The sequence below is a fragment of the Hahella sp. CR1 genome (assembly GCF_029813005.1).
In the GTDB taxonomy this organism is placed as follows: Bacteria; Pseudomonadota; Gammaproteobacteria; order Pseudomonadales; family Oleiphilaceae; genus Hahella.
This window is the reverse complement of the sequence record NZ_JAPELK010000001.1, coordinates 113,787-171,457: the sequence shown is the minus strand read 5'-3', so window position 1 is coordinate 171,457 and position 57,671 is coordinate 113,787. Positions and strand designations below refer to the sequence as shown.

The following is a 57,671-nucleotide window of genomic DNA, read 5'->3' as shown; positions in this document are numbered from 1 at the left end:
GTCATTTCTGGCTGAGCTTTCTGGGGTTTATCCGCTATGACTTTCCCCAGGCGGTGCGCGCTAATCAGCAGTATGTCTGGTTGGCCAGCGCTCTGTTGTACCTGCCGTTCATCGTGCTGATCATCGCCATCAAACTGCAGCCGGATCTGGTGAATCTGGTGCTGGACCCGCATGATGTCGCTTCCTACGAAGCGATGTACGATCCCACCTCGGAACGCTTGGGGCGGCCGCGAGAAGCGTCTACCGACGTGCAGATGTTTGGCTTTTATATCTATAACAACATCGGTATCGCATTCCGCACCTTCGCCACCGGCATCCTGTATACCCTGGGCAGCCTGTTCTTTCTGATTTACAACGGCATCCATATGGGCGCCGTCGCCGGACACTTGACGGAGATTGGTTACACCGAGCCGTTCTGGACCTTCGTTATCGCCCATGGCGCCTTTGAGCTCACGGCGATAGTGTTTTCCGGGGCGGCGGGCATTAAGTTGGGCTTTTCTCTGTTATCTCCCGGCAATCTTTCCCGCCTGGAGTCCCTGAAGCGGTCGGCCAAAGCGTGCACGCCCATTCTGTTTGGCATGGTGGGCATGCTATTGATCGCCGCTTTTATTGAAGCGTTCTGGTCGTCGGATCACACTATGCCAGTGGCGGTGAAATATAGCGTAGGCGCTGTGATGTGGGCGTTGGTGACCTGTTATTTTGTGTTCAGCGGGAGGGTGCGTGAACCCCGCTAATATCAATTTCCGTTTACGCCCCCGGGACCACTACGAAGCGGTGGATCTGGGGTGTCAGTTTGTACGTCGCTGGTGGAAGCAGCTCTACGCAGTATGGCTGTTGACGATGACGCCGGTGGTGGCGTTGTGCTGGTTACTGATTGACGACATTAACTACGTCAGTATCGCCGTGTGGTGGGTGAAGCCGCTGTTTGAGCGTGGGCAGCTTTATTTCTTGAGCCGTGCGGTGTTCGGCGCGCCCCCGACGATAAAGGAAACCCTGCGGCAAACGTCGAAGCTGATGTTTCTGCAATGTTTCGCCACGCTGACCTGGCGGCGCTTCAGCCCGACCCGCTCGTTCGATTTGCCTGTGATTCAGTTGGAAGGCCTGAAAGGCAAAAACCGACAGCAGCGTATGACCGTGCTGCATCGCGATAATGCGGCGTCGGTCAGCTTCTGGGTCACCATTGTCGGCGTGCATCTGGAGAACTTTTTGATGCTCGCCGCGGTGGGGCTGGTCGTTATGTTCATTCCACAAGGCGTGCAACTGGAGTGGGAGACCGTTTTAGAAGCTGCGCCGCTGTACACGGCCTGTTACTTCATCGGCATGACCTTAGTTGGCCCTATATACGCCGCCAGTGGTTTCTCTTTGTACCTGAATCGCCGCATTACCCTGGAAGGCTGGGATCTTGAGCTGATTTTCCGTCAGCTGGGACAGCGACTGGATGATGGTAAGGGATCGGTTCAGCCCGGCGAAGGCGGGGCTGCGCGTCGGGTGACGCAGGCAATGTGTCTGGTCCTGGCGCTGGGCGCCCTGGCGCTTCCTCCCTCTGGTTCCGTTCGCGCAGAGACGGCGACGGAACAGGCTGAAACGGCGGACAGCCAAAGCTGGGACGAGGAAAGAACAGCGCTGACCCCGGACAAGGCGAAAGAAGATATCGAGAAGATTCTGAAAGGACCGGACTTCCGTAATATCGTCAAGAAGGAGGCGCCCAAGTTCTGGAAAGAGTGGGAAGACCGCCAGGAAGAAAAGCGCGAAAAGCAGTTGGACGACTTCAAAGGCTCCAACTTTTCCTTTGGCGAATCCTTCGCTCAGATCTTCAAATTGCTGATCTGGGCGACGCTGATCGGCCTGATTTTGTATCTGCTGTATCGCTATCGGGACTCTATCCTGGCGTTGTCATGGATGCCTCGCATCGAGCGTAAGGAGAAGAGCAAGCCGACCCACGTGTTTGATCTTGATATCCGTGAAGAATCCCTGCCGCCGCAATTAGCCGACGAGGCCTGGGCGCTGTGGGAGCAAGGGCGACATCGGGACGCCCTGGGTCTGTTATACCGCGGCGGCCTGTCTCGCTTGGTGCATCGCCATGGTTTGCGTCTGAATCGCGGCGCTACCGAAGGAGATTGCGTGGCGATGGTGAAGCGGCGTCAAGGCGGCGCGCTCAGCGACTATTTCGCGGTTTTGACCCGGGTCTGGCAGCATCTGGCCTACGCGCACGAACTGCCCACTGCCGAGCATTTTCAGGAGCTATGCCGGGGCTGGACCAACGTGTTTGATGTAGAGCGGGAAGGAGGCGACCATGCAGCGCAGTAATTCCTTCGCCGCTATCGGTATCGCCGTCGCTGTATTGGTGCTGGTGGCATTGGGCGTCTATTGGTATCAGGGACTGGAGTGGATCGAGTACGAGCGGGACCTGGGGCCGAATGAGAAAGCCCGCCGGGAGCCTTTCCTGGCGGCGCAGATATTCATTGAAAAACGCGGCTATAAGCTGGAGAGCAATCCCAGCTTCCGCGACTTCGATAACCCGGATTTTGCGCTGAAAACGTCTACAGACGACGCCATTGTGCTGGTGGACGCTTACGGCTCGCTGTCACAAAAACGGGCGCAAACGCTGTTGGAGTGGGTGGAGCGCGGCGGCCACCTGATGGTGACGGCGAAGAATCCCTATCTTAAGGGCATGGAAAAAATCCAGGACCCGATTTTCGAAGAGTTCGGTGTGGAAGTGGAGCGCAACGGTCAGGGCGACTTCGACGAGGAGCTGTGGGGCGCCATTAGCACTATTGGCGGGTATGTCGGCATCACGCAAGCAGATCTGTGCCCCATGCTGTATCCCCAGGCGGAATTCTCGTTCGAGGGCGATGAAAACACCATTGGCGTGCATTTCCTGTCCAACGATACGCTTTATGGCCAGGACGATTATCTTTACGCCTCCGTCGGCCCGGACGGCGCCTCGCGCATGCTGCAGTACGAATATGGCGACGGCATGGTGACCTACATGGTCAGCCTGGATATGTGGAAAAACTTCGCCATCGGCTGCCAGGACCATGCCTACATGCTGTGGCAAATGGCTCCGGGAGACAGCGGGGTCATGCATTTCTATTACAATCGGGATTTCCCCAGTCTGGGGTCCGTGCTCTGGCGTCACTTCTATGCGGCGATCGCGGTAGGAGCGCTGACCCTGTTTTTATGGCTGTGGTATCGGGGCATGCGCTTCGGTCCGTTGCGGGATGAAGAGCCGGGAACCCAGCGCCAGATTCTTGAGCATATCGCCGCCAGCGCCCGTTTCCTGTGGCGTATGGATAAAGGTCAGGCTCTGGTGGAAAGCGTCAGAGCGGAAACCTGGCAGGCGATTTCCAAGCGGCTGCAGCATATTACGCGGCTGGAGCAATCGGTTCAGATCGCCCAGCTGGCCAAGCATTTTCAAATGAATGAACAAGCGGTGGAAGCGGCCCTGTTCGGCCCGATACCCAATGATCCGGTAAGTTTTGTCAATATTATTCGAGCGTTGAAGCGAATAAAGGATAAGTTATGAGTGAAGCCCACATCGAAGAATCCCAACTGCAATCCATCAGCCAGCAACTGCAGACTCTGAAGTCTGAGCTGGAAAAGGCGATAGTGGGGCAGTCCGACATTATCGAACATACCCTGATCGCCCTGGTGGCCGGCGGACACGTACTGATCGAAGGCGTTCCCGGTCTGGGCAAGACGCTGCTGGTGCGGGCGCTGGCGAAAACCTTCCAGGGCAAATTCGGACGCATTCAGTTCACTCCCGACCTGATGCCCAGCGACGTGACCGGCCACTCCATGTACCACATGGAAACGCAAAGCTTCAAAATCCGCAAAGGGCCGGCGTTCACCAACCTGCTGCTGGCCGACGAGATCAACCGTGCTCCCGCCAAAACCCAGGCGGCGCTGCTGGAAGTGATGCAGGAATATCAGGTCACTATCGATGGCACGTCTTTCCCGGTGCCTACGCCGTTTATGGTGCTGGCGACCCAGAACCCGATCGAACAGGAAGGCACTTATCCGCTGCCGGAGGCGGAGCTGGACCGTTTCATCATGAAGCTGCTGATCGAATTCCCCAGCGCGGAAAACGAAGCCTCTATCGTACGTCAGGTCAATGACAGCCGCGGCGCCAAGGTGGATTATCTGGCCCGGGTCAGCGCTCTGACCACGCCGGAAGAAGTCGGCGCCTGGCAGGCGGCGGCCTGGCAGATTCTGGCGGATGACGCAGTGGTGGATTACGCCGTGCGCATTACCCGCGCCACTCGTGAATGGCCGGGCGTCGCCCGCGGCGCCGGTCCACGCGGCAGCATCAATCTGATCCGCGCAGCGAAAGCGCGGGCGTTGATGGAAGGGCGTCCCTATATCCTGCCCGATGACGTTAAATTACTGGCCCCAGCGGTGCTGCGTCATCGTTTGCTGCTATCCGCAGACATGGAGATCGAAGGCGTCAGCGTCGATAAACTCCTCGCCGGTATGCTGGAAGAGATTGAGGCCCCTCGTAAATGAAACGCAGAGGGGTGCAACCCAGTCCGCAGTTACTTTACTGCGGGCTCGCCGTCACGCTTGCTCTGCTGTGCTGGCAGGGCTATGAGCTGTGGACAGGCGACGGCGATTGGCTGCCGGCGCCAGGGAGCGAGGTCGGCGAGGGCTTTTTCAATGTGCTGATGGGGCTGGCGACGGTGGCGGTCCTGCTGCTGGCGGCGGATCTGTTCGTGTCCTGGCGTCTGCCGTCGGCGCAGATTCACCGGGAAGTGCGCCACAATCTGGCGCTGGATCAGTGGATTCCCGTCAAGCTCACTATAACTCATGACTTTCCTTACGCGGCCACGCTGGAAGTGCACGACCATATTCCGGTGGATTGCGAGTTCGAAGGACTGCCCTTGGTTGTGCCAATGGAGCCGGGTCACCGCACGACCGTGGAGTATCGACTGCGGCCCCGTCGCCGCGGTCCTTTGGAACTGACGCGTGCGGAAGTCCGCGTGCGTTCGGTGGCGGGATTCTGGCTGTTGCGCCAGACCCATGTCGTGGAAACCTCCGCCAAGGTGTTTCCGGACTTCGCCTCCATTGAAGGCTATCAGTTATTGGCCACGGACAATCACACCAGCCAGATGGGCATCCGCCGCAAGCCGCGTCGCGGCGAAGGCATGGATTTTCATCAGTTGCGGGAATACCGGCAGGGAGATTCGCAGCGGCAGATCGACTGGAAAGCCACTTCCCGTCGCCAGAAATTGATTTCCCGGGAGTATCAGGACGAGCGCGATCAGCAGGTCATACTGCTGCTGGACGGCGGTCGCCGTATGCTGACGCAGGATGGCGTGAGTACGCACTTCGACCACTGTCTCAACTGTTTGCTGATGTTGTCCTATGTCGCCTTACGTCAGGGCGACGCGGTGGGCATGATGAGTTTCGGCGCTTCCGTAAAGCATGCGTCGCCAATCAAGGGCGCCACCAATATCAATCGTCTGATCAACCACTTCTACGACTTTTACCCGGATAAGTCCGCGCCGGATTATCTGGAGGCGGCCCGCGAGTTAATGCAGCGATATCGCAAGCGTTCTCTGGTGGTGCTCACCACCAACCTGAGGGAAGAGGACAGCGACGACATCATCAACGCCTGTCGGCTGCTGCAAAAGCGTCACTTGGTGCTGGTGGCGAATCTGCGTGAGGAAACCCTGGATCGGACGCTTGCGGAGGACGTGCGCAATTTCGATCAGGCGGTGGTTTACGCCGGTGTGGTGGACTATCTGCGTCAGCGGGACAAGCTACAGGAAAAACTGCGCGCACAAGGTCTGTTCTTCGTGGATTGCGCCCCCAGCAAGCTCACCGCCCAGGTTATCAACAGCTACTTTTCCATCAAGCGGGCGGGCTACCTCTAGCCCCCTTGACGCGCTTCGGGGTGGGCTCTGCTATGCTTTCATCTGTCCAAGCATTTATTCGCGTAGCAATAATATTCGTATGTTAATGGCGTGTTAATAAAGAGGCGCAAGGATGCGCCTGCGCGGCGGCTAGCCGCGGGAGGCTGGGCCTGACATATGCAGACCCTGTCGTTGCAGACAAATAGAAGGAAGCTATTTGCCTGCCTGATTAATAATAGGAGCCTGTCCCGTGTCCGACCCCAATCCTTACCAATCGCCGTCCTCAGAAGTGATGGATGAATCCAATTCGCCCGGCGTACTGGGTTCGCCGCAAAGCATGCCCGCTGGCTGTGGCTGGAGCTGGATTGCGGAAGGCTTTGCAATATTTCGCGCCGGTCCAGGGCCTTGGATGGGCATGATGATCGTGTACGTTCTGATCATGTTTGTGGTGGGGATTTTGCCTTTGATCTCCATTGTTCTGGTGAATATTCTGGCGCCTTTGCTGATGGCGGGTTTTATGATCGCCAGTCGCAGAGGCGCGACCTCGGGACGCATTGAGTTTGCCGATATGTTCGCCGCCGTGCAGGAAAAGTCGACGCCGTTGATTCTGTTCGGCCTCATCGTTTTGGGATTCTCCGCATTGATTATGATCATCTGCGGCGTATTGTTTTTTTCCTCGGTGGCGGACTCCATGGACGCGGCGCAATTCGGCGGCGCGCCTGACGCCAAGTTCCTGCTGGCGGTTCTGATCTATCTGGGATTATTAATACCGCTGATGATGGGCGCCTGGTTTGCGCCGGCGCTGATCGTATTTCACGATCTGGGCCCCTGGGACGCGTTCACTACGAGTTTCAAAGGCTGTTTGGTGAATATCATTCCGTTTCTGCTGTATGGAATCATTTCTCTCATACTCATGATTCCGGCGATGATTCCTCTTTTTCTGGGAATGCTGGTGCTGGGACCGACGCTGATTGGCTCGATCTACGCCGCCTACAAGGATATTTTTCTGGTCACCGAGCAACAGTGAGCGGGACTTGGATTCCTAGGGTCTGATGCTGCGCAATAGCGTCAGCAGGTCGGGCGCCAGTTGCGCGTAGCTGGCCAACAGGCCGGCGGCGTCCAGGGCGTCGGCTTTGCTGGCCAGGGCATTCTCCTGCACCTGATCCACCAGTCGATGCAGATAGCGTTCTCCGCGCAGACGGTTCACTGCGATTTCCGATATCGGCGCCAACAGCGGCGCGATGGCGATGGCGGCGACTACGCCGGCGGCGGCTCCGCTCCAGGTCACCCAGGCGGGCGCGCCGGCCCATTGCACCCAGAGCGCCCCCCACCAGGATTGCTGCGCCAGATACAGGCTGCTCGCCATGGCGCTGCCGGTAGCGACGGCGCTGCCGAAGGTGGCTTGTCCGCCGAGACTCTTGCCCAGCGCGCCGATCAACAGAAATACCAGTAGATCGCGTCCGCCTTCCCGGGGGCCGCTCAGAGACTGCATACGCTGACTCAAAAACGACTGAATCTCCTGCTGATGGCCCTGCATATGCGGCTGACGCATCAGCTCGCCGCATTCCTGCAGTTCTGGAATATGGCGCTCCATCAAGCGTTGGATCTGGTTTTGCAAAGCGGGCAGCTGCAACAGTTCTTCTGTGATGATGCGCAACATCGCCTGTTCCTTGCCTGATAACTCCGTCTGTACCGCTGTTTTTTTGCGGCGTATCAGCTTGCCGGCGACGCGGACCAGCCCTCGCGGCAGGCTCATCAGGTCCGCCGGGATATCGCGGCGATGGGTCCAGTGGCGCCGCAGAATGGCTTTGGTGGAAGACATATGCTCCGCGTACACTTGGGGCACGCGGGCATGGGCTTCAGTGAAGTGACGCAGGAGCGTTTGTTCAATGTCCTGCTCAAGCTGATCTGTGGCGGAAGCGTCTGACACGGTGAGGGCGCTGCTCAAAGTAATGGGTTAATGCGCTCACGATTTTACCCTATCGCGCCGCAAACCGGCATAGCGCTTTGTTTTCCCCTACAGCCTCACGTTGGTCAGCCAGATGTACTGGTAGGGACGCAGGATAATCTGGCCTACCCGATCCTCGAACGCCTGCTCGGAAATCAAATCGAACCACTGATCGGTGGAGATCAGGTTCAGCTCCGCCAGATTAATCGTCTGCGGCTGATCCGAAACGTTATGAATGGCGAAGATGCTTTGCATGCGATCCTGGCTTTGACGCCAGAATGAGAACAGCGCATCTCCAGTGTGCAGAGTGTATTGCGTGGCGTTGGGATGGAAGGCTTTTTGGCGCTTGCGGGTGGCGATCAGCTTCTGCATGGCGGCGAATACTTTCGGATGATGTCCATCCCCTTGCAGCGCCTGCTCCAGATCCTGCTGACGCCAGATGTGACGATTGATGGAGCGGAACTGACCGGTGTGCTCCACCCGTTCATGATCATTTTCCGTTCCGACCAGACTGTGAATATAAAACGCGGGGACGCCCTCCAGCGCCAGCATGATGGCGTGGGCGCAGAGGTAACGGGCGAAGCCCAAATGGTCGGGGCCATGCTGCACGGTGCCGCTGAGCGCGTTCCACAGACTGATGTTGATCTCATAGAACTTGGGCTGGCCATCGGGACCGGTGCGGGCGCTGGCCTTGCCGCCGAACTTCTGCATGGTGGATACCAGCGCATCCAGCTCCCACTCGCTCAGCAAACCCTCGGTCGGGCGCAATCCCACGCCGTCATGGGAGGCGATGAAGTTCAGATAAGTGGTTCCCTGTTGCGCCGGCGGCATGCTCATCAGCCACTTCTTCAGGTACTCGCAACTGCCGGTGACCAGACTGTTGATTAGTAATGGCGGCAAGGAGAAGTTGTAGATCAGATGAGCTTCGTTGGCGTTGCCGAAATAGGTCAGGTTTTCGTGGTTGGGAATATTGGTCTCGGTAATGATGACCGCGTCATGGGCGCGATGCTCGATCAGCAGACGCAACAGCCGGATCATTTCATGTGTTTCCGGCAGGTTGATGCAGGAGGTTCCGGGGACTTTCCAGAGAAACGCCACCGCATCCAGCCGGAACCAGCGCACGCCTTTGTCCAGATACAGGCGCAGTATGCGCAAAAACTCCAGTAATACCTGTGGATTACGGAAGTTCAGGTCGATCTGGTCATGGCTGAAGGTGCACCAGACATGACGGACGCCGTCAGCCGTGGCGACTTCCCGCAGCAGCGGTGAGGTGCGCGGCCGCACCACTTGCGATAAATCCGTGTCGGGAGCAGCTTCCACAAAGTAATCGGCGCCGGGCGTCTGTCCCGATTTGTAGTTCTCGAACCAGAGCGAACGGCTGGAGCAATGGTTGATGACCAGATCTCCCATCACCTTGAATTCACGGGTGAAGGCGGCGGTATCCTCCCAATCGCCGAGGGCGGGATTCACGGTGGTGTAATCCATCACGCTGAATCCGTCGTCGGAACTATAAGGAAAAAACGGCAGAATATGCACGATGCTGATGCAGTGCCTCAGCTGGCTGCGTAAAAACTCATGCAGGGTCTGTAGTGGCGGCTCGTTATCGCTGCGTAGCGTATCGCCGTAAGTGATCAGTACGGCGTCTTCCTGAGACCAGGGGTTGCGGTGAGGCTGGGGAGGCGGCGCGTTGGGCTCCAGTCCGAATGTGTCCAGACACTCTTTGACGAAATTAAGCGCGTTGACGTCCGGATACAGCGTTTTGATGTGCTCCATCAGGCGCTGCTCCAATTGAGTGAGCGAGGCGTGCTCCATAATTTTGCAGTTCTCCTGGTCGGAAAAGAGGGTTATCCCAAGGCGTCACCTACAGCATAGTCTGTGACTGGATGGTTCGGGCGTCTCCGTGGCGACGCCGAAACCCCAGTGGACTTTACTGGACGGCGAACTCCCGCATGTCGGCGTCAACGGCGTCATAAAGGCGCGTCAGCACGCTGGGAAAGGCGCTGATGACCCGGTTCCAGGACGGGATGAACGGCGCTTCCATCGGATGCTCCAGAAAGTACTCGCCCGCCTTCATGATATTTTTGGCGAACAGCTCCACAGCTTGTTCTTCATGGTGCACGTCGAGGGCCAGTCCATTGATTTCGGCGTCGTTGCGATAGGTCTCCACAAAATCCAGCGCAATGCGGAAATAGCAGGCCTTGATGGTGCGGAAGGTTTCCTGATTGAAGACGATGCCCTGGGTGGCCAGCTTGCGGAACAGGGCTTTGGTGATGTCGATGGACATTTTCGACAGCCCGGTGTCGTCGTTGTCTGCGGACAGGTCCTGGTGCTTGTGGTCGTAAACGTCGGCGATGTCCACCTGACACAAACGGTTAGTGGAATAGTTGCGCTTCATTTCGCTGAGGACGCCGATCTCCAGGCCCCAGTCGCTGGGGATGCGAATGTCGTTGATCACGTCTTTGCGGAATGAGAACTCGCCGGCCAGGGGATAACGGTAGCTGTCCAGATAGTCGAGGAAATCCAGGTGACCGAGTACTTTCTTCAGCGCCCGCAATAGCGGCGTCACCAGCAGACGGCTCACGCGGCCGTTAATTTTGCCGTTGGCCACGCGGGCGTAATAGCCTTTGCAGAATTCATAGTTGAAGTTGGGATTGGCCACGGGATAAATCAGGCGCGCCAGTAACTCGCGGTCATAAGTGACGATATCGCAGTCATGCAGGGCGACGGATTCGCAGGCGCCGGAGGCCAGCACATAGCCGAGGCAGAACCAGACGTTGCGCCCCTTGCCCGGTTCCCGCGGCGACAGCGACTCCTGCTTCAGTTCCGCGTCGATGGCGCGCAGTCGGGGACCGTCGTTCCACAGCACCCGATGGCGCTGCGGCAATGCGGAGAAGAATTGCAAAGCTTCCCGGTACTGCCCTTCATCCGCCCGGTCCAGACCAATGATAATTTCCTCCAGATAAGGCACTTTGCATAAGTGTTCCAGGATGCGCGGCATGGCTTCGCCCTGCAGCTCTGAATACAGGCAGGGAAGCACCAGCGCCAGGGGTCTGTGTTGAGAAAATGCGACCAGTTCCCGCTCGATATCCTCCAGTGGACGACGGGACAGGTTATGCAGGGTGGTTACTATGCCGTTTTGATAAAAATCGCCCATGCTTGATCCTCTTTATTGTCGGCGTGCGTCCCCTGAATGAAGCCGGAACGCCGCAGCATTCCGGCGCAGGTTACGAACGCATGGATGGCGCGTTCAGCGACTGTTGCGACGCAAGCACCTGTTCTACGGCTTCGGCCCAGCCTTCGGGACCGAACTTCTTGGTCAGGATGCGCTCCTTGCGCTCCAGGGAGGGCGGCAGATGCGAGGGAGAACGCACTACCACCGCAATATCCGCGGCGTTGAGCATGGCGATGTCATTATGGCTGTCGCCCAGGGCCATGCTGACCAGCGTTTCGCCGCAACGTTCGGCGTAAAGCTCCGTCAGCCACTGCATGGCGGTGGCTTTATTGAACTGCCCCATCACATGCAGGAAGCGGCCGCCGCGTAAAATTTGCAAACCAGTGTCATTGAGTTCAGCGGTAAACTGTTTTAACGCCGTCGGACTGTCCTCCCAGACCAGCGGCTCCGTGAACTCGCGTTGCTTGGCGAGGGCCGCATCGGCTTTGGATAAACCAGTGAGCGACGCCACCGTTTCGGCGTCCATTTCGTAAAAGCTCTTGAATCCGTAGGAGCCTTTGAACTCCTGCAGCACGTCCAGAATATGCTGACGGCTGGGACCGAAGCTCTTGGCGTAAAACTCTTCGCTGACATGCGCGCCGCAGAAGGGCTCCTGGAACTGGGACTTGGGCAGATACACCGCGGCGCCGTTCTCAACGATGAACGGGTCCTGATGATGCAGCCTTTGGCGCAATGCGCGCAGTTCGGCGTAAGTTTTACTGGTGTTCCAGACGCAGGGAGTGCGCCATTGCTTTAACTTGGCCAACGTGGGTAATGCTGAATCCGCAGCGTAGGTGTGGTGATCGAGCAAGGTGCCGTCCAGGTCGGTGTAGATAATTAGCTGGCTCATATCGTTCCCACTGGGACTATCGTCCGGTTGATGTCGTTGTGACGGTGTTTCTGCAAATCCGATACCAGCTTCCCGGCAGCATGTATGTTTCTCGCTTTCGTTCCTTGTTCGATCTGGTCTGGTATGGCATGACGGTGCGGAGAATCCCGATTAGTGCGTTGGATGCGCCCTAAAAGCGGGCGCCAAAGGGGCGCAAGCGCCAGGGCGCCTTATTTTGGTGCGCGTAACGCAAGAAAATCTGTTCTCTTTTTCTTTTACGCTTCCGGGCGGGTTGGCGCAACAGGATGGCGGATGCTGGCGTGAGTCAGCCGCTGAGAGGAATACACACAATCAGCTACAAATTTCTGCATGTCATCCATATATAAATTAAGCTATAAGAAACGGATTAATAAATCAGCCATACGGAAAAGGCGCCTGCGGCGCGCGCGACGAAAAGCTTACATAAATCGTTAACGGTAAACGCATAGCTGAAACTCACGAAACATCCCGCCGGCAAGCGCCCAAGGCGCACGAACCGAAACAGCGTCGATGGAAACGACGAAAATCTCCATCTGCGCTTAACTGAATCGGGTACGCATGAAACACGAAATTAAGACGATCGAACTTCCCTGCGGCAAGCTTGAGGTGGGTATGTTCGTCAGCCAGCTGGATCGTCCCTGGCTGGATACGCCGTTTCCGTTACAAGGCTTTTTGCTGCGCACCCGGCGTGATATCGAATTACTGCAACAGTTTTGCGATTACGTTTATATCGATACGGTTAAAGGGCGCAAACCCAAGGGCGGCGTCTCGCCTTTGTCTGTAAACATCAAGGACTCTCTGCAGCGTCGTCGCAAACTGTTGCCTGACGTCAAGCTGCACAATTATGTGGATGTCGCCCCGCTGGAAGAAGAGATGCCGGTGGCCAAAGCGCTGTACAAGGATTTCAGCGCCAACGTCGCCTATCTGATGGATGAAATGAGTCGCGGCGCCTCCTTCCAGCTCAAGAAATTTCAGGCCCTGGTGGCGCCTATGGTGGAGAGCGTTATCCGCAATCCGGACGCCTGCGCCTTGATGGCCCGCATGAAGAATCAGGACTCCTACGCCTACAAACACTCCATGAGCGTTTCCGTCTGGTGCGTCATCATGGGGCGCCAGTTGGGTCTGTCGCAGAAAGATCTGGAGGAGCTGGCGGTTGGCGGGCTGTTATTGGATGTGGGCAAGCTGCAACTGCCAGCGGAGCTGTTGATGCAGGCGCGCCGCCTTGAAGATCATGAGTTCGAACTGATGAAAAGCCATGTGGCGCGCGGCATGGAGACCGTGCAGAACATCGAAGGCGTCAGCCGCACGATATTGGCCATGGTGGAGAATCATCATGAGCGCCACAATGGCTCCGGTTATCCTCGGGGCATGGCGGCGAACACGATTCCTATCTACGCGCGCATCGCCTCTCTGGCGGATTGCTATGACGCCATCACCAGTCAACGTCCTTACGCTCATCCTCTGCCGCCCTCTGAAGCGGTGCGCAAACTGTATGAATGGCGCAACGTGGAATTTCAGGCGGAACTTGTAGAAGAGTTTATCCAGGCGGTGGGCATCTATCCTGCCGGCACCCTGGTCGAATTGACCGACGGACAAGTGGGCATCGTCATCGGAGAATACCGCTCCAGACGTCTGCGTCCCCGTTTGTTGATGTTGCTGGATGGCGAGAAAAACCTCTACGACGTCCCCAAAGAGCTCGATTTGCTGGATTGTCTGGAAACCAGCGCAGGGCGGCCGCTGCATATCGAACGCAGCCTGGAGCCGGGCTCTTATGATATTGATCCTGAAACGCTCTATATCTAGATGGAGTCATCATGAGCGACGCCCTCAACACGACGACGCCGCAGCGCAGTGAGTTTCTGCAGGAACTGCGGCGCGCTGCGACAGTGTTGCCGGAGGGGCGCACGCTGGGCGTCATTGTCTTCGATCTGCGGCGTTTGCTGAGGACCAACGAAGTCTATGGCGACGTGGTCGGCGATCACCTGTTTCAGGCCGTCGGCGAGCGCCTGCATAAACTCAGGGAAGGAAAAGGTCCCGTCTTTTGCGTGGGTGACGGACGCTTCGCCATCACGGTGCAGGCGGTCAGCGCGGCGATATTGCAGTTGGCGGCGCAGCAAATGCTAAAGATGCTGGAACAGCCCTTGGATATCGATAGTCATCGTCTCAGCGTACATCTCACCTGTGGCGGCGCCAGTTATCCCGCTCATACCTCCAAGCCTGAGACCTTGCTGAATTGCGCGGAGCAGGCACTGTCCGGGGCCAAGTATCTGCGCGTGCGTTATATGGATTACAGCGACATGCCTGAAAGCCATCGGCTGGGAGACTGGAATATTGAAAAGGAAGTCATTCAGGCGATTGAGCAGAACTCCCTGGAGCTGTACTTCCAGCCCAAAATTCATATTCCCTCGCAGACCGTCGCCGGCGCTGAAGCGTTATTGCGGTGGCGCAGTCCGACCCGAGGATATGTGTCGCCGGAACTGTTTATTCCCTATATCGAAAACGCCGGTCTTTCCTATGAGCTGCAGAAGTGGGTGCTCAACACCGCCTTGCGCCTGGGACGCGACTGGCTGGACCGCTATCCTGACTTTGCCCTGGCGGTGAATATCTCGCCGGAGTTCGTCTCCAATCCTGAACTGAGCAATCTGGTGCTCGGAGCGCTCGGCATATGGGACGCCGAGCCGGAAAACCTGGTGCTGGAGCTGACGGAAACGGTGCTGTTATGGGAGCGCAACCGCAGCATCGATAATCTGGAGTCGCTGAGAGTGACCGGCGTGTCCGTCGCGATTGACGACTTCGGCACCGGTTACTCATCGCTGGAATATTTCAAAGATTTGCCCGCCAACCAATTAAAGATCGATAAGGCGTTCGTTTTTCGCATGCTGGACCATCCTGCGGACGGCGACATGGTGGGTCTGATGATCCGGCTGGCGCACATCTTCGGCATGCAGGTGGTGGCGGAGGGCGTGGAGGACGCCGCCTCGTTGCATCGTCTGGCCGCGATGGGCTGTGAGCAGGCGCAGGGCTATTATTTTTGCAAACCCATTCCCCGTGACGCCTTCACCGAATGGATGCATGCCTTTGATCCGGCGCAGTATTTCCGCGAAGACGCCTAGCGCTGCGCGTTCGTCTCAGGCGCTCATCATTGTCAGCGCAGTGTCCAGCATACGATGAGAAAAACCCCATTCGTTGTCATACCAGGCCAGCACCTTGACCATGCCTTTATGAGACTGGGTATGGTTGGCGTCGAAGATGGCGGAGGCGGTGGAATGAGTGAAGTCGATGGAGACCAGCGGCTGGTCGTTGTACTCCAGGATCGGCGTCTCCCGGCTGGCCGCCAGCATCATGGCGTTGATCTCCTCGGCGCTGACATGGCGCGCCACTTTCAAAGATAAATCCAGCAGGGACACATTGGCGGTGGGCACCCGCACCGCCATACCGGTCAAACGCCCCTCCAGCCCCGGCAGCACCTTGCCAATGGCGCGCGCGGCTCCGGTGCGGGTGGGGATCATGGACAGCCCGGCGGCTCTGGCGCGGAACAGATCTTTCTTATGCGCCAGGTCCAGCAGATGCTGGTCGTTGGTATAGCTGTGAATGGTGGTCAGCACACCTTGTTCGATGCCCAGGTTTTCATGCAGCACCATCGCCACCGGCGCCAGGCAGTTGGTGGTGCAGGAGGCGTTGGAGACGATAGTGTGACGGGCTTCAAGCACATGTTCATTGACGCCGTACACCACCGTGGCGTCGGCGTCTTCGGAAGGGGCCGAAATCAGCACTTTCGAGGCGCCGGCCATGATATGGGCTTCGGCCTTTTCCCGTTTGGTGAATTTGCCGGTGCATTCCAGCACCAGATCCACATTGGCCACCGCCCAGGGTAATTCCAGAGGGTCGCCGTGTTGCAGCATGGCGATGTCGTCGCCGGCGACGCGCAACAGTTCGCCACTGAGCCGCACTTCCTGATTGAATTTGCCATGAATGGAGTCGTAGCGCAGCAGGTGAGCGCAGGTCTCCCGGTCCGCCAGATCGTTGATCGCCACCACCTGGATCATGTCCCGATATCCGGACTCATAGATAGCGCGTAATACATTGCGTCCAATGCGACCGAAACCGTTGATGCCGACCCGTATCATATGTAACCCCTTCGCATGGCCTTTTTGCGGCGGCCGCCCCTGGCATTGTCCGTTAACAGAGTGACTAGGTTAAGTCTTTGATCTGTGTACGAAATGACGCCAAGGGCAGACTACCAAGTTTATTTGCATAAACTTAAGTATAGAGCCTGCGCGAAAGTTCGTTATTTCAGGCTATTAAAGGAACATGGTTGGCGGCGGATGCTTCGCGCGCAGGCGCGCGTGGGCCTCCTGCAAACGGTCCAGGTGCGTCTCCCTCAGCTCCGGCTGCTGTTGCTGATCCGACTGACTGGTCAGCACCAACAAATGCTCTTTGATTTCCTCCGCGGTCGCCTTGGTTTCCGGGTGCATGGCATGCAGGTGCGGCGCCGGCGCACGGCGCAGTCGCACCTGGCGTTCACCATTGAGGGCGGGCGCGGGTTTGCGGTCGTCCAGTTCATACAGGTGCACTACATTCAACGCGCAATCGGGCACGGCGATGAAGTTACCGGCGCCATGGAGAAGAAAAGGCATCCATAACTGTCCAGTGCCGGGTTCGGCCCCCAGGCCCGCATAGCTGCAGATAAACTGGCCGTCCGGGGTAAACACCTTGAGGGCGCGGTTGACCAGATCGTTCACCACCAGATGGCCATTGACGTAATGCACGCCCGTAGGCAACAGAAAGTGATCGCCGGTCTCGCCGTATCCAGCCTGGCCAAACGCGCCGACGTAAGTTCCGTCCGCCTCGAAAATCTGAATGCGGTTGTTGAACTGATCGCTGACATAGACGCGTCCTTGTTCATCCAGGGTCACGTCGCTGGGGGAATGAAACTCTCCTGGTCCGGCGCCAAGGCGGCCGAAAGTGCGCACATGACCGACAATGCCGTGACTGTCGATGCGCCATTGCGAAATCCGATGATTGCCGGAATCCGCAATATAAATGTCTCCCTGCGGCGATACCGCCATGCCCATTGGCTTTGACAGTTCCCAGGGATCGTCGCCGGGTCCGCCGAAGAAGGTATAAAGCGTCAGGTCGTTGATGAATGGGTTGTATTGCAGGACGGAGATAAAGCCGCTCAAGTAGTTGCCGAGCAGCAGCAGGGGGGCGTCTGCATCGATTTGCCCGGGCAGGGGATGTGACGGCTGGTAAATATCTACGCCCAGCATGCCGGCGAACATGGCGTAACTGATCTGCTCGGGGATTTCCACTTGTTCATTGAGGTCCGAATGCAGCACCGTGCGCGGCACGGCGTTCATCATCCAAACGCCCACATCCGGGTCTTCCCGCACATTGAGAGCGGAACGCCACCACATCTGACAGGCGTCCCAGTAATGGAACCACCATTGCGCGGACATCTGCGCCGGCCAGAACGGAGAAGAGGCGTCAATTTGTGGCGAGGTTATCCGGGGTTTGTCCACCATCGCCACGGAGGTCACATAGTAAAACTGGCCCGGATTGCTGCGCGGGTTGCCTGCCTGGGCGATGAAGGTGGGGGTATCCAGACCGGGAATCAGATCTTTGGGATCGAGCAGATAGACTGTCGCCAGAATGGGATCGGACACCAGCAGCCGATTGGTTTTGCCGGGGACGGCAGTGACCTGGATAGGGGCGAAGAAGCCGTGCATGGAGTCCAGCGGCTGCCCTTCGCGATCAAAGACGCCAATCTGATATTCGCCGCTGCCGGGAATATACAGGCGGCCATGGGCCACTGACACATCCCGGGCGACGCCCAGACCGGTCAGTTCGCTGCGCCCGCTGGTGGCGAATGGAACGCCTTTGCCCTGCAGATCGCAACGGAGCACGTTGGCGTGGCCGGTGTTGGCGATGTACAGGCGACCCTCGTCGTCAGAGCTGAGGCCTTGCGGCCACAGCAGCGTGAACTGTTCTCCGCCGCAGTCGATATGCTGGATGTCGTGGCTGAATTCGCCACTTTCAGTGAAAATAGCGATACGGCTGTCGCCCTCGCTGTTGGCGTAAAATTCATCCGCTACACAGAGATGACCGTCAATAAAAGTCAGTCCATTCGGCCCCACCAGGGGCTCTTTCTGCTTATCCCCAAATACATTGACTACATCCAGCTGCAGATCCTTGCGATAGGCGATGACCTGGATGCGACGATTGGCCAGATCCGACACATACATGAGCGCCTTTGTAGGGTGCGGGCACAGACGGAAGGGCATGTTGAAACGGCCGGGTTCCTTGCCTGGACCTCCGAATACCGCCAACACCTCGCTGAGGTAAGGGTTCATGATCACCAGACGATTGTTGCCGGTGTCTGCGATCCAGACGCGCCGGTGACGGTCCACCGCCAGACCGACTGGCGAGTTGAAGGTGAACTCAGGATGGGTGGCGAGAACGAAAGGCGTGGCGGCGGTAGCGGCGGTTTCAGTATGACCAAGCGAAGAGCGATAACTCAGCAGCATGACGGGCTCCCTTTCTGACTGAGCGATACAGTCGGTTTCCGCCCTGGCGGCCTGATCTGTAAATCACATCACGGCGGCAGAAACCATTTTCCCTCTGCGACCAGCTCATGCAGCGCGTCTTCCAGATCTTTGAGCAACATGGCGGCGTGATCGCGCTTCTTGCTCACGACGAAACGCGCGTCCAGGGAGGACAAACGCTTGCGATGCAGGTCCTGGACCGGCTGTTTCTTCAGCTCCAGCCGCATAGGTCCATCATAGTTTAGTAGATAATCGCAACGTTTCACTTTGAGCATGCCAATGGCCTGGGCATGGTTGAAAGCAGAGCAGTCACGGATGCGGTTGACCGGATCGCGGAGAAAACTGATGGCGCCGCCGTAACTGAATCCGTGCAGCAGGACCACGCTTTCTCCCACCAGATCTTCAACGCGGTTAATGATCTTCTTGTCGCCTTGCCAATAGGCGTTGAGTTCGATCCGGGCGACGATGGAGTCGCCGACCAGAGTGGCGCCAGTAAATTCCGGCAAGGTGGCGAGCCCGATCCAGAGATCGATCTTGCCGTCCGCCAGCTCAATCGCCATGCGTCGGGTGGGGCGGGAGACGGCGCGCCAGGAATACTTTTTTTTCTCCAACAGCATGCGCGCGAGATCAATGAGATAGCCTTCCGGCTTTCCCTCGTCATTGGTGAAGAAAACAGGTGGGAATTCGATGTAACCGACGACGACTTCTTTGTCTTCCGCGAGCAGATCGTGAATGTCGACATCAGCGAGAACGGGCGACGAGATCCACGCCAGGGCTCCCGAAAGCAACAACGTAAACAGACGGTGAAAGGTGTTCAAGATGACTCACATTGAATGCATAAGCGTTCAGCCGACGCTCGGCGTTTATTCCGTCAAAACACAGGAGAGAATCCTGCAGCGAAAGTCCTGTTCGCAGTCGTCAATGCGATAATGTCAGCCGAACGGAATGCGAGTTCCGGCGGCTGATGCGGGCGTATGACCCTTCTGACGGTCTGCCTGAACAATGCTATAAAGCATAGCATTGTTGCGGGCAAACAATAGCGGTGGATTAGCCGTCGGATTTTTCAGCTTTGACTGACAGCAGCTCAACTTCGAACAACAAGGTTTCGTTCGGGCCGATGCGACCGTTGCCGCCAGGGCCATAAGCCAGTTTGGCGGGGATGAAAAGCTGCCACTTGGCGCCGGGCTTCATCAGCTGCAGCGCTTCAGTCCAGCCGGGAATAACGCCGTTAACCGGGAAGGATACAGGCTCGCCGCGTTGTACGGAGCTGTCGAATACTTCGCCGTTGATCAGGCTGCCGGTGTAATGCACTTCAACGGTGTCTTGCGCTTTGGGGCTGTCGCCTTCGCCAGCTTTCAGCACTTTGTACTGCAGGCCGCTGTCAGTGGTGACAATGCCTTCTTTCTTAGCGTTATCAGCCAGGAAGGTGTCGCCTTTCTTGGCGTTTTCCTCAGCCATCTTCTCGAACTGCTCCATTTGCTTCTTCTGCATGGCCTGCTGATATTGCTGAACCTGCGCAGAGATCTCTTCGTCGGTCATCATGGAAGGCTTGCCGGCGTATGCGTCGGCGACGCCTTTGGTGAAGCTCTCGATATCCAGCTCAGGCATGGAGTCCGCCAGACGACGACCGAACATTTGACCGAAGCTGTAGCCGGTTTTTTGCGCGTCGTTAGTGAGCTTTTCCGTTTCCGCATGGACTGCGACAGGCAACGATAACGCCACAGCGCATAGCAGACCGCTCATGCTGGCTAACGCTTTTTTCATAATTATTCCTCAAAAAAATTAGATGGATTGGCAGTATAAAGCGCTTTAAGGTACAGCTTTTTGGCGCCCTGCGCTAGGGGATGTCAACGCCGGGATCTGGCAGTATCCCGGGCCTGGTTCACAGTTCTAACCGCCGTTGACTTGTTGCAACTGCTTGTTGCGTTCATTCATGAGGTCGCGCACTGCCTTGGCTTCATCCATGATGTTCAGCGCGCGTTCGAAACTGAGGGTGTCTTTGTTTTCCGCCTCCTCCAGAGTCTTGCGCGTCTCGGGAGGCAAACCGTCGCGAGGAGATCCGGTGGCGACCTGGCGCTCTTCCTTCTTCTCTGTGGGGACCGACTGAATAATATTGGTTTTGTTGCTGACGCTGATCACGTCGACATTGACGCCTTCGGGGGGCGGGGCGTCGCTGTACTGCAGTACGCCGTCAGCGTCGCGCCATTTATAGACCTGGCGCACTACTTCCTGCTCCGGCAGCTTTTTGTCCATGGTCATCAGCGTTGGCGTCTCGGTTCCTTCCGGTAAGGGCAGCCGCCACATGGGCGAACCTGTCTTATCTTTAATAAAAAAGGGCAGGGCGAGGGCGACCCCAAGCGAGGCCAATGTCAGAAATCGAAAAATCCACTTCAAAGGTTTACATCTCCATGACCAGATTGGCGGCCACCAAGTTCAATTGCGCCTGATTCACTTCCTGCGCGTCATTGAGACGGGAGAAGTAATCAAGCAGATTGCGACGGCAAAGAGCAACCGTTTTTACCGCTTCCTGCGGCGCTGATAAATCCTCTTTCCCCGTACCTGATAGTAAAGCATAAATAAGCGATATTTCGTAGCGTTCAGCCGCCAGTTCCAACTGAAGAATGCGCTGTCTGAGCGCGTTTTGGCGGCAGTCTTGTTTATTCAGCGCGTTACGTGCGGTTCGCAGCGGCAGAACAATTTTTGCGCGCCAGGAATCGATGGCGCTGAAATCGCTGGCGGGGTTAAAGCGACGCTGACGCAGGGCGAGCCAGCCGCAGGCGAGCAGCAGGTTCACATCGGCGCCAAACTGGTTTTGCCATTGCAGACAGATTGCCTGAGTTTGCGGGTGTGCATAGCGCGCCAGAGCATAGTCCCAAAGCGGATTGTCCAACAGGGGCGGGCCGCCTTGGGCGGGGTTTTTGGAGGCCTCGGGCTGAGGCCTGTCAGGGGCGCTTTCGCTCATAGAAAACTCTTTAATGAATCGATGGCAAGCGTGCTAAAATCCGCCGCCATGTTAAGTCTAAATCAGTTATCGATCCAACGTTCCGGCCAGTATCTGCTGGAAAACGCCACTGTCACCGTTACGGCGCGCAGCCGCGTCGCTATTGTCGGCCCTAACGGTTGCGGTAAATCCACTTTGTTCAGCCTTATTCTGGGGGAGATCGGCTCCGATTCGGGAGACATTTCCTTTCCTGGCGGAACCCGTATCTCCCACATGGCTCAGGAGACGCCCGCGCTGGATTGCTCCGCGCTGGACTTTGTTCTCGACGGCGATAAGCGACTGCGTCAATTACAGGCCGAACTGACCCTGGCGGAGCAGGCGGACGACGGCGTCGCCACTGCGCGCTTGCACCATGAGCTTGACCTGATTGACGGTTACAGCGCCGAAGTGCGCGCGCGCCGCCTGCTGGAAGGCCTGGGCTTTCCGACGCACTGGCACTCGCGTACGGTTGGAGAGTTTTCTGGAGGCTGGCGCATTCGACTGAACCTGGCGCAGGCGCTGATGTGTCCGTCCGAACTGTTGCTACTGGATGAGCCCACGAACCACTTGGACCTGGATGCTCTGGTCTGGCTGGAGAATTGGTTGCTGCGTTATCAGGGGACGTTGTTGTTTATCTCCCACGACCGCGATTTTATTGATCACCTGGCGACCCATGTGCTGCATTATGATCAGCGTTCATTGGTGCTTTACGCCGGTGGCTATAGCCAGTTCGAAGAAGCGCGCGCGATGCGACTGGCGCAACAGCAAGCGTTGTATGTGAAGCAGCAGACCCGTATCGCGGAGATCCAGTCTTTTGTGCGGCGCTTTGGCGCTAAAGCCACCAAGGCGAAGCAAGCCCAGAGTCGCTTGAAAGAACTGGAGCGTATGGAGCTGATTGCTGCGGCGCACGTGGATTCGCCGTTCAGTTTTTCTCTGCCGTGCAGCGATAAGATTTCCAGTCCGTTGCTGGTAGTGGATGACGGGGGCTTGGGATATGGCGCTGAGCCCGTATTGCAGCATGTAAATCTGACGCTGTTGCCCGGCGCTCGATTAGGCGTCCTTGGCGCTAACGGCGAAGGTAAATCGACCCTGATCAAAACGCTGGCGGGACAGTTGCCGTTGATTTTCGGCCGCAGAACAGGCGGTGAACATTTAAGAATTGGTTACTTCGCGCAGCATCAATTGGAAGCGTTGGACCCAGGCGCAACGCCGATGCAGCATCTGCAAAAAGTCAGGCCGCAGGCGTCGGAGCAGGAAATTCGTAATTTCCTGGGCGGATTCGGTTTCCCCGGCGAGCAAGCGGCGGGCGACATTAAGAATTTTTCCGGCGGTGAACGGGCGCGTCTGGCGCTGGCGTTGATCGCCTGGAACAAACCCAACCTGCTATTGCTCGACGAACCCACCAACCACCTTGATCTGGATATGCGCCACGCTCTGAACATGGCGCTGCAGGAATACCCTGGCGCGGTCATCGTCGTTTCGCACGATCGTCATCTGTTGCGGGCAATGGCGGACCAGTTCGTCTGGGTGCATGGCGGCCGTATGGAGCCCTATAACGGCTCCCTGGAAGACTACGAAAAAGAGTTGTTGAGCCGGTTGCGCGCGAATCAGCCGGAAGCGGCGAAAAGCGATGACTCCGCCGACGCCGAAATGCAGGAAAGCGCGGAAGACCGTAAGCGTCGAAAGCGTGACGAAGCGGAAAAAAGACAGCGTTTAAGCCCGTTGCGGAAAAAAATAGCTACACTGGAAGCTGAGATAGAAAAGTTGCAGGGCAAACTGCAGGAAATTGAAGCGCAATTAGGAGAAGGAGATCTTTACGAGGATCAAAACAAGGAACAACTGAAAGCGCTTCTGGAATCCCAGCGGGTGAACCGCCAACGTCTGACTGAGGCGGAAGAAATCTGGCTGGAGCTTAATGAGGAGTTGGAAGGACTGCTCTGATCGGCCTATCTCTCTATGCGTATATATGCCTATAGACCGCTTCGCCGCTACGGAGTTTAGTTAGAGTCCTTGCAACCACGATAATCACAATATATTCGCAAGGAGTATTCCCATGAAACTGTGGAAACGCACCCTGACCGGGCTGGCAGTCGGCCTGTGTCTCTCCTCCGCTCTTCAAGCCGCTGAAACCATCAAAATCGCCATCGCAGGACCCCAATCCGGGTCAGTCGCCCAGTACGGCGAGATGCAGTTTAACGGCGTGCACGCAGCCATTGACCTGATCAACAAAGCAGGAGGCGTCAAGGGCAAAATGCTGGAAGCAGTTGAATATGACGACGCTTGCGAGCCCAAGCAGGCTGTGGCGGTCGCCAACAAAGTCGTCAACGATGGCGTGCAGTATGTGGTCGGACATTTGTGTTCCGGTTCCACCCAGCCCGCCACCGACGTCTACGAAGACGAAGGCATTCTGGCGGTGACCTGCTCCACAAACCCTTCAATCACCGAACGCGGCTTCCGCTACATTTTCCGCACCATCGGTCTGGACTCTGCGCAAGGGCCCACCGCCGGTAAATATATCGCGGAACACCTCAAGCCCAAGCGCGTGGCGGTAATTCACGACAAACAACAGTACGGCGAGGGCATCGCCAGCTCTGTAAAAAGCACCCTGGAAAGCATGGGCGTTAATGTTGTCGCGTTTGAAGGCGTTACCGCCGGCGATAAAGACTTCTCCTCCCTGATTGCGAAGCTGAAAAAAGAGAACGTCGATCTGGTTTATTACGGTGGTTATCACCCAGAACTGGGTCTGATTCTGAGACAAAGCAACGACGCGGGCTTCAAGCCTCAATTCATGGGACCGGAAGCGGTTGGCAACAAAGAGATTTCCTCCATTGCAGGACCTGCCTCCGAAGGTCTGATCGTAACTTTACCCGCCAGATACGACCTGAACGCGAATAACGCGGATGTCGTAGCGCTGATGAAGTCAAAAGGGCAGGATCCTACTGGACCTTTCGTGTGGACCAGCGTTGCAGCCGTGCAGTCACTGGTTGAAGCGATGAACAAAGTGGGCGATGGCGATACTGAAAAAGTCGCGGATTACCTGCGCGAAAACACCATCAATACGTCGATGGGCCCTCTGACCTGGGACGACAAAGGCGACCTTGAAGGCTTCGAGTTCGGCTTGTTTACCTGGCATCAGGACGGCACTTCCACACCGCTGTAATGTATTGAACGAAAGGGGCGCCATCTTGCGCCCCTTTTCCCACTCTCGATTTCTTACTTTTCTAACCCATCAGCAAGTGTTTTCTTTAATAAACACTGAGTACTTTGCTGACTGAACAGCCTCAGGCTCAGCTGTCCTCTTCCTTGAACTCCATATCAATACCGAACTTGGTGAGCAGGCCTTTCTCCGCTTCCAGGTCAGCGCTGGTCAGCGGGCGAGATTGCAGCCAGTCTTTCGGGAAAATCAGCGTTAATGATCTTTTGTTCGCTTTCACTTTGACGGAGTCCAGCACTTCGCAGTTACGTGAGTGTTGCAAGACCACCGCAAGTCGCAACGCCACGGCTAATTGCTTCAATGGATCAGCATCTTCCAGCGCGTATTCGTCGAAAACGGTATCCAGAATTTTCCGGCGGTGAACCCGAATCAGCATCGCCAGCGATTGCTGGGTCTGTCGGGAAAATCCCGCTAGGTCGGAATAGCGAATCAGGTAAGCGCCGTGTTTGTGGAATTGAGTATGGGAGATAGCCAGACCGACTTCATGCAGACGCGACGCCCAACGTAGTAGTTCAGTCAGCTCTTCGTTTGGCAGTTTCCACTGCTCCGCGAGCTGTTTCCATAGCGCTACGGCGGTTCCCTCGACGGCGGCGGCATGCTCGCGGTCGATATGATAACGCTCCTGCAGGCTGTTGATGGTGCGTTCGCGCACGTCCTCATGATGGATGCGGCCGATCATGTCGTACAGCAAACCTTCGCGCAGGGCTCCGTCGCAGAACTCCATTTCTTCGATTTGCAGCACATCGAACGCCGCCATCAATATCGCCAGTCCCGCCGGGAAAATCGACAGCCGGTCTTTACGTACGCCAAGCTTGGTAAGCTGGCTGATTTTACCCAGACGTACAACTTCATCTTTGAGTTTAACCAGACCATCTGGAGTAATTTTATGCATGCCCCACTGGTTGTGGGTGAGCACTTGTTCGATGGCCTTGATGGAGCCTGAGGAGCCGACGCAATGGTGCCAGCCGACGTTGCGGTAGCGATTGCGTATGTTGAGCAGCTCACGGGAGGCTTCTACAAAGGCGCGGGCGAATTGTAGCTGAGTGATCTTACCGTCGCCGAAAAAGCGGTCCCGGTAGGACACGCACCCCATGTGCAAACTTTCCAGCTCTTTGGTTTCAAAGCGTTGGCCGATGATGAATTCGGTGCTGCCGCCGCCGATATCAATGACCAGCCGGTTGTCGGCGTCGTCGGAAAGTGAGTGGGCGACGCCAAGGTAAATGAGTCGCGCTTCTTCCCGTCCGCTTATCACTGAAATGGGGTGGCCGATAAGTTTTTCCGCCCTGCGTATAAAGGCGCGGGCGTTTTTCGCTACCCGTAATGCATTAGTGCCTACAATCTGCACTGCGCCGCGGGGCATGCCGCTGATGCGCTGCGCGAAACGCTCCAGGCAGGCTAACGCCCGATGCTGGGAGGCTTCGTCGAGGAAGTTGCGTGCGTCCAGACCTGCTGCGAGTTGGACTTTTTCGCCTAGTTTCTCCAGCGGCCGGATTTCATTGTGAACCAGCTGGGCGACGACCATATGGAAACTGTTCGAGCCCATATCGATGGCGGCGATCAGCTCCGGAGAAGTAGGCGCCGGAGAGACGGCGTCCGCCGGGGTGGTGGATGATATTGTCATGAACTCTCTTGAAATCCTTGCGCTAAACCTTATATTTAGGAAATCTCGTTTTAGATTGTCAACTTGCTTGCTGAATTAGTCGACCTAAGCGGTCAATTTTCAGTTGTACTGATTGCTCCAATATTAAGGTCAGCCGACCGAAATAAGCCGGCGGAGAATGGAACCACTTCTTTCACAGGACGTCAAAGTCATTTTCCTAACCGGATTTTAAGGTTATTTTTACCAGGCCCACCTTATATAGTAGTCGGTAAAAGCATTCACCTCTTAGCCAGGATTAAATAATGAGCAGCCGAATTGTTAACGTAACTGATGACTCTTTTGAAAGTGAAGTCTTGAAGGCCGATGGCCCCGTGCTGGTGGATTACTGGGCTGAGTGGTGCGGTCCCTGTAAGATGATTGCGCCAGTATTGGAAGAGATCGCGGAAGAATATGGCGATCGTCTGAAAATCTGCAAACTGAATATCGACGAAAATGAAAAGACTCCGCCCAAGTTCAGCATCCGTGGTATTCCAACGCTGATGTTGTTCAAAAATGGCGCTGTAGATGCGACCAAAGTAGGCGCGTTATCCAAGTCCCAGCTGACGGCTTTCCTGGACAGCAACCTTTAATATACGCCCTCTCTGAGCGGGGGTCTGACCCCTGCTCAAAATGCGCGTAATTTTCTGGACGAAGGCTATAATTCAACCTATACTGATTTTGCTTTCAACTTTTTGGCGATAGTCCTCCTTTCGCTGGATTAATAAGTAAAACGATAAACTCTTCCATCTATAACCTAACCCTCTCCAATCAGGTCAACTGTTTTTCGATCCTATGAATCTTACTGAATTAAAAAAGAAACCCGTTCCTGAGCTATTGACCATCGCCGAAGAAATGGGCCTGGAAAATATGGCTCGCTCCCGCAAGCAGGATGTGATTTTCAGTATTTTGAAAAAGCACGCCAAAAGCGGCGAAGACATCTACGGCGATGGCGTTCTGGAAATCCTGCAGGATGGCTTCGGCTTCTTGCGTTCCGCGGACAGTTCCTACCTGGCCGGCCCTGACGACATCTACGTCTCACCCAGTCAAATCCGCCGTTTCAACCTCAGAACGGGCGATACAATCGCCGGTAAGATTCGACCGCCGAAAGACGGCGAGCGTTATTTCGCGCTGTTGAAAGTCAATGAAATCAACTTCGACAAACCTGAAAACGCCCGCAACAAAATCCTGTTTGAAAACCTGACGCCTCTGTTCCCGCAGGAAAGATTGCGTCTGGAAGCCGGCAATGGCAGTACGGAAGATTTATCAGCGCGTATTCTGGATTTGGTCGCGCCTATCGGCAAAGGGCAACGCGGTTTGATCGTATCGCCGCCGAAAGCCGGTAAGACCCTCCTCATGCAGAACATCGCCCAGTCCATCACCCGCAACAATCCCGAAACTCACTTAATGGTTTTGCTGATCGACGAACGCCCTGAAGAGGTGACCGAGATGCAGCGCACCGTACGTGGTGAAGTGGTTGCGAGCACCTTCGACGAGCCGCCGGCCCGTCACGTTCAGGTTGCTGAGATGGTTATCGAAAAAGCCAAGCGTCTGGTTGAGCACAAAAAAGACGTAGTGATCCTGTTGGACTCCATCACTCGTCTGGCGCGCGCATACAACACCATTATCCCGTCCTCCGGCAAAGTTCTGACCGGTGGTGTGGACGCCCATGCGCTGGAACGTCCCAAGCGCTTTTTCGGCGCTGCGCGGAATGTCGAGGAAGGCGGCAGCCTTACCATCGTCGCTACGGCGCTGATTGACACCGGCTCCAAAATGGACGAAGTGATTTACGAAGAGTTCAAGGGCACCGGTAACCTGGAAGTGCATTTGGACCGCAGAATTTCTGAAAAACGCGTCTTCCCTGCGATTAACATCCGTCGCTCCGGCACTCGCCGTGAAGAGCTGCTGATGTCTGAGGAAGAGCTGCAAAGGGTGTGGATCCTGCGCAAGCTGCTGCACTCTATGGAAGACGATATCGCCGCGGTGGAGTTCCTGCTTGATAAGCTGAAGGACACCAAGACCAACGACGAATTCTTCCAGGCCATGAAAAAGCGCTAAGCGCATGGCTGACCTGAGATGAGTTTAAGCCCCTGTCGCCCACCGGCGCAGGGGTTTTCTTTTATCCGCTGCGCCTATATTGTGCGCCTATGAATCCATCGATCCCAGCCTGTCTATATCGAATCTTATGAGTCTGCAATACCGAGATCTGCGAGACTTCATCCGTATATTGGAACAACGCGGCGAGCTGAAACGCATCACTGCGGAAGTCGACCCCCATTTGGAAATGACCGAAATCTGCGACCGTACGCTGCGGCGTGAAGGTCCGGCTTTGTTGTTTGAAAACCCCCGCGGCTACTCAATTCCTGTTCTTGGAAACCTGTTTGGTACGCCTGAGCGCGTGGCGTTGGGCATGGGCGCGGAAAGCGTCGAGAGTTTGCGGGAAATTGGCAAACTATTGGCCTTTCTGAAAGAGCCGGAGCCGCCCAAGGGACTGCGGGATGCCTGGAGCAAGCTGCCAATATTCAAGCAAGTAATGAATATGGGGCCGAAAGAAGTCAGCTCCGCCCCTTGTCAGGAAGTGATTATTGAAGGCGATGACGTCGACCTCTATCAATATCCGATTCAAACCTGCTGGCCGGGAGACGCCGGCCCGCTGGTGACCTGGCCATTGGTGATCACGCGAGGTCCCAACAAGACGCGCCAGAACCTGGGGATATATCGTCAGCAACTGATTGGCCGCAACAAACTGATCATGCGCTGGCTGTCGCACCGGGGAGGCGCTCTCGACTACCGCGAATGGCGGGAAGCGCATCCCATGGAGCCGTTCCCGGTCGCAGTGGCTTTGGGCGCCGATCCGGCCACAATTCTAGGCGCGGTGACGCCGGTGCCGGATACATTGTCAGAGTACGCCTTCGCGGGCTTATTGCGAGGCAACAAGACCGAGGTGGTGCGTTGTATCGGTAGCGATCTGCAGGCGCCAGCCAGCGCGGAGATCGTGCTGGAGGGAGTCATTCATCCGGGAGAAATGGCCCCGGAAGGTCCCTTTGGCGACCACACAGGGTACTACAACGAAGTAGATCGTTTCCCAGTGTTCACCGTCGAGCGTATTACACAGCGGAAGAAGCCGATTTATCACAGTACCTATACTGGACGGCCGCCAGATGAGCCTGCGGTGTTGGGCGTCGCTCTGAACGAGGTGTTCGTGCCAATCTTGCAGAAGCAGTTTCCGGAAATCGTCGATTTCTATCTGCCGCCGGAGGGCTGCTCTTATCGCATGGCGGTAGTGACTATGAAGAAGCAATATCCCGGTCACGCCAAACGGGTGATGATGGGCGTCTGGTCGTTTCTGCGTCAATTCATGTACACCAAGTTTGTGATCGTCACGGACGATGACGTCAACGCCCGTGACTGGAAGGACGTCATCTGGGCCATTACGACGCGCATGGACCCTGCGCGGGACACCGTCATGGTGGAGAATACGCCTATCGATTACCTGGACTTTGCTTCACCGGTGTCAGGGTTGGGTTCCAAAATGGGCCTGGACGCCACTAACAAATGGCCTGGCGAGACGCAGCGGGAATGGGGCCGCACTATCCAGATGGACGCGGACGTTAAAGCGCGCGTCGATGATCTCTGGTCGCAGCTGGGCATTGACTAAGGATCTGCTGATGCGTCATCGCCTGCGCTTTCAACCTTCGAACCATGAGTTTGATGCGGGTGAAGGCGAGACGATATTGGCGGCGGCGTTGCGACAGGGATACAAGATTCCTCATGCGTGTGATAATGGCGTCTGTCATATCTGCGCGGCCAGACTTCTAAAAGGAGAGGTTGCGGGCGGCGCTGGAGAATCAGGGCGTCGGCGCCTGGGCGCAGATGAAGTTCTATTATGCAAAGCGACGCCTGCGGGCGATTGTGAGTTTGAATTAAGACGGATTTGGGGACCAAACGAATTGGAAACAAAAACATTGGCGTTTCAAATTAAGGCGGTCACTGCGCTGTCCGACGATGTGTATCAAGTGCAATTGCTGGCCCCTGCCGGCGCATTGCCGGAATTCTTCGCCGGACAATACCTGGAGCTGTTGGTTCCAGACGTCGAGGCGGCTTTCTTTTCCATTGCGAATGCGCCAGGAACCAGGGAAGTTGAACTGCATATCCAGGTTCACCAGGAGAGCCGCAGCGCTCTGTCGATCTATCAATACCTGACCTCTGAGTCCGTGGTGCGCGCTCGTTTGCCGTTGGGGAAGTGTTTTATCTCCGGCGTTCCCGATATGGATGTCACTCTGATCGCCGCAGGCACCGGGTTTGCGCAAATCAAGTCCATCGTTGAGTATCTGCTGGCGCAAGGGTTTGACCGTAAACTGTCTATATATTGGGGCGTAAGACAGTCGCAGGAGATGTATGCCCGCGCTCTGCCCGAAGACTGGGCCGAACGCTATGAGAATATCTCTTTCACGCCAGTGATGGCGGATAACCGCGATAACGAATGGCAGGGCCATCATGCGGAACTGGTGCGTGCGGTGCTGGCCGAACGGCGGAATTGGGATAACAGTCTGGTTTATGTGAGCGGTTCGCCGACGATGGTGTATACCGCGATGGATGCGCTGGCTCCATTGGGGCTACCCAATGAGCAGTTCTTTTCGGATGTGCTGGAGTATGCGCCCAGGGGCTGACGCCCCTGGATGAGTGTGGATCAGGCGCTGCGTCGTTGCGACTTCGGCGATGGCAGATCAGGCAGTTTGGCGCTGTCCTGTAGCGCCTGAATAAAGTATTCATTGCTGGCTTGGGGCTGGTCCATGGCTGCCAACAAACGCGCCAGTTCATAGTAAGTTTCCCGGCGACGTTTCAGTTTCAGGCTCGCTTCAAAATACTCTTTGGCTTTGCTCCAGCGTTCATTCCTCAAGCTCAGACGTCCCAGCGCGAGCAACAGGCTGGCGTCATTGGGGCGCTCTTTGAGCCAGTGTTCCGCCGCCAGTAATTGCTCCGCTACATTGCCGCCGGCGATCTGCCCATACAGATCAATCAGGATGTCGCTCCAGTGCTGTTTCAACGCCTTGCGCAGAAGCGTTTCCGCCTGTCCGCCAGCGCCAAGCCGCATCAGTTGTGACGCATAGGCGTAGATGACGTGGGGATTCTTGCGCAGGTTAGCGGGCATGCGATCCCAGATGGCGTTCAATGGCTCGCTGTTGAACTCGCCTTTGCGGGTCCGCAACGCTTCGTCACAGGCTTGTCGCAGTAGATTGAGCCAGGTTTCCAACTCCAGCTTTTCCACCTCGTCGTCTTTCAGCACTTTGTATTTGCGCAGCTCCGGCAAGATCTCGCTCATCTTCTGCCAGTCGTTCAGGCGGGTGTAAACCTGCTGCAATAACTTCAGCACGAAAGGGTGGTGGGGCGTTTTCTTTCTCAGGTTCAACAAGGTGGACAGGCACTGTTCCAACTGCCCGCGGGCCAGCTGCAATTGCGCTTGAGTCACGCCGATGGCGACGTCGCCGCCAGGCGTGTTGTCGAAAGCTTTTTTTAGAAATAAGTCGCTTTCTTTTTCATTGCCCAGTTCGTTAGCGGCCTGCGCGGAGGCGAGGTAGTTGATCAGAGGCGTGTCGGATTGCTCCGCACTGCCGGACAAAAATTTCTGCGCCTGCTTCCAGTTGCCCTCTGCATAGTGCAGCAATCCGCGAATGGTATTCTGCTGCGCCCGGCTGTATTTGCGCTTCTTGCGCCATTGCCGCCAACCGGCTCTGACTGCAAGAGTGGTCGACAGGGTTCTGAACAAATAGTGCAGGGCGAAGTAAAACCCGATCAATAGGGCGAAAGCGATCCAGACGTTGGTCTCCACCAGCCAGTTCAGCCAGGAGACGCGCACATAACCTGCGTCCAATTGCACTAAAAAGCCCAGCGCCACGCCGATGGCGAGGGATATCAGCAGCACCAGCGCATAGAAATTCATGAGGCCAGCTCCTTGTGGTCCAGAGTGAGCGCGCCGGTGGTGGGTTTACCACCACGCTTGTACAAGGACTCCATCAGGTTTTTCAGCATACGCAAGGACGTGGAAATATCCGGTAACTCTGGGTCGATGGGCTCTTTCTTCAGCTGTTGCAGGTTTTCCAGCAGGGCCTTGGCGGAGGCGTTGTTGATGACGAAATAATCCGCCACCCACTTCTCCGCTTTTTCCAGACTGTGCACGTAAACGTCCTGGTTTTTCTCCAGCAGCGAGAGTTCCGCCTGCTCCAACATCATGCGGAGATTCTGGCGCAGATAGTAAATTTGCTCTGGCGCCAGCAGCGGCTCAACGGGAGCATCCAGGCGACGAATAGAGAAGTACTTCTCGAGTTTGCCCATGGAAGCCAGCGCGCTGTCGTACCAATGGCTTTCGCCGCTTGGCGTTGGCGCTTCCTCAGGAACCGGGTTGTCGCTGAGCATGACGGTATCTTTCAGGAACAGGCGCTGATCCAGGTTTTCCACCTGATTGATCAGGGCTTCCAGACGCAGGTAGATACCTTGTCGATCAATATCCGCAATAGCCTGCAGGCTGACGATTTCTTCCGCCAAAGCCTTGCGCACAGGATAGGCGGCGACTTCTTTGGTCTCCGCCAGCACTTGGTCTGCAGCCTGTAAAATAGCGAGGGAGCCGACGTAGTCTTTCTCCATGTGCAGACGTTGGTTAGCGAGACGCAGCAGATATTCGGCTTCGGCGAACAGCCAGTCGATGCGGCCGGTTTCGCCTTTGCTCAGCAGATTTCTCGCGGTCTGGTCCATCATCTGTTGCAACTGGGTCTGACTCTCACGCTGTTTGGCGACGGCGGCGTCCAGTTTGTCCAGGCGGTCCTGATAACGCCGCCCCACTTCGTCCGCAAGCTGTTTTCCTGCTTGGCTCTGATCCATAGCGCGGTCGAGCTTGGCTTGCCAGGTCTGCATATAGGTCCAAAACCAACCGGCGCCAACGCCCATAACCACTAGGAGGACAAGAATCGCCAGCCATAAAGGCCAGGTCTTAGGCTCTTTCGCCGCTACAGGTGGTGATGCGGGCGGCGGGGGAGATAATGGCGGCGGCGTTGGTTTGGACACAGGCTCTTTGACCGTGTCTTCCGCCTTGATGGATGGCTGCTCTGGTTCTGGTGCGGTGGATTCGGTTGTAGGCGCTTCCACGCTATCTTTTTCTGCGCTGACTTCCGGCCGAGACAAAGTAAATGATGCGGACAAGCCTGCGTCGGGTTCGGTCTCTGTGGCGCTTTCCCTGGCGCTGGCGGGGTCCATTCCGGGTTCAGGAGAAGTCGAGGGCTCCTGTTCCAGAGCGGACTTTTCCTGCTCCGGCTGTTCTGATTTGTTTGGTTTTGCTTCTTCCGTCACACTCGTTCCTACCCAGTAATCTAAGTAATCAACGCGCCTGCAGGCAACGGCGACCCTCCTTCAATAGAGAAGGGTTAACATGCCGTTTTGAGGAGGGCCAGTAAGGCCTCGTCGGATAACTCCGGCGCGATTTTGTAATTCAGACGGTTCTCCTGCGCCAGGGTGGCGACTCTGGCGCTGGGGATGACGAACAGCGTGTCGCCCCAGGCGTAACCGATATTCTGGCCCAGTTGGCAAAGGTGCAGCAGAGTCTCGCCGGACAACGTGACGATGACCTCCGGGCGCCATTGCTTGAGGGCTTCGTTTAAATCATTCGGATCATATTCCAGCGCTTTACGCTCATATAATTCCAAGGTGGCGACATGCGCGCCACGCTCCTGCATGGTTTCCGCTAACAACTCGCGTCCGCCGCAGCCCTTCACAATCAACACGCGCATGGGGGGCTCGTCTTCGTTGCGTGCCTGCAAACCGGAATGCTCCAGTAGTTGCTCAGATGCGCAGCCCTGCTCAGGTGTGTTGACCGTCAGTCCATAGCTGCGTAGCGGCGCGGCGCTGCTCTCGCCGATGGCGAACCAGCGCACGCCCTGTGGCGCTTGTGGCCAGTAGGCGTCTATCAACTCCAGCAATAGACGCGACGCATGTTTACTCACGCAGATCACATGAGTATAGCGATCCAGATCGAGGATGCAGTCTTTTATGGCTTGTGTTTCGGGCAGCGGCTCAATGGCGATGGCCGGCAACACCCGAACTTCCGCGCTGCTTTGCTCCAACAGCGCGCGTAAGGAATCGTTTTCTCCCTGAGGGCGGGTCAACAGCACTCTGAGGCCGCTCAGCTCCTGACTAAGAGTGGTTTCCATACACGGCTTCCAGAATTTTTCCTGCTCCTTGTTGCAATAGACGCTCGGCCAGCTCCGTGCCGAGGGTTTCCGCTGCGGCGACAGGCCCTTTCACTTCGTCACGGAGCACTTCCACTCCGTCCGGGCTGCCTACTAAGCCGCGTAATCTCATTTGGTCGCCGGTAATTTCAGCATAGCCGGCGATGGGAACCTGACACCCTCCTTGCAGGCGGTGATTCATGGCTCTTTCCGCCGACACCCGCGCGCTGGTTTCCGCATCCTGTAATGGTGCGATAAGCGCCATGGCTTCAGGATCGTCGAGACGGCATTCAATGCCAAGCGCGCCCTGTCCGACTGCGGGCAAACTGACTTCAGGCGTCAGCTCTTCACGGATGCGATCGGCGAAGCCCAATCGCTTCAGTCCTGACGCGGCAAGAATAATGGCGTCAAAGTCGCCGGCGTCGAGCTTGGCCAGACGGGTATTGACGTTACCGCGCAGGGAAACGATTTTTAGATCCGGTCGCCGCTCGGAAAGCTGGCACTGTCGGCGCAGACTGGAGGTGCCTACGACCGCGCCCTCAGGCAATTCATCCAGGCTGGCGTAGTGATTACTGACAAACGCGTCGGTCGGAGTTTCACGCTCCAAGATCGCCCCCAGGCCCAGGCCGGGTGGAAACTCCATGGGAACGTCTTTCATGGAGTGGACGGCGATATCGGCGCGACCCTCCAGCATGGCTGTCTCCAGCTCCTTGACGAAGAGCCCTTTACCGCCGACCTTGGCGAGCGGCGTATCCAGAATAATGTCGCCTTTGGTGGTTAGTCCGAGCAGTTCGACGGTCAATCCGGGGTGTAACGCCTCAAGGCGTTGTTTGACGTGCTCCGCCTGCCATAGCGCGAGCGCGCTTTGACGTGTGGCGATCACAAGGTGCTGTTTCGGCATAGTTTAAAATTGCGCTAATTGTGTCGTATCCGGCGAAAAAGTCGGTTGAAATTACACGTAAATCCAACCGCAGGCGCTAGCATACTCATTTTCCCGCCGCTTGTCTTTGCTGGAGGTCGATCAGGTCGGCTGCGCCAGGAATTGTTTGACCTCAGTCACCAGGCGTCGGCTGACGGGAAGCGCTTCTCTCACGCCCCGCAGGCGCACCTCGTAATGGCCGTCGTGGCGGCGTTGCAGCATTTCTATGTAGTGGCGGTTGATCAGCGTATTGCGATGGATGCGCAGAAAATGGGGATTCAGGGCCTGCTCCAGCTCTTTCAGCGGCTGGTCGCTGAGCGTTTCTCCCTGTGTATGAAACACCGTCACATACTTGTGTTCCGCTTGCAAATAAAGGATGTCGCTGATTTTAATGCGCTCTATGCCGCGACTGCTGCGGCACACCACCGCTGGCTCCTCGTCCTGCCCGTTAATCTCTTGCTTCAGGCTTTGCAACTGAGCGCGATTCACTTGCGTGGCGTTTTGCAGGGCGCGCATCAGGTCCTCGCGGCGGATAGGCTTGAGCAAATAGTCCTGCGCGCGCACCCGGAACGCCTGGATGGCGTATTCGTCATAGGCGGTGGTGAAGATGACGGCGGGTGGTTGAGGGTGTTGCGCCAGCTCCGCCGCCACTTCCAGGCCGTCTTTTCCGGGCATGCGAATATCAAGCAGGACAATATCCGGAGTGTGGAGGCGAATGCGCTCCAGGGCTTCATCCCCCCCGGCGGCTTCTGCGCAGACCTCATAATGAGTGTCCAGCAGTAATCGCTTAAGGCGCTCTCTGGCCAGGGGCTCGTCGTCGACGATGATCACTTTCGTCATATCGCATTCATGAGTTCAAGGAGTTGCATGTTATAGCCGCTCAGCTTCTTTTATGTAAAGGCGCGCGCATAGTGGCGGTAAAGCGGCCGTCCATTTGACTGGTTTTCAGCACCGCCTGATCGCCGAAAAACGCCTGCAGACGACTGCGTATATTTTGCATGGCGATGCGGTTGCCTTTGTGTCCCTGGCTTGGATCGCCGTTATGCACAGGGTTGCTGATCAAGACATACAGCCAGGACCCTTGCTCGTAAGCGGTGATGGTGATGAGTCCGCCTTCCGCCGAGGGCTGTACGCCATGATAAACCGCATTTTCCACTAACGGCTGAATGCTCAATGGCGGCACTCGGGCGGCGTCGGATAAATTGCGCATATCCCATTTAACTGTCAGTCGCTCGCCGAGACGGAGTTGTTCAATGCGCAGATAGCGTTCGCAAAGAGCCAGCTCTTCTTTCAACGGCGCCAGGGACGAGGACTCTTTCAGCGCGGCCCGAAACAGCTCAGCCAAATCCAGCACCGCCTCTTCCGCCTCGTTGGGATTGATCGGTATCAGTCCGGCGATGGAGTTCATGCTGTTAAACAGGAAGTGCGGGCGTATCCGCGCCTGCAACGCCTGCACCCGGGACTCCAGCTCTGATTTTTGCTGCAGGTGCCAGAGGTGCTGGAGATAGAAATAACGCAGGATAATCCCGGTTAGGATTGCGCTGATCGCCACCGCCTGCACCACAAACCAGAAGCCTGATCCAGGCTCTTCCAATGCGCCTTTGCGGAACAGGGCGTTAGCGAGTATGGCGTAGATGAGCGTAATGGACGGGGCGATCAGGTAAGCGACCAGGGCCTGCCGCGACATACTCCAGCCTGCGCCGAGTATGCGTAGACGACACAGAATCAGCGCGCTGGTCAGCACCACCCACAACATGAATAACGAGGTGAGCGCGAAATAGTCCCAGTCGAAATGACCGGGACCGGCGTAGATCAGCGTAAACAACAGCGCGCAAAGCCCCGTGGCGATCACCATCAAGAGGACCGCTTGAACATTGCAAAGCTCTGGTAGAAACACCCCTGGCGGGTGCGAAGACTTGGGGGACTGCTCCATTTTTGTGCCGTCAAAGCTGGTTGGCGAATACAAACGCCCCGACCCGTCGCCTTGCATGTCTACAGAGCGCGGGAAACTGTTATAATCGCGGGCCTTTACCTATCATGCCACAGGTTGGGCATGGGTTCCGTGCGCTTCGATTCATTTCCAAGTATGAGGCAACTTGACCATCATGACAAAGCAGGACACTACCGATAAGCTCTGGGGCGGCCGCTTCACAGAAGCCACCGACGCCTTCGTAGAACGTTTCACGGCCTCCGTGGATTTCGACAGGCGCATGTATCATCACGACATCCGCGGCTCCATCGCTCACGCCACCATGCTGGCCAAAGTCGGGGTGCTGACTGAAGAAGAACGCGACCAGATCATCTATGGGTTACGTGAGATTGAAGCGGAAATCGAAGCCGGCGCATTTGAATGGTCGGTCAAACTGGAAGACGTGCACATGAACATCGAAGCGCGCCTGACCCAGAAAATCGGCATCACCGGTAAAAAACTGCATACCGGTCGCTCACGTAATGATCAGGTGGCGACGGATATTCGTCTGTATCTGCGCGATGAAGTTGATGTCATCGCCGCTGACCTTCTGCGTTTGATCGCCGCCCTGGCGGATCTGGCGGAGCGCGAGGCGGACGCCATCATGCCCGGGTTCACTCATTTACAGACCGCGCAGCCGGTAACCTTTGGTCATCACATGCTGGCCTGGGCGGAGATGCTGAAGCGCGATTTCAGCCGTTTGCTGGACTGCCGGGAGCGCTTCAACGTCTTGCCGTTGGGCGCGGCTGCGCTGGCGGGCACTACTTATCCTATCGATCGTCAGTACACCAGTGAGCTGCTGGGCTTCAACGGACCGGCGGAGAACTCTCTGGATGCGGTCAGTGATCGGGATTTCGCCATTGAGTTCTGCAGTTTCGCCAGCTTGCTGATGATGCACCTGTCCCGTTTCTCTGAAGAGCTGGTGCTGTGGACTTCCGCTCAATTCAACTTCATCAACCTGCCTGATCGCTTCTGCACAGGCTCTTCCATTATGCCGCAGAAGAAAAATCCGGACGTGCCTGAACTGATTCGCGGCAAGAGCGGTCGCGTGAGCGGGCACCTCATCAGCCTGTTGATGTTGATGAAGAGTCAGCCGCTGGCGTACAACAAAGACAATCAGGAAGACAAAGAGCCGCTGTTCGACGCCATCGATACGGTCAAAGGATGCCTGAAAGCCTATGGCGATATGATGCCGGCGGTGTCGGTCAATCGTGACTCCATGGCGGAATCGGCGCGTCGCGGTTTTTCCACCGCAACGGATCTGGCGGATTATCTTGTGCGTAAAGGTTTGCCCTTCCGCGATGCTCATGAAGTTGTCGGCAAGGCGGTGGCGCTGGGCGTTTCCAGCGGCAGAGACCTGAGCGAAATGAGTCTGGAGGAGCTGCGCCAGTTCAGCACGGATATTGATGCGGATGTGTTCGAGGTACTGACGTTAGAAGGCTCCGTCAACGCCCGTAATCACATTGGCGGTACGGCGCCGGAACAGGTGCGCGCCGCTGTGGTCCGTACTCGGGAATGGCTCAAACGCAACACTGAGATGTAAATCTGCCGCGTTTGATCGCGGTTTCGCCCGGGTGGTTTAACCGACCCGGGCCTTTACATTCCTTTGCCTAATAAATACCGACCGTCGCAAACGCAACGCGCCGCCCCCGCTATACTCTATGCATGAGTTACCGGCGCAGCCTAAATCCCGATTACACCGAAGGCGTGGACCGCAAAGTCCTGAAAACGCTATGTCAGCGTTTCATCACTTTGGTGGAGCATCGTTTACAACGCACCCGTCTGGCGCTGACGCCAAGACAGCAGGTTGTGTTGGAGCTATTGCCGTTGCTTTTTCATGTCAATCACCCCTTGCTGCCGGGCTACGTTTCCCGCACCACCCCCCATCGACTGGTTAACTATGAACCAGATAAGAACATTGTCGCCCAGGCGCAGCGTCTCAGTCGGTCCTTCAATTATCGTGAGCCGGCGCGCCATCATGGAGATATCACCAGCCTCTATCTAATGGGCAGCACCGGTTCGATCGCCCATTCCGGGGGCAGCGATTTTGATGTCTGGCTTTGTCATCGCTCTGATTTGGACGCCACGGCTCTTATGGAGCTGCAACGCAAAGCGGATTTGGTGTGCCAATGGGCGATGGAGATGGGCTCGGAGATGCACATTTTTCTGATGGACGCGGAGGCGTTTCGCAGCGGCCGTCATGAGGCCGCCGCCGACTCTGAAGATTGCGGCACCGCCCAGCATTATTTGTTATTGGATGAATTTTACCGTACTGGCATCTGGCTGGGCGGCGCTTATCCTTTATGGTGGCTGATTCCACCAGATCAGGAGGCGAACTACGCTGAGTTGGCGGAGCTGCTGCTGGAGAAGCGTTTCATCAAGCCCAAGGATTACATCGACTTTGGCGGCTGCGCCCGGATTCCTCCCAATGAGTTTGTCGGCGCCGGCATGTGGCAGCTTTATAAAGGCATCGACTCTCCGTATAAGTCGGTGCTCAAACTGATGCTGGTGGAGTCTTACGCAAAAGATGAGGACACTCTGCCTAACCTCAGCTTGGCGTACAAACAGGCCATCTTCGCGGATACGCTTGACCCCGATGAGCTGGACCCCTACGTCATGGTCTATCGGCGCCTGGAGCAATCGTTGCAATCCCAGCGTGAGCAAGGACGTCTGGATCTGGTGCGGCGCAGCTTTTATTTGAAGATCGGCGAGCGCCTGTCGGTTTTCGTTCCAGAAAGAGAAAAGTCATGGCGTCGCAAAGTCATGGAAAAGCTGACTCATGAATGGGAGTGGTCAGAGCGGGAATTACGTTATCTGGACGGCCGCAGCGCATGGAAAGTGGATCAGGTGATTCAGGAAAAGCGCGCAGTAGTCAATGAACTCACCGGCTGTTATCGATTTCTGTCCTCCTATGCGCGAGAGAAGGGATTGGCGGCGGCGATCAGCGCTCGCGATATTAACTTGCTTGGCCGCAAACTCTATGCGGCTTTCCAGCGTAAGGCTGGCAAAGTCGAGATGATCAATCCGGGTATCGCTCCAAATCTGTCAGAAGACAATCTGGCGTTTCATCATCTCAGCAGCCAGGCCATTGGCGCAGCAGGCAATGGTTGGCTGTTGTATCGCAATCTGTCCAACCCCATGGACGCGGCATTCAATCCTGCCGTCAAACGTTCAAACAGCCTCATTGAGTTGCTGGTCTGGGCGTATTGCAATGGCCTGCTGGACCGCAGCACCAGCGTTAGTCTGGCGTCAGGAGAGAGCCACGCCAGCCAGTATGAGTTGCAGCAGATCATCTCCAGTTTGCGCTCACTGATCAGCCTGCCGCTGCCGGAGGTGACGCAACAGGACTATCGCGCCAAAGCCAAACTACGCACAACGCTGGTTTATGTAAATGTAGGCGTCGATCCTATGGCGGACCTGAGTCGCCGTGGTCTGCACAAGCTCAGCAACCGCAACGATGCGCTGGGCTACGCCTCCGAGCGGGCCAACCTGGTGGTGACCCTGGATCAGGTCATCATCAATAGCTGGAACGAGGTGATGGTGCAGCGTTATGAGTCCGGCGACACCTTGGTGCAATGCCTGAAAAATTACCTTGCCGCGCTGGCGGAGAGCGAGCAGTTTGGCGCAGGGCTGCCGCAGCTGTCCGTGCTCTGTTATTGCCCAACCCGGGCGGGGGCGATCGCGCAGCGGGTCAGCCAGCTGTTTCAGCAAGTGGTGGCCTGTTATTTCAGCGCCAAGGAGCGTGCGCGCAGTCGCTATATTCTGCAGATGGAAGACCGTTACTTCGTGCTGCAATTTGTCGACGACCAGCCCCGTTTCACTGCATTGGACGACTATGTCGGGCTGTGTGAGTTTCTGGCGCAGCCGCAAAAGCATTACAGCTCGATTGTCGTGGATGACTATGCATTGAGCGAAGATGTGCTGCGCGCCGTATTCGCCCGTATGCGCCCGCATGCCGTGCAGGTGTTTTACCTGAGTCAGGGGCGTATTACCGATATTTATGTGATTGACGAGAAAGGCTCGCTGTTGGTGTATCGGGAGACGGGTTCCGACATCAATGTGCTGTTGGGGTCGTTGAAGCAATTTTTGCTGGGGGTGCAGGAACGCAAGCAGATGCATGACTCCCTGGTGGATGACGGCGCTGGATTCCTTGAAGTGGAGTTCTATCAGTTACAGCCGGGGAAACCGGAGTACCGGACTGAAAAACGGGATATCAGTCTGCATAAAGGCTTTGGCGATTATGTGGAGATACAGGCGATAGGGGCCTACGAGAACGGCCGCGAGCTGGATTTCAATCTCTACTGTGAGCACAAGGAATTCACGGTGCTGGAACATGGCGGCCGGGTAGCGGCGGCGCTGGCGCATTATTTAAGCAGCCGCTTCCGTAACAGCGCCGCATTGCCTGGCTATATCATCGACCTCAGTTTGCCCCACGATCTGGAGCGCGAGGAATACCAGAGCCATCTACAGACCACTCAGTATCTGCAATATAAAGTGGTGCTTGAGCGCGAGATCCGCACGGCCCGCACTGACGGCGCCGCTTATCTGGCTGCGCCGAACATGAATCCCGCCGCAGCCAGATAAGCGGCGCCAGCGGGATTTACCACCGTATCGTTTACTTTCCTCACAACGCCGTCGCCCGGCGGCGGTTCTATTGTGTTCAGGACTGTTTCTATTGTGTTACTGCGCCGTTATACTGGCGGAATTTGATTAATTCCGGGATGGGTTATGCGCGCAATCGGCGTGATCTTGTTGGTATACGCTTCTACTTGGTTAATGTCCTGCGGTCAGAAAGGTCCTTTGCAACTACCTGATCAGCAGACATGGCGGAGCGGGGACGTCCGCATTGAGTTGAAAGCGCCGTCGGGGTTTTGACCTCGGCCAGGATCAGGTCCGGCCACTGAGTCGTCAGGGGCCAGAGCGACACCCGTTCCGCAGCTTGAGTTGACCTATGGACCACTTTGAATATCGCAATCATCAGCTCTTCGCTGAGGACCTTTCCGTTCAGGAAATCGCCGAACATTACGGCACGCCTTGCTATATCTACTCCCGGGCCACGCTGGAAAGGCATCTGAAAGCCTATCAGACTGCGATGGACGGCTATCCCCATATGATTTGCTACGCCATCAAAGCGAACTCCAATCTCGCAGTATTGAATGTACTGGCGCGATTGGGCGCGGGTTTCGACATCGTTTCCATAGGCGAAATGGAGCGGGTGCTGGCGGCGGGCGGCAAGCCAGAGCGAATTGTCTTCTCCGGCGTCGGTAAGCTGGAGCATGAAATGCGCCGCGCGCTGGAAGTGGGCGTGCATTGCTTCAATGTGGAGTCCGCGCCTGAGCTGGAAAGATTGCAACAGGTCGCTGCGGATATGGGCAAAAAAGCGCCAATCTCCATTCGCGTCAATCCAGACGTGGACCCACAAACGCATCCTTACATCTCCACCGGACTTAAAGAAAACAAGTTTGGCGTCAGCATTGATGAAGCGCTGGAGCTTTATCGCTCAGCGGCTGTGTCGCCGCACCTGGACGTCATCGGTATTGACTGCCATATCGGTTCGCAACTTACTCAGATCAGTCCGTTCCTGGATGCGCTGGAGCGCGTGCTGAATATCATTGAGACATTGCGCAACGAAGGCATTCGCCTCAAGCATCTGGATTTGGGCGGCGGCCTGGGCGTCACCTACAACCAGGAAAAGCCTCCGCATCCCAACGAGTACGCCCGCGCCGTCATGGAGCGCCTGAAAGGCAGCGGCTTGACGCTGGTGCTGGAGCCGGGACGTTCTATCGCCGCTAACGCTGGCCTGATGGTCACCCGCGTAGAGTACCTGAAGCATAACGGCCACAAGGATTTCGCTATCGTTGATGCGGCGATGAACGATCTGATTCGCCCGTCTCTGTACGGCGCCTGGCAGAATATCGTGCCGGTGCGGCAGCACAGCGAAGGCAAAGAAGCGCGTTATGATATTGTCGGCCCGGTATGCGAAACCGGGGACTTTATCGGCAAAGAGCGTCTCTTAAACCTGAAACCAGGAGACCTGTTGGCGGTGCGTTCCGCTGGGGCTTATGGTTTCGTGATGAGTTCCAACTACAACTCTCGCGGTCGCGCTGCAGAGGTGATGGTGGATGGCGACAAGCATTACCTCGTGCGTCGTCGCGAAACTATCGAGGAGTTGTTCGCGGGAGAGTGCGCGCTGCCGGAGAGCGCTTCGGTAAAACCTGCATAAAAGTGAGCTGAAATGTTAATAAAGTTCACCAAAATGCATGGTTTGGGCAACGACTTTATGGTTGTCGATCTGATTTCCCAGCATGCGCACTTCCGTCCGGAGCAAGTGCGTAGACTGGCCGATCGCAACTTTGGCATAGGCTTCGACCAGTTGCTGATCGTTGAGCCGCCGGGACGTCCCGATGTGGATTTCAGATACCGTATTTTCAATGCCGATGGTTCTGAAGTGGAGCAATGCGGCAATGGTGCTCGTTGTTTTGCGCGCTTTGTTAAAGAAAACCGCCTGACCAACAAGAAAAGCATCCGTGTGGAGACCAAAAAGGGAGTCATCGAGCTGATCGTTAACAAGGATGGCTTGGTGACTGTGGACATGGGCGCGCCCAGACTGACTCCGGCGGATATTCCTTTTATCGCCGATTCACAGGAGTCGATTTACCCGATCGAAGTCAACGGCGTGATGTATGAGATCAGTGCGGTATCCATGGGCAATCCGCACGGCGTACTGGTGGTGGATGATGTAAATAAAGCCCCGGTGCACAAATTGGGCAAAGCGTTGGAAAATCATCCGCGCTTTCCAGAACGCGCCAATATCGGATTTTTACAGGTGGTTCACCGCCGCTTTGCTAAGCTTAGAGTGTTCGAGAGAGGCGCTGGTGAAACGCTGGCCTGCGGAACTGGCGCCTGCGCGGCGGTGGTGGCGGGCAGGCTGCGCGGCCTGTTGGATCGCAAAGTGGAGATCAAGCTGCCAGGCGGCAACCTCAAGATAAGCTGGGAAGGCGAGGGCCATCCGGTCATGATGACCGGGCCGGCGGTGCGCGTTTTTGATGGTCAGGTAAGGATATAGCTCGGCAGGGACACTGACAGGAATAAAATAGACGGACTATTAATACAAACGTCAGGCATACAACCGGAACTCGCTAGTCCTGATGGGCGCTAAACAGAGTTCCGGCAGTGGAGTGGTGAATGAATAATCAGGCAAAGCGCAGTGACGAAAATCCGGCGCTGACAGCAGAAGCTGTGGTGGCTTACCTGCGTGAGCACCCCAACTTTTTTGTTGAGCATGAAGATCTGCTCAATGAAATAAGGCTGCCGCACCGGTCCGGCGCGGCGATTTCCCTGGTTGAGCGACAAATCAGCCTGTTTCGGGAACAACGCGATCATTACGAGCGGCAGCTGTACGACTTGATTGATACGGCGCGTCAGAACGACCGTTTCTTTGAAAAGAGCAAACGTTTGCTGATGAACTTGCTGGAGGCGCGTTCTCTGGACGAAGTGGTGATTGTGCTGGAAGACAGCTTCACCGGCGACTTCCAGGTGGATTTCTGTAGCTTGGTGCTGTTCGCCGAGCATAAAGACTTCCCGATCAGCAATGTTTCCACTGCTTCGCTGACGGAATGCTCCGATGCGCTGGGCGAAGAGCTGCTAAACAGCGTCAAGGCGGTTTGCGGCAATATGGAGCCCAAGCAGCTGCAGGTTTTATTTCCTCACAATCATGCTGAGATTGCGTCCTGCGCGGTTATTCCCCTTAGGTACGGCGATTTGCTGGGAATGCTGAGTATCGGCAGTCGCAATGAGCGTTATTTCAATACCAGTATGGGGTCGTTGTTCCTGTCATATATCAGTGAGTCTCTTAGCCGGATGCTACCGCCTTTATTGGCGAAAGAGGGGCGGGGAGACGAGCATTTCCCGGATTAGTCACTGGTTGCGAGTCTTGCGGTCGGAGAGCCCTCAATGAGCTTGTCCACACAAGTAGAGGCGTTTATTGCCTATCTGCATAGCGAACGCCGCTATTCCGTGCATACCGTCAGCAACTACAATCGAGATCTACGACGCGTCGTCGCGTATTGTGAAGCTAGTGGCGTTACTACATGGAAAGACCTGCATACGCCACAGCTACGTCAGGCTCTCAGCGAGTTTCACAGACGAGGACTCGGTAGCCGCTCCCTGCACCGTCTGCTGTCTACAGTCAGACGTTTTTACGAATACCTCTTGCGAGAGCGTGTCGTATACGAAAATCCCGCCAATGGCGTACGCGCTCCGAAAATGACCAAACGCTTGCCGGCGACTATGGACGTCGACCAGGCCAAGCAGCTGTTGGATTCGCCAGTAGAAGACGAAGAATTGGAAATACGCGATCAGGCGATCGCCGAATTATTCTATACATCCGGCATGCGCTTGAGCGAGTTGGCGGGGCTGGACTTGACGCATTTAGACTTGAGCGAGGGCTTGGCCAGAGTGCTGGGTAAAGGCGGCAAAGAGCGTCTGGTCCCTGTTGGCGGCCAAGCCCGCAAGGCGCTGCAGGATTGGCTGCAGGCGCGTGCGTCGCTGGCGGGAGCGGGAGAGCCGGCGGTCTTCGTCAGTCTGCGAGGAACCCGTTTGTCCCGCCGCAGCATACAAGCCCGGCTGCGCCAATGGGCGCAAAAGAAAGGTTTCAGCGGTCGCTTGTATCCTCACTTATTTCGCCACTCTTGCGCCAGTCACCTGTTGGAATCCAGTGGCGACCTGCGAGCCGTACAGGAATTACTTGGGCACGCTGATATCTCTACTACGCAGATCTATACCCATTTGAATTTCCAGCATCTGGCGGAAGTCTACGACAAAGCCCACCCTCGCGCCCGCAAGCGTAAGTCCGATTAGTCTTTACGCCGAGATCGTTCTCCCTAAAAAAACGGCCCTAACGTCCGCATTTGCGACCGTCTCTTGGTTAGCGTTCAATGTTTTAGAAACCGCCTATACTCATAGTGAACCGGGTAAGCATTGATTACTGTCTGCCCGACGCCGGCTTTACTTTACGTTCAGTGTCCAGGTGTTTTAGGGTTACTGAATGCACTGCTAACATCATGAAAAATAAATCCTTTCTTCATGGCTTCTGAAAACGATCGTTGGAAAAAAAAGTATTTCGATAAGCTGGATGAGTTCGAGCAGTTAGAGTCCGGGCTTAAAGAACGCATTCATGTACTGGAGCGTATTGTTGTCCGCGTCAGCTTGGCGGCGGAAGGCGTGGACAAAGATCTTGACCGGGAACTGGAAGCGCTGCGCAACATTCTGAGAAGAGAAAACGGAAGCTCTCGTGAGCTGAATCAACAGCTGGAAACCATAGAGAAACGCGTGTTGGCGCTGGATCAGCACAAGCAGGCGATCTCCAGTGGTGTGTTGGAGGCTTTGGGAGAATTAATAGAGCAGCTGTTGCAGCAGAATGTTTCGCGGGAAGCGCGCAAGCAGCTAAAAAAATATGGCAAACAACTCAGGGATCGAGTGGAGGATCTGCGACATTATCCGCAGTTATTGAAGGAGTTTTCGCAGCTGCAAGCGGCGGCGCTGCAGGAGCTGTTTACCGACTCAGATGGACGTAAGGACAAGAAAGAAGGCTTTTTAAGCCGGCTATTCGCTAATCGTGAAGGCGGCGGAGAGAGCGTTGCACAAGAAGAGCTGGAAGACGAAACTGCAGCTCCGCCGCAGCAACCGCCCCCTCAAGATCCAGAAGAGAGTCGCTATGCACTGGAAGTAGGGCAGGACGCAGCGACAACCACTTTAGGCGGGGAAAACTTCGAACCTGGCTTTTCCGCAATCGCCGATCATGTGTGCACGTCTTTGAATCATCTCATTGATCAGTTGGTGTTGCCGCCAAACATGCTGGGAGATTCAGAGAAACTAAAGAACAAAATCAGCGCGGGTCTGAACTGGTATGAGCTGGCTCCAACTCTGGACGATGTGGCTGCGCTGGCGATTGCGGCGGTCGGCAGGGGACAACGAGAGTTTGAAAGTTTCCTGAAAGCGCTGGATGAACGCTTGGCCAGCATTCAAAACTTTCTCCAGGGAAGCCAGGCTAATGTCCAGGAGTCACGAGACAACAATGCGGAGCTGGAAAAAAGCGTGCGGGAGCAAGTGACTTCCATGCAGGAAAACGTGCGGGGAGCGACAGACATAGACTCGTTGAAATGCTCTGTGCAGCACAACCTGGATACGCTGATTTCTTCCATCGATCGTTTCATGCACAAAGAGGCTGATCGAGAGGCGCGTCTCAGCGAAGAAGTTGAATTGCTGCACCATCGTCTGCGGGAATTGGAGAGCGAGTCCGGCGAAGTACGCGAACGTTTGGAGATAGAGCGCGCCAGGGCGCTTACAGACGCTCTCACAGCGCTTCCGAACAGGGAAGCCTATGAGAATCGCGTGCGCGATGAATTTGAGCGCTGGCGGCGTTATGGTAATCCTCTGACGCTGGTGGTGGCGGACATCGACCGTTTCAAAGAGGTGAATGACAAGTTCGGGCATCTGGCGGGGGATAAAGTCATTCAACTGATAGGCAAGGAGATCTCACGGCGAATACGCAAAACGGATTTTATCGCCCGCTATGGGGGTGAGGAGTTTGTCGTCCTGTTGCCAGAGACGCCAGCCAGTATCGCTGCGGAAGTGATGGATAAGACCCGTGAGATGATCTCCCGGCTACCCTTTCATTTTCGTAATGAAAAAGTTCGCATTACCATGTCCTTTGGCGTCTGTGAGTTTCACGGCGATGCAACGGTGCAAGGAGTATTTGAGAAAGCGGATCAGGCGCTTTACAAAGCCAAGCGTGGCGGTCGTAATCAAGTGCAAATTGCGGGGGTATGAAGCGTAAGCATTTTGCCTTTTGCAATAGCCGGTTAGTTATAGGCGTTAGTTTTTTATGCGCACTCCGTCACGGCTCTGCTAATGGGCTAGTCCTTTTGGGTTAGGTTAAACGGGATGAATCATCCTTCGGGCTTATTGTTTGGGTCGTAAACTTATGTAACATTTTGTGATTAGCTAAGTGGATAGTTAGCATTAATCTAATGTTGCTTATAGGGTTTCCCCATGTCACGCGAGTCCTCCAAACATCAAGACGCAGGTCTGTTTAAAAGACTCTTGTCAAAGCTTGGATTAGCGAGTGGTCGTTCTGGCGGCCGGGATGGAGCCCGAATCAATTATGAACTCAATTGGGAAATGAGCGCCATGGAGGCGTTGCGGGTGAGTACGCTCGGCTACGCCTCACCAGCAGCCACAAGTAAACTGGTGTCTTCGCAGAGCGAGACGCTGAAACCGACCGCTCATTCTGATATGCCGACGTCGCAACCGGTAATGTCGCCAGCCAAACAAGCCGTGAGGCCAGATGCGCAGTCTGTCATGGTGGTGGATGCTTCCGACAACCTGCATGCGACACTCGACAAGTTATTCGAACACATGGGCGTGCGGTTAGTTTCCGCACGCAGCGGCGCTGAAGCGCAGCGCCTTATAAATACGATCAAGCCCGCTTTGATTTTGGTGGACGCCGCCCTCCCGGATATGGAATGGGCGCGTTTGGCGACTTGGATTCGCCGTAACGAACAGCTTACTGAATCCCCCATCGTGTTGATGGCGGAGGACGATAGGGAGTTAGAGCATGTGTCTCATCCCTGGCTGGAGATCAACGACTTTCTGCTCAAGCCGTTCAACTTATATGGCTTGCAGGATATGTTAAGTAAATACTGTCGGCTTTCGGCGAATGTCGCTAAACCGGCGGTGCGTGGCGTACTGGGGTTGGTGGTTGATGACGATGAGCAGCGTTTGGTGTTACGACGCTTTCTTAGTCGCAAAGGCTATCATGTACCAGTAAGTTGCTCGCCGGACGCCAGGGAGTGCTGTCTGTTATTAAATGGCTCCAAGGAAGTAACCAGTTGGCTCGTACAGATACAGGACGAGGATAAATGTATCGAGGTCGTTAGCGAATTCGACTCGCTCTATGATGCGCCAGTGCTAGTGGGACTGGAAATGGCGCCCGACAGTTCTCAGACCGGCAAGGAGCGTGGGAACTGGGAGTCGAGACTGCTGGACAAGTTGTCCAGAGTGGCGGCCAAGGATGAACTGGATGCCGCTTAAGACATCGAACAGGTCAAAAAAACGATAGATTAATTATTAGTCACAAACAGGAGTTTGCTATAGTTTAGGTATGTGTCCGATACGCATAGGCAATACTCGCATAAGCAAGCATACTGCTGTTTGTCTGAACCCTTAATTCAACGCCAAGTAACCATGAACAACAGATTCGTAATTACTGACGACCACGGCATTTTTCGCAGTGGTTTAAAACTGATCATTAGTGGTCTGTATCCTGATGCAGAAATTCTGGAAGCCGCCTCGGGATCGGAAGTGTTTCGGTTGCTGAACGCCAACACTGACGTGGATTTGGTGTTGCTGGATCTCAGCATGCCGGATAGCCAGGGGCTTGAGTTGTTACGCAAACTCAAGCAAGAGTTTGTCATGACCCCCTTCGCTGTTATTTCCGCCAGCGAGGAAGCGGCTTTGATTCAGGGCGCGATTCAATTAGGCGCGCTGGGTTATGTCCCCAAATCCTCATCGAATGCGGTTATCGCCAGCGCAATTCAGCTGATGCTTTCCGGCGGCGTGTATATTCCGCACGAATTGCTGCGCACCGGACACGACGAAGGCATGCCCACAGGCGACATCTGTTTGACCCCGCGTCAGCATGAAGTTTTGGGCCTGTTGGCGGAAGGGATGTCCAATAAGCAGATCGGCACTAAGCTAAGCATCGCGCCAGGCACTATCAAGGCGCACATAGCTGCTATTTTCAGAGAACTGAATGCCGCCAACCGCACCCAGGCGGTTCATCGCGCCAGAGAATTGAAGTTACTCTAATAACTTCTCTGCGCCATACGCTTCCCGTAGCCTTTGCGTCCTCGCAGAGCTGCGGGTAGCTCCTGTTTATACTCTACTCCCCCCAATCCATAATCGTCTTCCACAGCCACAGCCACAGCCACAGCCACAGCCACAGCCACAGCCACAGCCACAGCCACAGCCACAGCCACAGCCACAGCCACAGCCACAGCCATGATTCAGCTCATTGGGCTTGCAAAGGTAAATTTATTGCGGGGAATGGTTGGTTTTCAGGAAGCTCAAAAGAGCTTCCTGATCCAGACGTTATTAGGAGGTCTGAGGCGCACCCATTTTCAACACGGACATGCAAACCGAGCGTAATTGCGCAGGTTTGATTGGTTTGTGCAGTAGTGGGTAGGGGGAGTCGTAAGCTAGTTTCACCCTGTCCGGCGCGGTATCCCCTGTTATCAGAAGGGAAGGAATATTAGAGCGGAAGTGCTGATGCATGCGTTGAATCGCGTCAAGACCGGTGACGCCAGCCTGTAGACGCAGATCGCTGATAATCAGATCCGGCTTTTGCTTATAGGACTTACAAAGATCCAGCGCTTCTTCGATGGACTTCGCGAGTATCGGTTGCAGTTGCCATGACTCCAGTAGCGCCTTCATTCCCAGCAGGATCGAGGCGTCGTCATCGATCACCAGCACTCTTTCATAGCGCAGTGGCGCAACAGTCGCCTTGGGTGGCGCGGGGCGTTGTGATTTGTTCAGTCCAAGCGGAGCAATAATCTCAAAGCGGGTGCCTTGCTCCAGCTGCGAAGAGAAGCGAATTGGATGATTCAGCAACTGACAGGTGCGTTTGACGATGGATAAGCCAAGTCCCAGGCCTTTACTGCGATCCCGCTCTGGATTGCTCAACTGCACGAACTCTTTAAACACGGAACCTTGATCATCCGGCGGAATGCCGGGACCGCTATCCCAGACCAGTAAACGGGCTCGTTTGCCTTCACGTTTGCAGCCAATGAAGATAAATCCGCTTTCTGTGTATTTAATGGCGTTGGAAACCAGATTCACCAACACCTGCTCAAGCAAATGCGGGTCGGAATAGATGAATGAGCGGCTGGGAACAATCCGCAAGTCCAAACCTTTGTCCATAGCCTGCTGGCGGAAGACCACTTCCAGGCGATCATAAATACGCTGTAGCGGGAAGTGTTCCTTCTTCGGCTTGAGTACGCCGGCTTCCAGCTTGGAGATATCCAGAAGTGAGTTGAACAGCTCTTTCATGGTTTCCAGGGAGCGCGCCAGATTGCGATGTATATCTTGCGCCTGTCTGGTGGTCAGTTGCGGCTGCAGGGCTTCGATAAACAAGCTCATGGCGTGCAGCGGCTGACGTAAGTCGTGGCTGGCCGCCGCCAAAAAGCGGGTTTTATCCTGGTTGGCTTTCTCCGCCTCCCAACGCGCCTGCTTGGCCGCCAGAGCGGAAGCTTTGGCGTCGAACTGTTGTTGCACGAACTTTTTGTTCAATTCCACCAGCTCGGATGTGCGTTCATGCACCAGCTTTTCCAGATGACGGCGGTGAGTTTTTATTTCGTCTTCGATTTCTTTACGACGTCGCAGCTGTGAATCAATGCCCAGCAACATCTGGTTAATATGCGACGCCAGTACGTCCAGTTCGTCCTGTATGCGCAGGGCTCCACGTAAGGGGAGCAAATGTCTGGCGGGGCGATTGTAGTTAATCTGCGCCAAGCGCTGCAGGATGCCGTGTAGAGGGCGTTCAATGGCCTGGCTCAGTTGAATGCTGTGGAACAAGTAAAGGATGATGAGACAGGCCAGTCCTGTGCTCCAAAGAGGCAGCGTTTGCTGAGCGAGTTCTTCCATCAATACAGCGGACTGCAACTCTACCCAAAGCTCGCCTTTTGTTGCGTTTTGAGGCGTTGTCGTGGCAGTCGGCAATTCAAAGAGTTGAGAGCCGATTACGGGTAAGAAGCCGAATATGGCGTGCCAGGGTCTGCCTTCTTTTCGCTCGATTTCGTAGCGCAGCAATACCGCGCCCTGCTTTTCCCGCAGAATGGCTTCACGCAACGGCAGCAGCTTATTCAGAGTCTGTAGAGTGGCGATGGCTTGCGACTCGTTTTTAGCCGCTAGCGCCGTGGCTAAATCGTCCTGGATGATAGAGACGCTGTTATTCATGGCGCTACGCCACTTCTGTTCCAGCGTCAGCCAGCTCAACGCCAGCATGACGCAGGCCAGTAACATGCCGAACAACAGGTAGGCCAACAGGGTTCTGCGCCTTAGCCGATGCGAAATGTATTGCTGATTATTGAGATTCATCCTGACGCCGCGCTGAGCTGTGAATTGGGAGTGGCATTGTGTAATCCGGTCAACTTCTTATAGCGCAAAATAATTATGGAGGCTCAGCCCCGAAACGCTCGCCGTGACAGTCGGTCAGGGCGTTGAAGATGTGTGCGGGAAAACCGCGGCCGATTACAAACAAAGCCGGCGAATTGCGCATGATACTACGTCTGTCGGCAAGAATTAATCTCCCAACCCGTTTGGACTAGGCCCGTCTGGCGCGGCCTAGGCGGCTGTTTTGAAAATAAAACGTCCTACCAAACTGGCGCCATGTAAAGTGATAAAAAGTTCTTTCCGGGCAAGCGACTACCTAGTGACGCAGCAGCGCGTCGAGCTCGTCGATAGCCTCGCACCAGTCAGAGTCTTCCTCCCAGGCTTGCATGATGAACTCACGTTGCGCTTCGTTCCAGAACGGCGCTTCAGCCAGGGAAACTGCGCTGTTTAGTGGGCTGTGACTGCTAATCCATTGTTTTACATGGGTTGGGTCGTTTTCCAAGCCTAGTTGGGCGAAGAGCGTATTCATATTATGTGTCGATGTGTCCATCAGACGTCTCCTCTCAAAGTTTGTGTCGAGCTTGTGATCAGCATCTCAATCCGTCCGCCGCAGCACTCAAAGTATAGGCGAAGTTCAAGCACAGCGGCCAATTGCGGGCGGCTGTCAATAATGCTCAATCGTGCCATAATGTTACCCGCTCCGGCCGCAGGGCTTCGCCGTCATTTTCTGAGCCGGGCGCCAGATCACAAGGGGACAGGGCGGGTGACGATCCGTTTTAATTCAAATCTATTGTTCAGCACGAGCTTGTCGGCATGAGGGCGAAGCGATGCGTCGTTCGTCAACAGCTTTGGTCGACGCGTTTAGGCGTGGCGCTTTTGCTTCTGCTATGGGGATGTCTGGCGCCGGTGAGCGCAGATGAAGGCGCTGCGGATATTCTGACCCCGTTCGAGCGTTCCTGGCTGCTGGCGCACCCCAATATCCGCATTGCGGGCGATCCCCACTGGCCTCCTTTTGAAATGATCGATGAAGAAGGCAATTACCAAGGCATCGTCGCGGACTATATTCAGTTGCTTGAGCAGCGCCTGAATTATCGTTTTGAGCGCACCCGTCGTGAGAACTGGACCGCCACTCTCGGCGCCATGCAGACCTGGGAGCTGGACGTTATCGCCGCCGTCGCGGTGACACCCCGTCGTGAAGGGCGCATGCTGTTCTCAGAGCATTACCTTTCATATCCGATTGTGATGGCGGTCCGTGATGAAATGCGCTTTATCGGTTCTCTGGAAGAACTGGATCGGGAGCGCGTCGCTGTCGTTAAAGATTACGCCAGCCAGGACTTTCTGCTGATCAACCATCCCAATCTAAATCTAGTGTTTGTGGACACGCTGGAAGAGGGACTGCTGGGCGTCTCCAATGGAGATATAGATGTTCTGATCAGCAATATCCCCAGCATCAGTTATCTGGTCAACCATCTTGGCGTCAGTAATATCAAGCTGACCGGCATCACTCCATACACCTATGACATCGCAATTGGCGTGCGGTCGGACTGGCCGATTCTGACGCGGATTCTGGACAAGGGGCTGAACACTATCACCACCGAAGAGCAGGAGGCGATCTACAAAAAATGGATCACCTTCAGCTATGAGGAAAAGATCGATTATGCGCTGGTCTGGCGCATCACTACCGTAGCAGTCGTGGTGATCATTATCTTCCTGTATTGGAACCGTAAACTATCTCGGGAAGTAGCCGAGCGGATTCGTTCTGAAGAAGCGCTGCGCAAGAGCGAAGAGCGTCTGCGGGCGGCGATGAAACACGCTGAGCATCTGGCGAAAGCGGCGGATTCCGCCAACAAGGCGAAAAGCGAGTTCCTCGCCAATATGTCCCACGAGATTCGTACGCCGATGAATGCGGTTATCGGGTATACCGAGCTGCTGGAAGGGCTGATCCATGACGCCAAGCAGAAATCCTACCTGGACGCTATCAAGAAGGGCAGCCGCGCTCTGCTGACCATCATCAACGATATTCTTGACCTGTCCAAGGTGGAGTCCGGCAAGTTACGCATCGAATACGCGCCTCTGGACCCGCACCGTTTATTGCAGGATGTGGCGCAGATATTTTCCGCTCGAATCTCGCAGAAAAAGCTGGATCTGCGCATTGTGCTGGATGATCAGTTGCCGCACTCGCTGGTGCTGGATGAAGTGCGTCTGCGGCAGGTGATATTCAATCTGGTGGGCAACGCGATCAAGTTCACCCATGAGGGTTATATTTCCCTGAGCGCTAAGGCGTCCTCCATTCCCGGCGATGATGATCACATTGAGCTGGAGATTGCAGTTGAGGACAGCGGCATTGGCATTGCTCAGGATCAGCAGGCGCGGATATTCAATGCTTTTGAGCAGCATGAAGGGCAGAGTAACCGTCAATATGGCGGCACAGGACTTGGCTTGGCCATCAGCAAAAAGCTGGTGGAGATGATGAACGGAGAAATTGGCCTTAAAAGTGAGCTGGGCAAAGGCTCCCGCTTCGAAATTCGCCTGCATCACGTTTCTGTCAGCCAGCGTAAAGAAGAGAACAAATACGAGTTGCGCTCCGCCAAGGCTCCGCGCTTCCGTCCGGCGAAAATTCTATTGGTGGACGATGTGGAGACGAACCGCAAGTTGATCAAGGAATTCTTCAGTGGGACGGAGCTGCACATTACGGAAGCCTGTGACGGACGCGAGGCGCTGACGCTGGCGCGTCAGGAGAAGCCGGATCTGATTCTCATGGACCTGCGTATGCCGCGCATGGACGGTTATGAGGCGACTCGCCTGCTCAAGCAGCATCCGCTCACTGCTAAGATACCCGTCATTGCTTTGACTGGCTCCACGCTGGCGGATGAGTTTGTGCGTATTGATCAGCTTGGTTTCGCGGACGCCTTACGCAAACCGATTGAACGCGCGCTGTTGTTTAACGTGTTGACCCAATATCTGGCGGTAGTAAAAGCCAAGAAAACGAAGGCGGAAAGTCCGCCTGTGCGTGAGCGTGCGAAACCAGAAGCCAAAGTGAAACAAGCGACTGAAGCGCAAGTAAACGCCATGGCGCAGCAGAAATTGGCGTCGGAGTTGAAGCAGGAATTGTGGACCGATTGGGAAGACTTGAAAGACAGTGGCGATCTGCAGCGTGTGCAGGAGTTCGCCAGTCGTCTCAGCGCCATGGCTGAGACTTATGCCCATGAAGGATTGGAAGAGTACGCCCGTTCGCTGTCGACTCTGGCGTCTCAGTTCGATCTGCAGGGATTGCAGGCGCAGTTGGCGGCTTATCCTCAGGAGGTGGAGAAGCTGATGTCGGAAGCGGAAGATGGAGTCAAAAATACCGCATAACCTGTAGTAAGCACCCTAGCTGACGGGAGATTGACGTAGTTTTTCTTCTCTTGCAGTCAAGTTTACGTCGACTTTGTAAACCAATGAAAAACACGTTGGTTCGAGGCGATGCGATGAACAAGTTTGGCTAATAATTATGCAGTGTTCATTTGAACGCTTCAGGGGAGAAGGTCAATGGTACGTCAATGGTTCTTTGTTTTGATGATTTCCATCGGTTGCGCCCCAGCCGTTTTCGCAGAGTCGCCTACCCGACAGCTGCACCTGGCTCTTGCTGACATGGAGAGAATCAGCTCGGATATGTATTTCATTGGTTATCAGAGCGTGGAGCTCAGTCAGCCCGATCAATACGGTGTGAAGAAATACATGGTGTTGGATTTTCGGTTCGCTGAGCAATTGGCGCACAAAGACACCAATGCCCAGGTACGGCGTATTTGCCGCCGGGTGCTTGATAATCCCGTACTGCTGAAGGACCTGTCCTCGATGGGATACGAAATGGTGTCAGTGGCCTTCGACGAAGCCGACCAGTTCGATTGTCTCTGATATTACGTCAGTCGGCGCGAAAGCGTCGGCTACGCCTCATCCTCGCTTCTGACGCACAAGTCCAGCACTTCCCCTTCATAGCTGCAGGTTACGTGCATGGACATGGAGCGGCAGCAGATACGGCAATCTTCGTAATAATCCTGAATCTCGGTGGAGCAGTCGACAGCGACAGTTTGGGTTTCACCGCAATAAGGACAGGAAACCTCACAGTAACGCAACATTTCTACTTTCTCGGGCAAATACAGATAGGTATTTAAGTGATAGATCAAAAATTGCGCTTAGGCAAGCGTATTCGGCTTTATCACGCATTCTGCAGCGTCCGCTGACGCATGAGCCCCAGCAACATAAGGTAAAGCGTGGCGGCGGCGAAGCCGGCGAGCGTGCCCGTGAGGACTCCCAGGCTGGCGTAGGTTAAAGCCACCGTCAGGGTGTATGCAAGCAGAGAACCGAGTCCAATGGGGTAGAACTTGATGAGCGTGCGAGCTGGCTCTGGTCCATAGCTCAGGTGAACGATGAGCAGAAGAGGAAGAAAGGTCACCGGGAACGCCGCAAACAGTCCCGCCAATAAGGTATCGCCCAGGTAGGCTAAGGCGGTAATCGCCAGCACCAGGACCGAGGACAGAAAGCCGCGCAGAAATAGCACCGGATAGGTCAGACGCACGGAGGCGGCGATATTCACTGAAGGGATATTCCTATAGGAGACGGCGATCAATGTGACGCCCACGCCGGCTACCGCCAGATTACGCCACAACCCCCCACTGATCAGACTGAGTGCGCCATTCGCCACAATAAACGCCAGAATGCCCGCCAGCGGCGCAAAAACTGCGGAATAGGGGAGTTTGAGGCAGAACAAATAGGCGGTAGTCATCGCCAGCGCCGCCAGGAAACCAAGTAAAGCATGAGAGGCGCTGGCGGCGGCGAACTCCGGCCCCTGTTCTATCCCAATGAACGCCAATGCGATGGCGGTGCCGAGGGGAAAACCGGACAGCAGGCCGGCGGTGCGAGTGCTTACTCTCTCGGCGATCCAGGCCAAGCCCATTACCGTCGCCACCGTGGTGACAACCTTGGCTGCCTGCAATATCAGGATGTCCACGAGAGAACTCTGATGAAAGCAGATGCAAAAGCCGTTTTGAGATGGCGCGTTTCTATGGAGTCCGGCCTCTAGTAACTCTTCTCACTGGCGAGTCCGGCTTTGGCCTGTTTGGCCATTTCCACCAGAACTTGTCGCGCCTCATCCGTTGAATG

General features: G+C 55.7%; 47 protein-coding genes (2 of these 47 cut by a window edge). 25 read left to right on the top strand and 22 right to left on the bottom strand.

Features of this window, described 5'->3' with window-relative positions; translation table 11 throughout:
• From ONV78_RS00770 to ONV78_RS00745, 6 genes are all read left to right on the top strand, one after another.
• Window positions 1–734 carry the 3' portion of a stage II sporulation protein M gene (locus tag ONV78_RS00770; RefSeq protein ID WP_216735454.1) on the top strand. It extends 232 nt beyond the left edge of the window, so only the last 734 of its 966 coding nucleotides appear in the window; its start codon lies beyond the left edge, outside the window; it ends in the stop codon at window positions 732–734.
• Window positions 721–2,307 (top strand): DUF4129 domain-containing protein, encoded by a 1,587-nt coding sequence (locus ONV78_RS00765; RefSeq protein ID WP_279500287.1) that lies wholly within the window; start codon window positions 721–723, stop codon window positions 2,305–2,307. The genes ONV78_RS00770 and ONV78_RS00765 overlap by 14 nt, the downstream gene beginning before the upstream one ends.
• Entirely contained in the window at window positions 2,294–3,526 is a 1,233-nt protein-coding gene (locus ONV78_RS00760) for a DUF4350 domain-containing protein (protein WP_279500285.1), read from the top strand. Before ONV78_RS00765 ends, ONV78_RS00760 begins: the two co-directional genes overlap by 14 nt.
• Entirely contained in the window at window positions 3,523–4,506 is a 984-nt protein-coding gene (locus tag ONV78_RS00755) for a MoxR family ATPase (protein WP_216735457.1), read from the top strand. The genes ONV78_RS00760 and ONV78_RS00755 overlap by 4 nt, the downstream gene beginning before the upstream one ends.
• Complete coding sequence (locus ONV78_RS00750; protein WP_279500283.1) at window positions 4,503–5,876, top strand: DUF58 domain-containing protein; 1,374 nt, start codon at window positions 4,503–4,505, stop codon at window positions 5,874–5,876. Before ONV78_RS00755 ends, ONV78_RS00750 begins: the two co-directional genes overlap by 4 nt.
• A gap of 229 nt (window positions 5,877–6,105) precedes the next feature.
• Entirely contained in the window at window positions 6,106–6,882 is a 777-nt protein-coding gene (locus ONV78_RS00745) for a BPSS1780 family membrane protein (RefSeq protein ID WP_279500281.1), read from the top strand.
• Window positions 6,883–6,897: 15 nt separating this feature from the next.
• Here the strand turns inward: ONV78_RS00745 and ONV78_RS00740 are convergent, their stop codons facing one another.
• The 4 genes from ONV78_RS00740 to ONV78_RS00725 form a co-directional block, all read right to left on the bottom strand.
• A complete protein-coding gene (locus ONV78_RS00740; protein WP_279500279.1) occupies window positions 6,898–7,785 on the bottom strand; it encodes a hypothetical protein in 888 nt (295 codons plus the stop codon).
• Between the two features lie 87 nt (window positions 7,786–7,872).
• The gene (locus ONV78_RS00735; RefSeq protein WP_279500277.1) at window positions 7,873–9,615 is read right to left on the bottom strand and encodes a sugar phosphorylase; all 1,743 of its coding nucleotides are present in this window, start codon (window positions 9,613–9,615) and stop codon (window positions 7,873–7,875) included.
• A 115-nt stretch (window positions 9,616–9,730) separates the two neighbouring features.
• Window positions 9,731–10,957: a glycosyl transferase gene (locus tag ONV78_RS00730; RefSeq protein WP_216735462.1), complete on the bottom strand. Its 1,227-nt coding sequence runs from the start codon at window positions 10,955–10,957 to the stop codon at window positions 9,731–9,733.
• 70 nt (window positions 10,958–11,027) lie between these two features.
• Window positions 11,028–11,864: an HAD-IIB family hydrolase gene (locus tag ONV78_RS00725; RefSeq protein WP_279500275.1), complete on the bottom strand. Its 837-nt coding sequence runs from the start codon at window positions 11,862–11,864 to the stop codon at window positions 11,028–11,030.
• A 576-nt stretch (window positions 11,865–12,440) separates the two neighbouring features.
• On the opposite strand from ONV78_RS00725, the gene ONV78_RS00720 reads away from it, so the two are divergent.
• Window positions 12,441–13,685, top strand: coding sequence for an HD-GYP domain-containing protein (locus tag ONV78_RS00720; protein WP_279500273.1), 1,245 nt, complete (start codon window positions 12,441–12,443; stop codon window positions 13,683–13,685).
• An 11-nt stretch (window positions 13,686–13,696) separates the two neighbouring features.
• The gene (locus tag ONV78_RS00715; RefSeq protein WP_279500271.1) at window positions 13,697–14,995 is read left to right on the top strand and encodes a GGDEF domain-containing phosphodiesterase; all 1,299 of its coding nucleotides are present in this window, start codon (window positions 13,697–13,699) and stop codon (window positions 14,993–14,995) included.
• Window positions 14,996–15,010: 15 nt separating this feature from the next.
• Here the strand turns inward: ONV78_RS00715 and gap are convergent, their stop codons facing one another.
• From gap to ONV78_RS00685, 6 genes are all read right to left on the bottom strand, one after another.
• Window positions 15,011–16,009 carry a type I glyceraldehyde-3-phosphate dehydrogenase gene (gene gap / locus ONV78_RS00710; RefSeq protein ID WP_279500270.1) on the bottom strand — a complete coding sequence of 333 codons (999 nt, stop codon included), beginning with the start codon at window positions 16,007–16,009 and terminating at the stop codon, window positions 15,011–15,013.
• Window positions 16,010–16,183: 174 nt separating this feature from the next.
• Window positions 16,184–18,409, bottom strand: a complete 2,226-nt coding sequence (locus ONV78_RS00705) for an NHL repeat-containing protein (protein WP_279500268.1) — start codon at window positions 18,407–18,409, stop codon at window positions 16,184–16,186.
• A gap of 68 nt (window positions 18,410–18,477) precedes the next feature.
• Window positions 18,478–19,245, bottom strand: a complete 768-nt coding sequence (locus ONV78_RS00700; RefSeq protein WP_216735468.1) for a transporter substrate-binding domain-containing protein — start codon at window positions 19,243–19,245, stop codon at window positions 18,478–18,480.
• Between the two features lie 229 nt (window positions 19,246–19,474).
• Window positions 19,475–20,191 carry an FKBP-type peptidyl-prolyl cis-trans isomerase gene (locus ONV78_RS00695; RefSeq protein ID WP_127968006.1) on the bottom strand — a complete coding sequence of 239 codons (717 nt, stop codon included), beginning with the start codon at window positions 20,189–20,191 and terminating at the stop codon, window positions 19,475–19,477.
• A 126-nt stretch (window positions 20,192–20,317) separates the two neighbouring features.
• The gene (locus ONV78_RS00690; RefSeq protein WP_241566945.1) at window positions 20,318–20,821 is read right to left on the bottom strand and encodes a DUF4124 domain-containing protein; all 504 of its coding nucleotides are present in this window, start codon (window positions 20,819–20,821) and stop codon (window positions 20,318–20,320) included.
• A gap of 4 nt (window positions 20,822–20,825) precedes the next feature.
• A complete protein-coding gene (locus ONV78_RS00685; protein ID WP_279500263.1) occupies window positions 20,826–21,389 on the bottom strand; it encodes a TIGR02444 family protein in 564 nt (187 codons plus the stop codon).
• 21 nt (window positions 21,390–21,410) lie between these two features.
• On the opposite strand from ONV78_RS00685, the gene ONV78_RS00680 reads away from it, so the two are divergent.
• Window positions 21,411–23,348, top strand: a complete 1,938-nt coding sequence (locus ONV78_RS00680) for an ATP-binding cassette domain-containing protein (protein WP_347815404.1) — start codon at window positions 21,411–21,413, stop codon at window positions 23,346–23,348.
• A 112-nt stretch (window positions 23,349–23,460) separates the two neighbouring features.
• Window positions 23,461–24,567, top strand: coding sequence for a branched-chain amino acid ABC transporter substrate-binding protein (locus ONV78_RS00675; protein WP_216735471.1), 1,107 nt, complete (start codon window positions 23,461–23,463; stop codon window positions 24,565–24,567).
• A 127-nt stretch (window positions 24,568–24,694) separates the two neighbouring features.
• Here the strand turns inward: ONV78_RS00675 and ppx are convergent, their stop codons facing one another.
• The gene (ppx, locus tag ONV78_RS00670; protein ID WP_216735472.1) at window positions 24,695–26,242 is read right to left on the bottom strand and encodes an exopolyphosphatase; all 1,548 of its coding nucleotides are present in this window, start codon (window positions 26,240–26,242) and stop codon (window positions 24,695–24,697) included.
• 281 nt (window positions 26,243–26,523) lie between these two features.
• Between ppx and trxA the strand changes: the two genes are divergently transcribed.
• The 4 genes from trxA (at window position 26,524) to ONV78_RS00650 (ending at window position 30,927) form a co-directional block, all read left to right on the top strand.
• The gene (gene trxA / locus ONV78_RS00665; RefSeq protein WP_011394274.1) at window positions 26,524–26,850 is read left to right on the top strand and encodes a thioredoxin TrxA; all 327 of its coding nucleotides are present in this window, start codon (window positions 26,524–26,526) and stop codon (window positions 26,848–26,850) included.
• 202 nt (window positions 26,851–27,052) lie between these two features.
• Complete coding sequence (rho, locus tag ONV78_RS00660) at window positions 27,053–28,315, top strand: transcription termination factor Rho (RefSeq protein ID WP_011394275.1); 1,263 nt, start codon at window positions 27,053–27,055, stop codon at window positions 28,313–28,315.
• A gap of 133 nt (window positions 28,316–28,448) precedes the next feature.
• Window positions 28,449–29,915, top strand: coding sequence for a 4-hydroxy-3-polyprenylbenzoate decarboxylase (gene ubiD / locus ONV78_RS00655; RefSeq protein ID WP_305858119.1), 1,467 nt, complete (start codon window positions 28,449–28,451; stop codon window positions 29,913–29,915).
• A 10-nt stretch (window positions 29,916–29,925) separates the two neighbouring features.
• Window positions 29,926–30,927 carry a CDP-6-deoxy-delta-3,4-glucoseen reductase gene (locus tag ONV78_RS00650; RefSeq protein WP_279500258.1) on the top strand — a complete coding sequence of 334 codons (1,002 nt, stop codon included), beginning with the start codon at window positions 29,926–29,928 and terminating at the stop codon, window positions 30,925–30,927.
• Window positions 30,928–30,947: 20 nt separating this feature from the next.
• Here the strand turns inward: ONV78_RS00650 and ONV78_RS00645 are convergent, their stop codons facing one another.
• The 6 genes from ONV78_RS00645 to ONV78_RS00620 all read right to left on the bottom strand — a co-directional run bounded on the left by ONV78_RS00645 (window position 30,948) and on the right by ONV78_RS00620 (window position 37,325).
• Complete coding sequence (locus ONV78_RS00645) at window positions 30,948–32,198, bottom strand: heme biosynthesis HemY N-terminal domain-containing protein (RefSeq protein ID WP_279500256.1); 1,251 nt, start codon at window positions 32,196–32,198, stop codon at window positions 30,948–30,950.
• Window positions 32,195–33,598 (bottom strand): uroporphyrinogen-III C-methyltransferase, encoded by a 1,404-nt coding sequence (locus ONV78_RS00640; RefSeq protein WP_279500255.1) that lies wholly within the window; start codon window positions 33,596–33,598, stop codon window positions 32,195–32,197. Before ONV78_RS00640 ends, ONV78_RS00645 begins: the two co-directional genes overlap by 4 nt.
• 74 nt (window positions 33,599–33,672) lie before the next feature.
• Window positions 33,673–34,455, bottom strand: a complete 783-nt coding sequence (locus tag ONV78_RS00635) for a uroporphyrinogen-III synthase (protein WP_279500253.1) — start codon at window positions 34,453–34,455, stop codon at window positions 33,673–33,675.
• Window positions 34,439–35,374 carry a hydroxymethylbilane synthase gene (gene hemC, locus ONV78_RS00630; protein WP_279500251.1) on the bottom strand — a complete coding sequence of 312 codons (936 nt, stop codon included), beginning with the start codon at window positions 35,372–35,374 and terminating at the stop codon, window positions 34,439–34,441. The genes ONV78_RS00635 and hemC overlap by 17 nt, the downstream gene beginning before the upstream one ends.
• Before the next feature lie 120 nt (window positions 35,375–35,494).
• Window positions 35,495–36,232: a LytTR family DNA-binding domain-containing protein gene (locus ONV78_RS00625; protein ID WP_279500249.1), complete on the bottom strand. Its 738-nt coding sequence runs from the start codon at window positions 36,230–36,232 to the stop codon at window positions 35,495–35,497.
• Window positions 36,233–36,272: 40 nt separating this feature from the next.
• On the bottom strand, window positions 36,273–37,325 hold the full coding sequence (locus tag ONV78_RS00620; RefSeq protein WP_279500245.1) for a sensor histidine kinase: 1,053 nt from the start codon (window positions 37,323–37,325) through the stop codon (window positions 36,273–36,275).
• 172 nt (window positions 37,326–37,497) lie between these two features.
• Between ONV78_RS00620 and argH the strand changes: the two genes are divergently transcribed.
• From argH to ONV78_RS00575, 9 genes are all read left to right on the top strand, one after another.
• Window positions 37,498–38,904, top strand: a complete 1,407-nt coding sequence (argH, locus tag ONV78_RS00615; RefSeq protein WP_279500243.1) for an argininosuccinate lyase — start codon at window positions 37,498–37,500, stop codon at window positions 38,902–38,904.
• A 122-nt stretch (window positions 38,905–39,026) separates the two neighbouring features.
• A complete protein-coding gene (locus tag ONV78_RS00610; protein ID WP_279500241.1) occupies window positions 39,027–41,945 on the top strand; it encodes a class I adenylate cyclase in 2,919 nt (972 codons plus the stop codon).
• A gap of 367 nt (window positions 41,946–42,312) precedes the next feature.
• Entirely contained in the window at window positions 42,313–43,584 is a 1,272-nt protein-coding gene (gene lysA, locus ONV78_RS00605; RefSeq protein WP_279500239.1) for a diaminopimelate decarboxylase, read from the top strand.
• Between the two features lie 12 nt (window positions 43,585–43,596).
• Window positions 43,597–44,427 (top strand): diaminopimelate epimerase, encoded by an 831-nt coding sequence (gene dapF, locus ONV78_RS00600; RefSeq protein WP_279500238.1) that lies wholly within the window; start codon window positions 43,597–43,599, stop codon window positions 44,425–44,427.
• Window positions 44,428–44,546: 119 nt separating this feature from the next.
• Entirely contained in the window at window positions 44,547–45,278 is a 732-nt protein-coding gene (locus ONV78_RS00595; protein WP_216735484.1) for a DUF484 family protein, read from the top strand.
• A 42-nt stretch (window positions 45,279–45,320) separates the two neighbouring features.
• Window positions 45,321–46,220, top strand: coding sequence for a tyrosine recombinase XerC (gene xerC / locus ONV78_RS00590; RefSeq protein WP_347815407.1), 900 nt, complete (start codon window positions 45,321–45,323; stop codon window positions 46,218–46,220).
• 225 nt (window positions 46,221–46,445) lie between these two features.
• A complete protein-coding gene (locus ONV78_RS00585; protein ID WP_279500234.1) occupies window positions 46,446–48,191 on the top strand; it encodes a diguanylate cyclase in 1,746 nt (581 codons plus the stop codon).
• A gap of 222 nt (window positions 48,192–48,413) precedes the next feature.
• Window positions 48,414–49,454 (top strand): response regulator, encoded by a 1,041-nt coding sequence (locus ONV78_RS00580; protein ID WP_279500232.1) that lies wholly within the window; start codon window positions 48,414–48,416, stop codon window positions 49,452–49,454.
• A 153-nt stretch (window positions 49,455–49,607) separates the two neighbouring features.
• Window positions 49,608–50,231: a response regulator transcription factor gene (locus tag ONV78_RS00575; protein WP_011394293.1), complete on the top strand. Its 624-nt coding sequence runs from the start codon at window positions 49,608–49,610 to the stop codon at window positions 50,229–50,231.
• 285 nt (window positions 50,232–50,516) lie between these two features.
• On the opposite strand, the gene ONV78_RS00570 is transcribed toward ONV78_RS00575, so the two are convergent.
• A complete protein-coding gene (locus tag ONV78_RS00570; RefSeq protein WP_216735488.1) occupies window positions 50,517–52,517 on the bottom strand; it encodes a hybrid sensor histidine kinase/response regulator in 2,001 nt (666 codons plus the stop codon).
• Between the two features lie 331 nt (window positions 52,518–52,848).
• Window positions 52,849–53,082, bottom strand: a complete 234-nt coding sequence (locus tag ONV78_RS00565; RefSeq protein ID WP_279500229.1) for a DUF2789 domain-containing protein — start codon at window positions 53,080–53,082, stop codon at window positions 52,849–52,851.
• 263 nt (window positions 53,083–53,345) lie between these two features.
• Between ONV78_RS00565 and ONV78_RS00560 the strand changes: the two genes are divergently transcribed.
• Together ONV78_RS00560 and ONV78_RS00555 are read left to right on the top strand one after the other, a co-directional pair.
• Window positions 53,346–55,886, top strand: coding sequence for a transporter substrate-binding domain-containing protein (locus tag ONV78_RS00560; RefSeq protein ID WP_279500227.1), 2,541 nt, complete (start codon window positions 53,346–53,348; stop codon window positions 55,884–55,886).
• A 174-nt stretch (window positions 55,887–56,060) separates the two neighbouring features.
• Complete coding sequence (locus ONV78_RS00555; RefSeq protein ID WP_216735491.1) at window positions 56,061–56,426, top strand: hypothetical protein; 366 nt, start codon at window positions 56,061–56,063, stop codon at window positions 56,424–56,426.
• A 29-nt stretch (window positions 56,427–56,455) separates the two neighbouring features.
• Here the strand turns inward: ONV78_RS00555 and ONV78_RS00550 are convergent, their stop codons facing one another.
• The 3 genes from ONV78_RS00550 to ONV78_RS00540 all read right to left on the bottom strand — a co-directional run.
• The gene (locus ONV78_RS00550; protein ID WP_279500221.1) at window positions 56,456–56,695 is read right to left on the bottom strand and encodes a CPXCG motif-containing cysteine-rich protein; all 240 of its coding nucleotides are present in this window, start codon (window positions 56,693–56,695) and stop codon (window positions 56,456–56,458) included.
• 32 nt (window positions 56,696–56,727) lie between these two features.
• On the bottom strand, window positions 56,728–57,519 hold the full coding sequence (locus tag ONV78_RS00545) for a hypothetical protein (protein ID WP_279500220.1): 792 nt from the start codon (window positions 57,517–57,519) through the stop codon (window positions 56,728–56,730).
• 68 nt (window positions 57,520–57,587) lie between these two features.
• Window positions 57,588–57,671, bottom strand: partial view of a DUF2470 domain-containing protein gene (locus ONV78_RS00540; RefSeq protein WP_127968028.1) — the end only. 210 nt of this gene lie beyond the right edge of the window; only the last 84 of its 294 coding nucleotides appear in the window; its start codon lies off the right edge, out of view; its stop codon occupies window positions 57,588–57,590.

Coding starts and splice junctions, on each gene's coding strand:
- ONV78_RS00555 (WP_216735491.1), top strand. CDS start 56,061: ATGGTACGTCAATGGTTCTTTGTTTTGATGATTTCCATCGGTTGCGCC.
- ONV78_RS00565 (WP_279500229.1), bottom strand. CDS start 53,082: ATGGACACATCGACACATAATATGAATACGCTCTTCGCCCAACTAGGC.
- ONV78_RS00755 (WP_216735457.1), top strand. CDS start 3,523: ATGAGTGAAGCCCACATCGAAGAATCCCAACTGCAATCCATCAGCCAG.
- ONV78_RS00750 (WP_279500283.1), top strand. CDS start 4,503: ATGAAACGCAGAGGGGTGCAACCCAGTCCGCAGTTACTTTACTGCGGG.
- ONV78_RS00650 (WP_279500258.1), top strand. CDS start 29,926: ATGCGTCATCGCCTGCGCTTTCAACCTTCGAACCATGAGTTTGATGCG.
- ppx (WP_216735472.1), bottom strand. CDS start 26,242: ATGACAATATCATCCACCACCCCGGCGGACGCCGTCTCTCCGGCGCCT.
- ONV78_RS00680 (WP_347815404.1), top strand. CDS start 21,411: ATGGCAAGCGTGCTAAAATCCGCCGCCATGTTAAGTCTAAATCAGTTA.
- ONV78_RS00620 (WP_279500245.1), bottom strand. CDS start 37,325: ATGGAGCAGTCCCCCAAGTCTTCGCACCCGCCAGGGGTGTTTCTACCA.
- ONV78_RS00685 (WP_279500263.1), bottom strand. CDS start 21,389: ATGAGCGAAAGCGCCCCTGACAGGCCTCAGCCCGAGGCCTCCAAAAAC.
- ONV78_RS00705 (WP_279500268.1), bottom strand. CDS start 18,409: ATGCTGCTGAGTTATCGCTCTTCGCTTGGTCATACTGAAACCGCCGCT.
- ONV78_RS00725 (WP_279500275.1), bottom strand. CDS start 11,864: ATGAGCCAGCTAATTATCTACACCGACCTGGACGGCACCTTGCTCGAT.
- ONV78_RS00560 (WP_279500227.1), top strand. CDS start 53,346: ATGAGGGCGAAGCGATGCGTCGTTCGTCAACAGCTTTGGTCGACGCGT.
- ONV78_RS00575 (WP_011394293.1), top strand. CDS start 49,608: ATGAACAACAGATTCGTAATTACTGACGACCACGGCATTTTTCGCAGT.
- ONV78_RS00760 (WP_279500285.1), top strand. CDS start 2,294: ATGCAGCGCAGTAATTCCTTCGCCGCTATCGGTATCGCCGTCGCTGTA.
- ONV78_RS00610 (WP_279500241.1), top strand. CDS start 39,027: ATGAGTTACCGGCGCAGCCTAAATCCCGATTACACCGAAGGCGTGGAC.
- ONV78_RS00625 (WP_279500249.1), bottom strand. CDS start 36,232: ATGACGAAAGTGATCATCGTCGACGACGAGCCCCTGGCCAGAGAGCGC.
- ONV78_RS00580 (WP_279500232.1), top strand. CDS start 48,414: ATGTCACGCGAGTCCTCCAAACATCAAGACGCAGGTCTGTTTAAAAGA.
- ONV78_RS00730 (WP_216735462.1), bottom strand. CDS start 10,957: ATGGGCGATTTTTATCAAAACGGCATAGTAACCACCCTGCATAACCTG.
- ONV78_RS00715 (WP_279500271.1), top strand. CDS start 13,697: ATGAGCGACGCCCTCAACACGACGACGCCGCAGCGCAGTGAGTTTCTG.
- ONV78_RS00695 (WP_127968006.1), bottom strand. CDS start 20,191: ATGAAAAAAGCGTTAGCCAGCATGAGCGGTCTGCTATGCGCTGTGGCG.
- trxA (WP_011394274.1), top strand. CDS start 26,524: ATGAGCAGCCGAATTGTTAACGTAACTGATGACTCTTTTGAAAGTGAA.
- ONV78_RS00570 (WP_216735488.1), bottom strand. CDS start 52,517: ATGAATCTCAATAATCAGCAATACATTTCGCATCGGCTAAGGCGCAGA.
- hemC (WP_279500251.1), bottom strand. CDS start 35,374: ATGCCGAAACAGCACCTTGTGATCGCCACACGTCAAAGCGCGCTCGCG.
- dapF (WP_279500238.1), top strand. CDS start 43,597: ATGTTAATAAAGTTCACCAAAATGCATGGTTTGGGCAACGACTTTATG.
- ONV78_RS00595 (WP_216735484.1), top strand. CDS start 44,547: ATGAATAATCAGGCAAAGCGCAGTGACGAAAATCCGGCGCTGACAGCA.
- lysA (WP_279500239.1), top strand. CDS start 42,313: ATGGACCACTTTGAATATCGCAATCATCAGCTCTTCGCTGAGGACCTT.
- ONV78_RS00635 (WP_279500253.1), bottom strand. CDS start 34,455: ATGGAAACCACTCTTAGTCAGGAGCTGAGCGGCCTCAGAGTGCTGTTG.
- ONV78_RS00720 (WP_279500273.1), top strand. CDS start 12,441: ATGAAACACGAAATTAAGACGATCGAACTTCCCTGCGGCAAGCTTGAG.
- ONV78_RS00675 (WP_216735471.1), top strand. CDS start 23,461: ATGAAACTGTGGAAACGCACCCTGACCGGGCTGGCAGTCGGCCTGTGT.
- ONV78_RS00585 (WP_279500234.1), top strand. CDS start 46,446: ATGGCTTCTGAAAACGATCGTTGGAAAAAAAAGTATTTCGATAAGCTG.
- ONV78_RS00735 (WP_279500277.1), bottom strand. CDS start 9,615: ATGGAGCACGCCTCGCTCACTCAATTGGAGCAGCGCCTGATGGAGCAC.
- gap (WP_279500270.1), bottom strand. CDS start 16,009: ATGATACGGGTCGGCATCAACGGTTTCGGTCGCATTGGACGCAATGTA.
- ONV78_RS00645 (WP_279500256.1), bottom strand. CDS start 32,198: ATGAATTTCTATGCGCTGGTGCTGCTGATATCCCTCGCCATCGGCGTG.
- rho (WP_011394275.1), top strand. CDS start 27,053: ATGAATCTTACTGAATTAAAAAAGAAACCCGTTCCTGAGCTATTGACC.
- argH (WP_279500243.1), top strand. CDS start 37,498: ATGACAAAGCAGGACACTACCGATAAGCTCTGGGGCGGCCGCTTCACA.